Source organism: Prescottella sp. D32, assembly GCF_037287305.1.
GTDB lineage: Bacteria > Actinomycetota > Actinomycetes > Mycobacteriales > Mycobacteriaceae > Prescottella > Prescottella equi.
On sequence record NZ_JARBSW010000002.1, the window covers coordinates 397,530 to 452,977 of the forward strand.

59 protein-coding genes (1 of these 59 only partly in view) are annotated in these 55,448 nt (G+C 69.5%); 30 read left to right on the top strand and 29 right to left on the bottom strand.

All coding sequences use genetic code 11. The features are described from left to right. Nucleotides 1–207 carry the 5' end (the start) of a divisome protein SepX/GlpR gene (sepX, locus tag PSS76_RS11425; protein WP_022594566.1) on the bottom strand. 588 nt of this gene lie to the left of the window's left edge, so the window shows 207 of its 795 coding nt (coding positions 1–207); the start codon lies at nt 205–207; the stop codon falls past the left edge of the window. Nucleotides 208–728: 521 nt separating this feature from the next. Between sepX and PSS76_RS11430 the strand changes: the two genes are divergently transcribed. Continuing rightward, entirely contained in the window at nt 729–1,478 is a 750-nt protein-coding gene (locus PSS76_RS11430; protein ID WP_013415198.1) for an MspA family porin, read from the top strand. Between the two features lie 54 nt (nt 1,479–1,532). On the opposite strand, the gene PSS76_RS11435 is transcribed toward PSS76_RS11430, so the two are convergent. Genes PSS76_RS11435 through PSS76_RS11445 form a run of 3 tightly spaced genes read right to left on the bottom strand, consistent with a single transcriptional unit; the run spans nt 1,533 to nt 4,412 of the window. Continuing rightward, on the bottom strand, nt 1,533–2,162 hold the full coding sequence (locus tag PSS76_RS11435; protein ID WP_226347404.1) for a GNAT family N-acetyltransferase: 630 nt from the start codon (nt 2,160–2,162) through the stop codon (nt 1,533–1,535). Between the two features lie 13 nt (nt 2,163–2,175). Continuing rightward, a complete protein-coding gene (gene glp / locus PSS76_RS11440) occupies nt 2,176–3,435 on the bottom strand; it encodes a molybdotransferase-like divisome protein Glp (protein WP_005514799.1) in 1,260 nt (419 codons plus the stop codon). Between the two features lie 53 nt (nt 3,436–3,488). Continuing rightward, nucleotides 3,489–4,412, bottom strand: coding sequence for a UTP--glucose-1-phosphate uridylyltransferase (locus PSS76_RS11445; RefSeq protein ID WP_005514800.1), 924 nt, complete (start codon nt 4,410–4,412; stop codon nt 3,489–3,491). Between the two features lie 61 nt (nt 4,413–4,473). On the opposite strand from PSS76_RS11445, the gene PSS76_RS11450 reads away from it, so the two are divergent. The 4 genes from PSS76_RS11450 (at nt 4,474) to mscL (ending at nt 6,794) form a co-directional block, all read left to right on the top strand. Then, nucleotides 4,474–5,064, top strand: coding sequence for a 5-formyltetrahydrofolate cyclo-ligase (locus tag PSS76_RS11450; RefSeq protein ID WP_037084510.1), 591 nt, complete (start codon nt 4,474–4,476; stop codon nt 5,062–5,064). 113 nt (nt 5,065–5,177) lie between these two features. After that, nucleotides 5,178–5,462: an FmdB family zinc ribbon protein gene (locus PSS76_RS11455; protein ID WP_005514802.1), complete on the top strand. Its 285-nt coding sequence runs from the start codon at nt 5,178–5,180 to the stop codon at nt 5,460–5,462. A gap of 111 nt (nt 5,463–5,573) precedes the next feature. After that, nucleotides 5,574–6,278: an SAF domain-containing protein gene (locus PSS76_RS11460; RefSeq protein WP_005514803.1), complete on the top strand. Its 705-nt coding sequence runs from the start codon at nt 5,574–5,576 to the stop codon at nt 6,276–6,278. A 78-nt stretch (nt 6,279–6,356) separates the two neighbouring features. Then, nucleotides 6,357–6,794 (top strand): large-conductance mechanosensitive channel protein MscL, encoded by a 438-nt coding sequence (gene mscL / locus PSS76_RS11465; RefSeq protein WP_013415194.1) that lies wholly within the window; start codon nt 6,357–6,359, stop codon nt 6,792–6,794. Nucleotides 6,795–6,893: 99 nt separating this feature from the next. On the opposite strand, the gene PSS76_RS11470 is transcribed toward mscL, so the two are convergent. The 9 genes from PSS76_RS11470 to mrf all read right to left on the bottom strand — a co-directional run bounded on the left by PSS76_RS11470 (nt 6,894) and on the right by mrf (nt 13,733). Continuing rightward, nucleotides 6,894–7,061 (bottom strand): hypothetical protein, encoded by a 168-nt coding sequence (locus tag PSS76_RS11470; protein WP_337456209.1) that lies wholly within the window; start codon nt 7,059–7,061, stop codon nt 6,894–6,896. Continuing rightward, complete coding sequence (locus tag PSS76_RS11475) at nt 7,058–7,552, bottom strand: MogA/MoaB family molybdenum cofactor biosynthesis protein (protein ID WP_005514807.1); 495 nt, start codon at nt 7,550–7,552, stop codon at nt 7,058–7,060. The genes PSS76_RS11470 and PSS76_RS11475 overlap by 4 nt, the downstream gene beginning before the upstream one ends. Nucleotides 7,553–7,632: 80 nt before the next feature. Next, entirely contained in the window at nt 7,633–9,018 is a 1,386-nt protein-coding gene (locus tag PSS76_RS11480; RefSeq protein WP_337456210.1) for a S1C family serine protease, read from the bottom strand. Between the two features lie 179 nt (nt 9,019–9,197). Continuing rightward, entirely contained in the window at nt 9,198–10,664 is a 1,467-nt protein-coding gene (locus PSS76_RS11485) for a sensor histidine kinase (RefSeq protein ID WP_013415190.1), read from the bottom strand. Continuing rightward, a complete protein-coding gene (locus PSS76_RS11490; protein WP_069856150.1) occupies nt 10,664–11,350 on the bottom strand; it encodes a response regulator transcription factor in 687 nt (228 codons plus the stop codon). The genes PSS76_RS11485 and PSS76_RS11490 overlap by 1 nt, the downstream gene beginning before the upstream one ends. 62 nt (nt 11,351–11,412) lie before the next feature. Continuing rightward, nucleotides 11,413–12,024, bottom strand: a complete 612-nt coding sequence (locus PSS76_RS11495; protein ID WP_084847900.1) for a trimeric intracellular cation channel family protein — start codon at nt 12,022–12,024, stop codon at nt 11,413–11,415. Nucleotides 12,025–12,057: 33 nt separating this feature from the next. Then, the gene (gene rpmF / locus PSS76_RS11500) at nt 12,058–12,231 is read right to left on the bottom strand and encodes a 50S ribosomal protein L32 (RefSeq protein WP_005514817.1); all 174 of its coding nucleotides are present in this window, start codon (nt 12,229–12,231) and stop codon (nt 12,058–12,060) included. A 3-nt stretch (nt 12,232–12,234) separates the two neighbouring features. Beyond that, a complete protein-coding gene (locus tag PSS76_RS11505; RefSeq protein ID WP_013415188.1) occupies nt 12,235–12,504 on the bottom strand; it encodes a type B 50S ribosomal protein L31 in 270 nt (89 codons plus the stop codon). Then, nucleotides 12,501–13,733 carry a ribosome hibernation factor-recruiting GTPase MRF gene (mrf, locus tag PSS76_RS11510; RefSeq protein WP_084968201.1) on the bottom strand — a complete coding sequence of 411 codons (1,233 nt, stop codon included), beginning with the start codon at nt 13,731–13,733 and terminating at the stop codon, nt 12,501–12,503. The genes PSS76_RS11505 and mrf overlap by 4 nt, the downstream gene beginning before the upstream one ends. Before the next feature lie 107 nt (nt 13,734–13,840). Here mrf and rpmB point away from each other — a divergent pair, with 107 nt between their 5' ends. The 8 genes from rpmB (at nt 13,841) to PSS76_RS11550 (ending at nt 20,395) form a co-directional block, all read left to right on the top strand. Further along, nucleotides 13,841–14,077 (top strand): 50S ribosomal protein L28, encoded by a 237-nt coding sequence (gene rpmB, locus PSS76_RS11515; protein WP_005514820.1) that lies wholly within the window; start codon nt 13,841–13,843, stop codon nt 14,075–14,077. Between the two features lie 5 nt (nt 14,078–14,082). Then, nucleotides 14,083–14,247, top strand: a complete 165-nt coding sequence (gene rpmG / locus PSS76_RS11520) for a 50S ribosomal protein L33 (protein WP_005514821.1) — start codon at nt 14,083–14,085, stop codon at nt 14,245–14,247. 4 nt (nt 14,248–14,251) lie between these two features. Continuing rightward, nucleotides 14,252–14,557 carry a 30S ribosomal protein S14 gene (gene rpsN / locus PSS76_RS11525; protein WP_041673955.1) on the top strand — a complete coding sequence of 102 codons (306 nt, stop codon included), beginning with the start codon at nt 14,252–14,254 and terminating at the stop codon, nt 14,555–14,557. Between the two features lie 10 nt (nt 14,558–14,567). Then, nucleotides 14,568–14,822 carry a 30S ribosomal protein S18 gene (rpsR, locus tag PSS76_RS11530; protein ID WP_005514823.1) on the top strand — a complete coding sequence of 85 codons (255 nt, stop codon included), beginning with the start codon at nt 14,568–14,570 and terminating at the stop codon, nt 14,820–14,822. Nucleotides 14,823–14,923: 101 nt separating this feature from the next. Next, nucleotides 14,924–16,111 (top strand): ABC transporter substrate-binding protein, encoded by a 1,188-nt coding sequence (locus PSS76_RS11535; RefSeq protein ID WP_081205264.1) that lies wholly within the window; start codon nt 14,924–14,926, stop codon nt 16,109–16,111. Beyond that, nucleotides 16,108–17,145 carry an iron chelate uptake ABC transporter family permease subunit gene (locus PSS76_RS11540; RefSeq protein ID WP_022594548.1) on the top strand — a complete coding sequence of 346 codons (1,038 nt, stop codon included), beginning with the start codon at nt 16,108–16,110 and terminating at the stop codon, nt 17,143–17,145. The genes PSS76_RS11535 and PSS76_RS11540 overlap by 4 nt, the downstream gene beginning before the upstream one ends. After that, entirely contained in the window at nt 17,142–17,918 is a 777-nt protein-coding gene (locus PSS76_RS11545) for an ABC transporter ATP-binding protein (RefSeq protein ID WP_013415182.1), read from the top strand. Before PSS76_RS11540 ends, PSS76_RS11545 begins: the two co-directional genes overlap by 4 nt. Nucleotides 17,919–18,067: 149 nt before the next feature. Continuing rightward, nucleotides 18,068–20,395 (top strand): sulfatase-like hydrolase/transferase, encoded by a 2,328-nt coding sequence (locus tag PSS76_RS11550; RefSeq protein ID WP_084968203.1) that lies wholly within the window; start codon nt 18,068–18,070, stop codon nt 20,393–20,395. Between the two features lie 20 nt (nt 20,396–20,415). Here PSS76_RS11550 and PSS76_RS11555 read toward each other — a convergent pair whose 3' ends face one another. Together PSS76_RS11555 and PSS76_RS11560 are read right to left on the bottom strand one after the other, a co-directional pair. Next, nucleotides 20,416–20,811, bottom strand: coding sequence for a hypothetical protein (locus PSS76_RS11555; protein WP_005514830.1), 396 nt, complete (start codon nt 20,809–20,811; stop codon nt 20,416–20,418). A 48-nt stretch (nt 20,812–20,859) separates the two neighbouring features. Then, complete coding sequence (locus tag PSS76_RS11560; protein WP_013415180.1) at nt 20,860–21,180, bottom strand: MerR family transcriptional regulator; 321 nt, start codon at nt 21,178–21,180, stop codon at nt 20,860–20,862. A 145-nt stretch (nt 21,181–21,325) separates the two neighbouring features. On the opposite strand from PSS76_RS11560, the gene PSS76_RS11565 reads away from it, so the two are divergent. Continuing rightward, entirely contained in the window at nt 21,326–22,252 is a 927-nt protein-coding gene (locus PSS76_RS11565; RefSeq protein WP_084968204.1) for an AEC family transporter, read from the top strand. 10 nt (nt 22,253–22,262) lie between these two features. Here the strand turns inward: PSS76_RS11565 and PSS76_RS11570 are convergent, their stop codons facing one another. Together PSS76_RS11570 and PSS76_RS11575 are read right to left on the bottom strand one after the other, a co-directional pair. Continuing rightward, complete coding sequence (locus tag PSS76_RS11570) at nt 22,263–22,958, bottom strand: helix-turn-helix transcriptional regulator (RefSeq protein ID WP_049799420.1); 696 nt, start codon at nt 22,956–22,958, stop codon at nt 22,263–22,265. A 21-nt stretch (nt 22,959–22,979) separates the two neighbouring features. Further along, nucleotides 22,980–24,398 (bottom strand): amidase, encoded by a 1,419-nt coding sequence (locus tag PSS76_RS11575; RefSeq protein ID WP_005514835.1) that lies wholly within the window; start codon nt 24,396–24,398, stop codon nt 22,980–22,982. 154 nt (nt 24,399–24,552) lie between these two features. Here PSS76_RS11575 and PSS76_RS11580 point away from each other — a divergent pair, with 154 nt between their 5' ends. Continuing rightward, nucleotides 24,553–24,870 (top strand): ArsR/SmtB family transcription factor, encoded by a 318-nt coding sequence (locus PSS76_RS11580; RefSeq protein WP_201789493.1) that lies wholly within the window; start codon nt 24,553–24,555, stop codon nt 24,868–24,870. After that, complete coding sequence (locus PSS76_RS11585; protein ID WP_013415176.1) at nt 24,867–25,253, top strand: VOC family protein; 387 nt, start codon at nt 24,867–24,869, stop codon at nt 25,251–25,253. Before PSS76_RS11580 ends, PSS76_RS11585 begins: the two co-directional genes overlap by 4 nt. A gap of 6 nt (nt 25,254–25,259) precedes the next feature. Here PSS76_RS11585 and PSS76_RS11590 read toward each other — a convergent pair whose 3' ends face one another. Next, nucleotides 25,260–27,209, bottom strand: coding sequence for a VWA domain-containing protein (locus PSS76_RS11590; protein ID WP_084968342.1), 1,950 nt, complete (start codon nt 27,207–27,209; stop codon nt 25,260–25,262). Between the two features lie 13 nt (nt 27,210–27,222). Then, a complete protein-coding gene (locus PSS76_RS11595; protein ID WP_175271438.1) occupies nt 27,223–28,617 on the bottom strand; it encodes an ATP-binding protein in 1,395 nt (464 codons plus the stop codon). Nucleotides 28,618–28,703: 86 nt separating this feature from the next. On the opposite strand from PSS76_RS11595, the gene PSS76_RS11600 reads away from it, so the two are divergent. Beyond that, a complete protein-coding gene (locus tag PSS76_RS11600) occupies nt 28,704–29,669 on the top strand; it encodes an alpha/beta hydrolase family protein (RefSeq protein WP_084968205.1) in 966 nt (321 codons plus the stop codon). Between the two features lie 360 nt (nt 29,670–30,029). Further along, the gene (locus PSS76_RS11605) at nt 30,030–30,302 is read left to right on the top strand and encodes a hypothetical protein (protein WP_084844036.1); all 273 of its coding nucleotides are present in this window, start codon (nt 30,030–30,032) and stop codon (nt 30,300–30,302) included. Between the two features lie 43 nt (nt 30,303–30,345). Here the strand turns inward: PSS76_RS11605 and purH are convergent, their stop codons facing one another. From purH to PSS76_RS11630, 5 genes are all read right to left on the bottom strand, one after another. Next, nucleotides 30,346–31,932, bottom strand: coding sequence for a bifunctional phosphoribosylaminoimidazolecarboxamide formyltransferase/IMP cyclohydrolase (purH, locus tag PSS76_RS11610; protein WP_069856157.1), 1,587 nt, complete (start codon nt 31,930–31,932; stop codon nt 30,346–30,348). After that, entirely contained in the window at nt 31,925–32,533 is a 609-nt protein-coding gene (purN, locus tag PSS76_RS11615) for a phosphoribosylglycinamide formyltransferase (RefSeq protein ID WP_005514844.1), read from the bottom strand. Before purN ends, purH begins: the two co-directional genes overlap by 8 nt. Before the next feature lie 87 nt (nt 32,534–32,620). Beyond that, a complete protein-coding gene (locus tag PSS76_RS11620) occupies nt 32,621–34,234 on the bottom strand; it encodes a cell division protein PerM (protein WP_237170988.1) in 1,614 nt (537 codons plus the stop codon). 97 nt (nt 34,235–34,331) lie between these two features. Then, the gene (locus tag PSS76_RS11625) at nt 34,332–35,222 is read right to left on the bottom strand and encodes a DUF5336 domain-containing protein (protein WP_064058015.1); all 891 of its coding nucleotides are present in this window, start codon (nt 35,220–35,222) and stop codon (nt 34,332–34,334) included. Nucleotides 35,223–35,314: 92 nt separating this feature from the next. Continuing rightward, the gene (locus PSS76_RS11630; RefSeq protein ID WP_064058014.1) at nt 35,315–36,712 is read right to left on the bottom strand and encodes a DUF2252 domain-containing protein; all 1,398 of its coding nucleotides are present in this window, start codon (nt 36,710–36,712) and stop codon (nt 35,315–35,317) included. A gap of 76 nt (nt 36,713–36,788) precedes the next feature. On the opposite strand from PSS76_RS11630, the gene PSS76_RS11635 reads away from it, so the two are divergent. Beyond that, entirely contained in the window at nt 36,789–37,418 is a 630-nt protein-coding gene (locus PSS76_RS11635; RefSeq protein WP_005514848.1) for an IMPACT family protein, read from the top strand. A gap of 71 nt (nt 37,419–37,489) precedes the next feature. Here the strand turns inward: PSS76_RS11635 and sucD are convergent, their stop codons facing one another. Together sucD and sucC are read right to left on the bottom strand one after the other, a co-directional pair. Beyond that, nucleotides 37,490–38,392 carry a succinate--CoA ligase subunit alpha gene (gene sucD, locus PSS76_RS11640; protein WP_005514850.1) on the bottom strand — a complete coding sequence of 301 codons (903 nt, stop codon included), beginning with the start codon at nt 38,390–38,392 and terminating at the stop codon, nt 37,490–37,492. 15 nt (nt 38,393–38,407) lie between these two features. Beyond that, nucleotides 38,408–39,577, bottom strand: a complete 1,170-nt coding sequence (sucC, locus tag PSS76_RS11645) for an ADP-forming succinate--CoA ligase subunit beta (protein ID WP_005514851.1) — start codon at nt 39,575–39,577, stop codon at nt 38,408–38,410. 546 nt (nt 39,578–40,123) lie between these two features. On the opposite strand from sucC, the gene PSS76_RS11650 reads away from it, so the two are divergent. Beyond that, complete coding sequence (locus PSS76_RS11650) at nt 40,124–41,125, top strand: M23 family metallopeptidase (protein WP_013415166.1); 1,002 nt, start codon at nt 40,124–40,126, stop codon at nt 41,123–41,125. Nucleotides 41,126–41,210: 85 nt separating this feature from the next. Here PSS76_RS11650 and pcrA read toward each other — a convergent pair whose 3' ends face one another. Further along, the gene (gene pcrA, locus PSS76_RS11655) at nt 41,211–43,685 is read right to left on the bottom strand and encodes a DNA helicase PcrA (protein ID WP_022594525.1); all 2,475 of its coding nucleotides are present in this window, start codon (nt 43,683–43,685) and stop codon (nt 41,211–41,213) included. Between the two features lie 333 nt (nt 43,686–44,018). On the opposite strand from pcrA, the gene PSS76_RS11660 reads away from it, so the two are divergent. Then, complete coding sequence (locus tag PSS76_RS11660) at nt 44,019–44,312, top strand: chorismate mutase (protein WP_005514856.1); 294 nt, start codon at nt 44,019–44,021, stop codon at nt 44,310–44,312. Between the two features lie 90 nt (nt 44,313–44,402). Here the strand turns inward: PSS76_RS11660 and PSS76_RS11665 are convergent, their stop codons facing one another. Next, entirely contained in the window at nt 44,403–45,854 is a 1,452-nt protein-coding gene (locus tag PSS76_RS11665; RefSeq protein WP_175271437.1) for an NAD-dependent succinate-semialdehyde dehydrogenase, read from the bottom strand. 89 nt (nt 45,855–45,943) lie between these two features. Here PSS76_RS11665 and pgi point away from each other — a divergent pair, with 89 nt between their 5' ends. Beyond that, entirely contained in the window at nt 45,944–47,593 is a 1,650-nt protein-coding gene (gene pgi, locus PSS76_RS11670; RefSeq protein ID WP_005514858.1) for a glucose-6-phosphate isomerase, read from the top strand. Nucleotides 47,594–47,595: 2 nt separating this feature from the next. Here pgi and PSS76_RS11675 read toward each other — a convergent pair whose 3' ends face one another. Beyond that, on the bottom strand, nt 47,596–48,396 hold the full coding sequence (locus PSS76_RS11675; protein WP_064058012.1) for an FAD:protein FMN transferase: 801 nt from the start codon (nt 48,394–48,396) through the stop codon (nt 47,596–47,598). Between the two features lie 169 nt (nt 48,397–48,565). Here PSS76_RS11675 and PSS76_RS11680 point away from each other — a divergent pair, with 169 nt between their 5' ends. The 8 genes from PSS76_RS11680 (at nt 48,566) to PSS76_RS11715 (ending at nt 55,395) form a co-directional block, all read left to right on the top strand. Further along, nucleotides 48,566–49,333: a crotonase/enoyl-CoA hydratase family protein gene (locus PSS76_RS11680; protein ID WP_005514861.1), complete on the top strand. Its 768-nt coding sequence runs from the start codon at nt 48,566–48,568 to the stop codon at nt 49,331–49,333. A gap of 17 nt (nt 49,334–49,350) precedes the next feature. Beyond that, nucleotides 49,351–50,622: a hypothetical protein gene (locus tag PSS76_RS11685; RefSeq protein ID WP_064058011.1), complete on the top strand. Its 1,272-nt coding sequence runs from the start codon at nt 49,351–49,353 to the stop codon at nt 50,620–50,622. A gap of 86 nt (nt 50,623–50,708) precedes the next feature. Then, complete coding sequence (locus tag PSS76_RS11690) at nt 50,709–51,224, top strand: hypothetical protein (RefSeq protein ID WP_005514863.1); 516 nt, start codon at nt 50,709–50,711, stop codon at nt 51,222–51,224. A 41-nt stretch (nt 51,225–51,265) separates the two neighbouring features. Beyond that, nucleotides 51,266–51,904: a DUF4097 family beta strand repeat-containing protein gene (locus PSS76_RS11695; RefSeq protein WP_337456211.1), complete on the top strand. Its 639-nt coding sequence runs from the start codon at nt 51,266–51,268 to the stop codon at nt 51,902–51,904. A gap of 11 nt (nt 51,905–51,915) precedes the next feature. Next, nucleotides 51,916–52,110, top strand: a complete 195-nt coding sequence (locus PSS76_RS11700; RefSeq protein WP_337456212.1) for a DUF4097 family beta strand repeat-containing protein — start codon at nt 51,916–51,918, stop codon at nt 52,108–52,110. Between the two features lie 32 nt (nt 52,111–52,142). Beyond that, nucleotides 52,143–53,105, top strand: coding sequence for an ATP-binding cassette domain-containing protein (locus PSS76_RS11705; RefSeq protein ID WP_064058010.1), 963 nt, complete (start codon nt 52,143–52,145; stop codon nt 53,103–53,105). Next, nucleotides 53,102–53,893 carry an ABC transporter permease gene (locus PSS76_RS11710; RefSeq protein WP_022594515.1) on the top strand — a complete coding sequence of 264 codons (792 nt, stop codon included), beginning with the start codon at nt 53,102–53,104 and terminating at the stop codon, nt 53,891–53,893. Before PSS76_RS11705 ends, PSS76_RS11710 begins: the two co-directional genes overlap by 4 nt. A 50-nt stretch (nt 53,894–53,943) precedes the next feature. Continuing rightward, a complete protein-coding gene (locus PSS76_RS11715) occupies nt 53,944–55,395 on the top strand; it encodes a dihydrolipoyl dehydrogenase family protein (protein WP_013415157.1) in 1,452 nt (483 codons plus the stop codon). Nucleotides 55,396–55,448: the final 53 nt, after the last annotated feature.

Genomic DNA, 55,448 nt, shown 5'->3' on the forward strand with positions numbered 1-55,448 from the left:
CGGTGCCGGTCGCCAGTTCGGGTCGCTGCGGTGCCCGGCCGCGGGACCCCGCGCCGTCCGCTTCGCCCCGCCTTGAAACAGCACTCGAGTCGCGAGGGCTGCGTCGGTTGTCTGCCGGATCCGAGGCCGCCTGCTGACAAGCATCGGAACAAGGACGAACAGCCAGACGGCGACGAGCGCGATCCAGATGATCGAGGAACTCGGCATACCGGCGGCCTCCTCCCATTCGTCTACCAGCACTGATGTCGCCAATGACCCGTTCAGGGTAGTGGCAGCGAGGCACGAATCGTCGCAGACGCGCCGACTCAAGTTTCGCAGGTGTCACACCCGTCACTCGATTATCACCTCTCGAGGAAGAAATTGCAGCCTCGAGATTCCTTGCACCCCGCGCCGTCCCGGGTCCACCCAGCAAACGACGCCCCACCGAGGCGCCGCACGGTGGCAGGCCCGGCCCGCCGGCGGCAGCTGACCCGACATCTGCCGCGAAACGGCACAGCGAGCTGCAATCGACCTTCGGCCGCCGCAGAAAAGCGACAAATTGTGCGGTCGATTCCAAATCGTTAGCGACCCTTGATCAAATCTAGGAAAACAAGTCGCCAAAATCTTACGGATCAGTGATTCAGCCCCAATACTGCAACCGGGACAGGCGCTCGCGAAGCGGCCTGTCCACACCGCCCGAGGCCGGGATTTCCCACCGGTCGCGCAACAGGAGAAGACGAGGAATTCCCATGCATGCGAATCGCCGGTCTTTACTTCGCCACTTTCGCCGCCGCTCCTTCACGCGCTCGGCCACCGCGGTCGTCGCCGGCTCGGCGGCCCTGCTGCTGGCGGGCGCCGTAGGCACCGCGGGCGCCGCCGTGACCCAGCAGGAGAACACCTCCGCGCACACCGTGAGCTTCGACGGCTGGGATCTCACCGTCGAGCAGACGGGGCAATCCATCAACAGCGTGCAACCGCTCTCGGGCAACCAGTTCACGCGCGACCTCTTCGCGAGCCAGCGGGCGCTCGCCACGGTGAGTGGCAACGGCGGCTCGCCGTACACCGGCGGCACCCTCGAGGTCGGCTACCAGATCGGCTACCAGGCCGACGTTTCGAACGGCGCCGTCATCACCGGCAACGCCGGCGTCACGCCGGGCGCCGTCTTCATTCCGGAGGTCTCCGAGAATCTGATCCTGACCGCCGACCCGGAGGTCCCGGCGGTAGTGGAACTGTTCAACGGGCAGGCCCTCGAGCTGGGCGTCGAGACACCGGTCGAGGGCAACCTCTCGACGCAGATCGCGCCCGGCACCATCGCGACCGTCCCGGTCCAGAAGAAGGAGTGCAAGTCGACGCAGTGCGCCATCACGCTGCGCGACGTGCACCTCGAGGTCAATCACGCCCTCGGCACGGTGTCGGTGCGGTCCTACGCGATCTTCACCGCGTCGACCGATATCGCCGACGACGTCGTCGTCAGTTACGGCCCGCCCGTCATCGTGTGATCCGCGGCCGAGCGGCCTCGTCGGGCGTCGGGCCCCGGCGGGGTCGCTCGGCCGTCAGCCCCACGTGGCGCGTCCGGCCCGCACCAACCGGTCGGAGATCGAGCCCGGAACCTCTTCCACCGTCATCGCCACCAGCAGGTGGTCCCGCCATTGGCCGTCGACGTCGAGGTAGCGGCGCAGCAATCCCTCCTCCCGGAACCCGGCGTGTTCCAGAACTGCCCGGCTCGCAACGTTTTCCGGGCGAACGGTGGCTTCCACGCGATGCAGTCCCATGGGACCGAAGCAGTGGTCCAAACCGAGTGCGAGGGCGGCGGTCGCCACCCCCTGGCCGCCGACGTCCTTCGTGACCCAGTAGCCGATCCACGCCGAACTCAGGGCGCCTCGGATGATGTTGCCGACCGTGATCTGGCCGCAGTAGCGACCGTCGAGTTCGATGACCATCGGCAGCATGCGGCCTTTGCGGGCCTCGGAGCGCAGGCTCGAACACAGGCCCGGCCAGACGGTGACATGGTGCCGATCGTCCCACGGCGCCTGCCCGGTGGGCTCCCACGGCTCGAGATGCTCCCGATTGACGATGCGCAGCCGACTCCACGTCGCCGCATCACGTAACCGGATGGGCCGCAGCGTTACCCGGCCCGCCGTCACCCGCAGCGGCCCGACCCGGGCAGGCCATCCAGGATGCACCGATCCGCCCCGCTCAGCCCCGCTGCGCAAGGAACGCGACTTCCACCTCTTCACCGGCCCGAACCTCGGTGACCTCGGGGTCGACGAGCACCAGACAGTTGGCCTCAGCCAACGTGGCGAGCAGGTGCGACGACGCTCCCGGCGCTCCGCCGAGCGCCTGCACGAGGTACTCGCCGGTGGTTTCGTCCCGCATCAGTTGTCCCCGCAGAAAGCCCTTGCGGTTCGCGATGGACGTGATCGGGGCGACCGACCGGGCCGTGACGATCCGGCGCATCGGCTGCCGCCGGCCCAGGGCGATACGGATCAGCGGCCGCACCATCACCTCGAACACCACGAGCGCACTGACCGGATTGGACGGCAGCAGGAACGTCGGCACCTCGTCGCGCCCCAACTGTCCGAAGCCCTGCACGGATCCCGGGTGCATCGCCACCCGCTCCACCTCGAGATCGCCCAGATCCGCGAGCGCCTCGCGCACCTCGTCGGACGCGCCACCACCGACGGCGCCCGCGATGACGACGATCTCGGAGCGGATCAATTGCCCCTCGACGACTTCCCGGAGCCGCCGCGGATCCATCGTCGCGATGCCGACCCGGTTGACGTCGGCGCCGGCGTCCCGCGCGGCGGCCGCGAGCGCGTACGAATTGACGTCGTACACCTGCCCCGGGCCGGGCGTGCGGTCGATGTCGACGAGTTCGCCGCCCACCGATATCACCGACAGGCGTGGCCGTGGATGCACGAGAACCTTGTCCCGGCCGACCGCGGCGAGCAGCCCGACCTGGGCGGCGCCGATGATCGTGCCCGCCCGGACCGCGACGTCGCCGGGCTGGACATCGTCACCGGCGCGTCGGACGTAGTCGCCGGACCGCACCGGCTTGTAGACCTTGACCCGCACGTGACCGCCGTCGGTGCGGTCCATCGGCAGGACGGCGTCCGCGAGCGTCGGCAGCGGCGCACCGGTGTCGACCCGCACCGCCTGCCGGGGCTGGAGCCTGATCGGCTGACGCGAGCCCGCGGTGACCTCACCGACCACCGGCAGTGTGAGCTCGGTGGGCTCGCCGTCCTCGCCGCGGACATCGGTGCCCGCGGCGAGGACGTCGACACTGCGAACCGCATAGCCGTCGATCGCGGCCTGGTCGAAGCCTGGCAGTGGCCGTTCGGTCACCACTTCCTCCGCGCAGAGCAGCCCCTGCGCCTCGGAGATCGCCACCCGGACGGGCCGGGGCGCCACCGCGGCAGCAGTCACTCTCGACTGCTGCTCCTCAACCGAGCGCATGTGGTTTCTCGTCCTCCAGACCCTGTCGACCCGACCTGTACTGCTGCGAACCGCTATTCGGCGGAAGGCTGCTGCAGTCGGTCGGCCAGCCACTCACGCAGCGACGGACCGTACTCGTCGCTGTTCAACGCAAAGTCAACCGCAGCCCGCAGGTAACCGCCGGGATTTCCCAGATCGTGTCGAGTTCCGCGATGGACCACGACGTGGACGGGATGTCCCTCGGAGATCAGCAGTGCGATGGCGTCGGTGAGCTGGAGTTCGCCGCCCGCGCCCGGCTCGATCCGGCGCAAGGCGTCGAAGATCGCGCGGTCGAGCAGGTACCGGCCGGCCGCGGCGAAGGTGGACGGAGCGTCCTCCATCGCCGGCTTCTCGACCATTCCGACGACCTTGAGGACGTCCGGGTTGGTCGCGTCCGGGACTGTCTCGACGTCGAACACGCCGTACGCGCTGACCTGCTCCTTGGGCACGTCGATGGCGCACAGCACGCTGCCGCCGCGCTTGGCGCGCACCCGCGCCATGGTCTCGAGCACGCCGCGCGGCATCACCAGATCGTCCGGCAGGAGCACCGCGATGGCGTCCTCGTCGTCGTCGAGCACCGCTTCGGCGCACCCGACCGCGTGACCGAGGCCCAGCGGCTCGGCCTGCACGACGGAGTCGACCTCCAGCAGTCCCGGAGCCTTCCGGACCTTCTCGAGCAGGTGGTACTTGCCGCTGGCTTCGAGCTTGCTCTCGAGGACGAGATCCTCGACGAAGTGAGCGACGACACCGTCCTTACCGGGCGAGGTCACGATGACGAGACGGTTCGCCCCCGAATCGGCCGCCTCACCCGCCACCAACTCGATGCCCGGCGTGTCGACCACCGGGAGTAACTCCTTCGGAACGGTCTTCGTCGCAGGTAGGAACCGCGTTCCCATCCCTGCAGCGGGCACGACCGCCGTCCGGAAGCACCTGTTGTCATTGGTGACGGCATCTGTCATAACTCACCACCCTATCCATCCGGCCCCCGCGGCCGGACGGAGCGATCCTAAGGTGGCGGTCATGAATTCGCTCTCCAAGGCGGAATGGCGTGCTCACGTCCTCCGCGAACGCCGTGCGGTGTCCTCCGGAACGCGGGCGGCCGAGGCGCGGGCGCTGGCCGCGACGGCGGTTTCCGTGGCCGGATCGACGGCTCCGGCGGGGGCGACGGTGTGCGCGTACGTGCCTGTCGGCTCGGAACCAGGTTCCATCGAGATGCTCGACGCGCTGCGTGCGGCCGGGTTGCGGGTGCTGCTCCCGGTCACCGGTGAACCCGGCCCGCTCGAGTGGGCCGAGTTCACGGGCGCCGAAGGGCTGGCCGCGGCGGGCCACGGACTGCAGGAACCCTTCGGTCCGGTGTTGCCGGCCGGCGAGGTCGCGTCCGCGTCCGTGATCTTCGTCCCGGCGCTCGCCGTGGACGAGCGGGGCACCCGACTGGGCCGAGGAGCCGGGTTCTACGACCGCACCCTCGGCTACGCCGATCCCGGCGCGGCACTCGTCGCGGTGGTACGCGACTGCGAGTTGGTGCCCACACTGCCCGCCGACCCGCACGACGTCCGGATGCACTACGCGCTCACCCCGGGCCGCGGGCTGGTCCGGCTGCGCGACGAGTGACTTTCGCGACGTTCGCTCACTCGCGGAAATAGCATGCTGGTTTCCGCTGTTGGCACTGTCGACTGTAGAGTGCCAACACCTGCGGTTTGACTACACAGTGCGGAGGAACCCCAGTGCCCACCTACTCGTACGCCTGCACCGAGTGCGACAACAAGTTCGACATCGTGCAGTCGTTCAGCGACGACACCCTGACCGTGTGCCCGGCATGCTCGGGCAAGCTCCGCAAGCTGTTCAACTCGGTCGGCATCGTGTTCAAGGGCAGCGGCTTCTACCGCACCGACAGCCGTGGCGGCGGCTCGAGCACCGTGAGCGAGCCCGCGAAGAAGTCCGAGTCGACCTCGACTGCTTCCTCGTCCTCGTCCACCACGAGCGGATCGAGCACGGCCGCCGCGAGCTAGCCGCCGCCGCCGAACCACTTTCTCCACAGCTCCGGACTCATCCACAGGCAGATCGGTCCGCCCAGGAAAGCCCCGGCCGGTTCCTCGCACCCGGCCGTAGCGTCCGATGGCATGCCGAAGTATTCCGTCCGTTCCCGGGGGCCGAGTCCCGATGCGTCGCTGGCGCCGACCCTGCTGGGCAGGGTCGGCGCCGCTGTGCGTCCGGACTGGGCCCGCACCGACACGGCCCGGCGGGTCACCGCCGGTGTCCTGATCGTCGCCGCCGGGGTGCTCCTGCTGCGCGACGGATTACGTGACTCGGGCGCCCCGGTCCTCGTCGCGGCGCACGATCTGACCCCCGGAACGGTGCTCACCCCCGACGATGTCCGGGTCGTCGCCCGCCCGGATCCTGATCTTCCCGAGGGATCCGTGCGTGTCGTCGCCGACGCCTCCGGCCGCACCGTCGCCTCACCGGTACGGGCGGGCGAGATGCTCACCGATGTCCGTCTCCTCGGCCCCCGGCTCACCGAGGCCGCTGCCGGGGCGCCCGACGCGCGGATGGTGCCGGTCCGGCTGACGGATCCGGGTCTGTCCGAACTCATCCGCGCCGGCGACCGCGTCGACGTCCTGACCGTGGACCAGACGTCCGGGCCCACCGAGACGCGACGGCCCGCCGCCACCGTGCTGGCAACCGACGCCACGGTGGTGCTCGTCTCCCCCGAATCGTCCGGTGCGGGACGGCGCGACCGCGTCGTGATGCTCGCGCTGCCGGCGCCCGCCGCGGGGGCGGTGGCGACCGCATCGTTGACCGACGCGCTCACGGTGACCCTGCGGTGAACGCGCGCCGGTCGCCCACCGTGTCCCCGTGAATTAGGGTCTGCTGGTGCACCAGTCATTCCAAGCGAGGGGGCACAGATGCTCAAGGGATTCAAGGACTTCCTGCTCCGGGGCAATGTCCTGGATCTGGCGGTCGCGGTGGTCGTCGGCGCCGCGTTCACCGCGATCGTGACCGCGTTCACCGACAACATCATCAGCCCGCTCATCGCCGCGGTCGGCGGATCCGACGACCTTCCCTGGGGTATGGCGATCATCGAGGGCAACGACGCGACGTTCGTCAACGTCGGCGCCGTGGTGACCGCGATCATCAATTTCGTCATCATCGCTGCCGTCGTCTACTTCGTTCTGATCGTCCCCGCGAACGCCGTCAAGGCCCGTTTCGCGACGGAGGAAGAGGACACGAAAGCCAGTGAGGCGGACCTGCTCATCCAGATTCGCGACATCCTGGCCGAGGGCCGCATCGGCGAGGCCTCGTCCGCGGAGTCCGACGGCAGGCACACCCGAGTCGACGACTGATCCGTCGGCCCACACCGAAACGACGATGCGCGTGCCCTCCGGAGGGCACGCGCATCGTTTCTTCTCTCCCGCGGGAGTCGCCGTCCGAGCGACTCGAGATCAGCCGTGGTGCGGGGGCACCTGACGACGCAGCCACTCGTCCGGAGTGCCGTCGCCGCGCGACTCGCCGTCCGGGGACTGCTCGTCCGACGTCTGGTCGGGCAGGACCGTTCCGAACACGGCGTCCAGCCGTGCCCGGTCGATCTCCTTCTTCTTTTCCTGGGTCATTCGTCGATCGCCGACAACTGACCGATGACGTGGCTCGCGAGCGGCGTCAGCGTCGCCATGCCGTCGCGGACGGCCGCCCGCGACGCCGCGAGATTGGCCACCAGGGTGCTGCCGGAGATGCCGACCAGACCGCGCGAGATCACCGCGTCGACCGCGCCGGCCGCCAGACCCGAGGACCTGAGTGCCTCACTGATACCGGGCAACTCGCGATCGAGAACCTCGGCGGTGGCCTCGGGGGTGACGTCACGCGGGGTGACGCCGGTGCCGCCGACCGAGATCACCAGGTCGACACCGCCGATCACCGCGGTGTTGAGCGCGTTGCGAATCTCCACCTCGTCCGCGGTCACCGCGACGGTCGCGTCCACCAGGAATCCGGCCTCGGTGAGCAGTTCGGTGACGAGCGGACCCGTCGAGTCGAGGTCGCCGTGGGCGGTGCGATCGTCGACGATGACGACGAGAGCTCGTCCGGCCATCGGTGATTCCAGTTCCATGGTTCCCACCGTAGTGGCAGCGTCCGACGACGTCGGGACGTGGCGGAGAATCCGCGGCGCCGGTCGCGCTCCGGAGTTCATCAACGGCCGCCCGTGGTGGGCGCGGTGCCGAGTTCGACGTCGACGGTCTTGCTGTTGCCGGACGGGTCCTTGTACGTGACGCTCACCTTGTCGCCGGGCGCGTGGGAGCGGATCGCGGCGATCAGCGCGTCCCCGCTCGTGATCACGCGATCGTCGACCTTGGTGACGACCGCACCCTTCGGGATGCCGGCCTTCTCGGCCGGTCCGCCGCCGGTGACGTCGACCACCGTCGCGCCGCCCGTCGCGTCCTTGGCCGCGACCTGGACGCCGATGATCGCCTGCGTGGCCTTGCCGGTCTTCACCAGTTCGTCGGCGATGCGCCGGGCCTGGTCGACGGGGATCGCGAAGCCGAGTCCGATCGATCCGCCCTGCCCACCGGCCGTCGCGATCGCGGTGTTGATGCCGACCAGTTGGCCTTCCATGTTCACCAGCGCGCCACCCGAGTTGCCCGGGTTGATCGCGGCGTCCGTCTGGATCGCGTCGATGACGGTGTTCTGGTTGCCGGTCTCCCCGCTCGTCGACACGGGGCGGTCGAGCGCGGAGACGATGCCGGCGGTGACGGTGCCGGCCAGGCCGAGCGGCGAACCGATCGCGACGACCTCCTCGCCGACCTTGACGTCCTCGGACGAGCCCAGCTCGATCGGGGTCAGGCCGGACTTGCCGTCGACCTTGATGACCGCGATGTCCGAGGTGGGGTCGGTACCGACGAGGGTGGCCGGGGCCGTGCTGCCGTCCGAGAACGCGACCAGCAGCTTGCCGTCGGTTCCGCCGCCGGCGATGACGTGGTTGTTGGTCATGATCAGTCCGTCGGACGAGAGGATCACACCGGAGCCCTCGCCTTCACCGCGGGTGCCCGCGACCTGGATCTGCACGACGCTCGGCACGACCTTGGCGGCGACGGCCTCGACGGACCCCGCCGGCGCGTTGGACGCGGGACTGGTGCTGGGCTTCGGTGCGTCGAGCGCGTTCGAGACGGGGGCGCTGCTGCCGTTGTTCGACGAGGCGAGCGATCCCACGACGCCACCGATGCCACCGCTCACGAGCGCCAGCGCGACGGCGCCCGCCACGAGAGCCGTCCGGCCCACCCGCCGGGGCTCGGTGGACGGCGTCGGCGCACCGGTGGTGGGCAGGGTTCCCGTGGCACCGACCGTCGGGATCTGCTCGGTCGGGCGGTACCCCGCCTGGTACCCGGGCTGCTGCGGGTAGCCCGGGTAGCCGCCGGCGCCATGCGGCGTCGTCGGGTGGTAGCCGGCTCCGGGGCTCCACGGATCGCGCGGAGCGGACGGCTGCTGTCCCTCGCCGTGCTGGTGGGCGTTCTGCGCGGGATGACCCTGGTAGGGATTGCCCTGGTTCGGGTCACCGTGAGGATTACGGTCGTCGGTCATCGCACCGCTTTCTGTCTGTCCGCCTGTGTCGGGCGGCGCTGGTGGGTCGCTGACTACCAGACTGCCCGGCCCGTCTGAGAGGCCGCTGAGACGGTCCTTTCAGTTTCCCGTGTCCTTACCCGCGCTGGCCAACAACACAATTCGGACAGCAGAGCGGCCGAACGAACCGACCGAACGGATCAGCGCCCCTCGGCCTCGGGCTCGCCCGGCAACACGATGCGGATCCGGGTGCCGCCCCGGTCCGACGTCTCCACCGCGATCGTGCCGCCGTGTTTGACGACGACCTGCCGGACGATGGCCAGGCCGAGGCCCGACCCGGGCATGGAGCGCGAGGCGGTGGACCGGTAGAACCGCTCGAAGACCAGTTCGCGGTCCTCGAGCGGAATGCCCGGGCCCGCATCGTCGACGACGAGTTCGAGCAGCCGGTCCCCGATCTGCCGCATCGTGACATCGACACGGTCCCCGGTGGGGCTCCACTTCGCTGCATTGTCGAGGACGTTGAGCACGGCTCGGGACAGCCCGGCCTGGTCGCCGTAGATGAACCACGGCGTCGTCCGTGCCTCGAAGTCGATCTCGTTGCGGCGACGGCGCGCCTTCTCCAACGATCGTTCGACCACCTCGCTCAGGTCGACGAGTTCGAACACCGTCTCGGGGGCGTCCTCGCGGGCCAGGTCCACGAGGTCGCCGACGAGCGTGGACAGCTCCTCGATCTGCGCGACCACGTCCGCGCGCAGATCGGCCATGTCCTCGTCGGGGATGCTCGGCGCGCCGGGGCGGCTCGACGCGATCAGCAGCTCCATGTTGGTGCGCAGCGACGTCAGCGGCGTGCGCAGTTCGTGTCCGGCGTCCGCCACCAGGCGGCTCTGCCGGTTCCGCGACTCCCCGAGCGCGCGCAGCATGGTGTTGAAACTGACGGTGAGCCGGGCGAGTTCGTCGTTACCGGTCACCGGGATGGGCGTGAGGTCGTCGGTGCGCGCGACCCGTTCGGCCGCGGCGGTCAACCGCGCGATCGGCCGCAGACCGGTGCGTCCCACGGTGGTGCCGGCGGCCGCCGCGAGTACGACGCCGCAACCGCCAACCACGAACAGCACCCACGCGAGCCGGTCGAGAACGTCCTCGGTCGGTTCCAGACGCTGCGCGATCACCAGGGTGCTGCCGTCGCGGGTTCGCTCGGCCAGCACCCGGTTACCCTCGACGGTGCGCAGCGACGAGTCGAGCTGCCCACGGGCGACGGCCAGTTCGGCTGGGCCGATCGGCACCACGGAACCCGGCGGGATGTACTTGTTCAGATCCGGGAAGATCAGCGCCACACTGATATCGGTGGTGTAGAGGGTGGCGCCCGCGATGTACCGCGGGTCGAACGTGATGAGGTCGTTGTCGACGATGGCGGATGCGCGGGAACGCAGTTGGTGGTCGACGTCCGCATACAACGCCCGCGACACCACCGCATACGCGGCGAACGCCATGAGCGCCACCGCGATCGCGACGACCGACGCCGCCAGCAGCGTCACCCGCCAGCGCAGCGACACCGATCGCGTCAGCGGCATCGGGGGCCGCATCTCGTGCTGCACGGGCCGCATGGGGCGGAACGGGGGCGGCGACGCGGGCTGTGACGGCGGACCGGACCTACCGAAGGGCGCACCCATCACGGAGGCGTCTCCCGCAGGACGTAACCGACACCGCGCACCGTGTGGATCAGGCGCGGCTCACCGTCGGCCTCGGTCTTGCGCCGCAGGTAGCCGACGTACACCTCGAGCGCATTGCCCGACGTCGGGAAGTCGTAACCCCACACCTCCTCGAGGATGCGGCTGCGGGACAGCACCCGGCGCGGGTTCGCCATCAGCATCTCGAGCAGCGCGAACTCGGTGCGGGTGAGGCTGATCGAGCGACCGCCGCGGGTCACCTCGCGGGTCACCGGGTCCAGCGTGAGGTCCTCGAACGTCATGGCCTCGGAGTCGTCCCCGGCGGCCGGCGCAGCCCGGCGCAGCAGGGCGCGCAGACGGGCCAGCAACTCCTCGAGCGCGAACGGCTTGGGCAGGTAGTCGTCGGCACCGGCGTCCAGGCCGGCGACCCGCTCGGACACCGAATCACGGGCGGTGAGAACGAGAATCGGCAGATCGTCGCCGGTGCTGCGCAGTCGGCGGCACACCTCGAGTCCGTCCAGGCGCGGCATCATCACGTCGAGCACGAGCGCATCGGGGCGCGACGCTGCGACCTTCTCGAGCGCGTCCATGCCGTCGACGGCGAGCTCGACCGTGTAGCCGTTGAAGCTCAGGGATCGCCGCAGCGACTCCCGCACCGCCCGGTCGTCGTCGACCACCAATATGCGCATGCCGACATTTTGGCCCTACCGGCTGAGATCCCGCTGAGAGGATCCCGTTCACGCGTGTCGGGTCACTCGCGGGACAGCCGTGGGCCGGGCAGCGACCAGCTCCGCCACAGCGCCAGCAGGCGCAGCCCCGACGCCACCACCGTGCCGATCACGAGCGAGGTGTCGCCGGTCAGACCCGCCGACGTCCCCGCCACCACGATCCCGGCGCCCAGCAGCGCGGGTATCGCGTACAGGTCGCGGTGCAGCAGCAGCGGCACCTCGTTCACCAGGACGTCGCGCAGGATGCCGCCGCCGATCGCGGCGGTGGCCCCGATGAGCACCGACGCGAGCGCCCCGGCACCGGCGTCGAGGGCGATCACGGCGCCGGTGCTCGCGAACAAGCCCATGCCGAGCGCGTCCAGCACCAGGATCTCGCGGCGCAGCTTGCCGAGCGCCGAGTGCAGGAAGAACACGACCATCGATGTCACGGCCGCGGTCCCGAACAGCGGCCAGTTCGTCAGCGACGTCGGCGGATGGATCCCGAGGAGGATGTCGCGCACGATGCCGCCGCCGATGCCGGTGAAGATACCGACGACGCACACCCCGAAGATGTCGAAGCGTTTACTGACCCCGACGAGGGCACCGGACGCGGCGAACGCGACGATGCCCACCAGTTCGAGGATCTTCAGCAGCACGCCGACAGCCTCGCACGGCCGACATGGCGGCCGTCACAGGCGCGACGGATCGATCACCCCGAGTCGGACAGCCCGCACCAGACGTCGGGGAACGCGGAACGACTGCCCGCCCACGGTGACCGTCACCAGCGCGGGGGCCGCCGCCTTCCACTGCGCCCGCCGCTTGCGGGTGTTGGCGCGCGACAGGCGCCGCTTCGGTACCGCCATCGGTCAGCCCTCCCGAGGTCCGCGACGGGTGCGACGGCCGTACCGGCGCTCGAACTTCTCGACTCGTCCCTCGGTGTCGACGATCCTGTCCGCGCCCGTCCAGAAGGGATGGGACGCGCTGGTCACGTCGACGACCACGAGCGGATAGCTGCGGCCGTCCTCCCACACGACGGTGCGGTCGGTGTGTGCCGTCGATCTCGTGAGAAATGCCGTTCCGGTGTTCGCGTCCTGGAACACGACGGGTCGGTAGTCGGGATGGATTCCGGTCTTCACGATGCGTTCTCTCCGTTCTTCTCGAAGGCACCGAGGGGTGCCTCGGCGCAGGGGTCGGTATGGAATTCGCCGAACGGGTCGTCCCATGTGGGCCACGCCGCCTCGTCCGCGAGTTCACGCTCGGTGACCAGCGCCCACCCGAGCGCGGCGGTGATCTCCTCCGGCTCGACGTCGTGGACGAGCACCACCATCGAGGTGTCCCGGTCGCCGAACCGGTCGTCCCACCGCAGCGCGGCGAGAGCTCGACGCTCCGGGTCGACGAGCTCGGTCTCGTCGTCGGTCATGTCGGCGAGCCAGCGGTCGGCAGCGGCCACCCGCAGTCCCCCGCCGGCGGATTCGAGCCACAGCGCGGCGTCGGGCCGCGTCGCGAGCCAGAGCCGGCCGCGGGCGGTGACGACCCCGTCGAGCAGGACGTCGATCGCCTCGTGCAGCCGACCCGGGTGGAACGGTCGGCGCGCGGTGAACTCGACGAGTGCGACACCGTGTTCCTCCTCGAGCGGTGGACGTCCGCGCAGCAGCGGCGAATGGGCACCGTCGACCCGACCTCGGCGGGCGTCGGCGCCGACCCGCGGCAGGAGCGAGGGTCCGTCCGCTGCGGACACCACGGGGGCGCCGGGTGCGAGGCGGGCCAGCACCGCGCGAACCTTGTGCGTCAACCACGGATCGCGCGCGGAGGGGTGAACGACGAGCGCGTCGGCGAACGCCACCTGTCCCACGGCGACCTGCGCCACGGTCCGGTCGTCGAGGTCCTCGTCGCCGGTCACCGCGTCCCACCAGCCGTCGACGTCGACGCAGGTGACGACAGCTTCGACACCGATGTCGCGGGCCGCGGGCCCGTCGATCCGTCCCACCACACCCACCACCGGGACGTGCTCTATCGCCCAGCACACCGCTTCGGGTTCCAGTGCAGGGTCGAGTTCGAGGACGACGCGGTCCACGGTGCTGCGGGCATGCAGCTTCCGCAGCAGCGGGAGCAGGTCGAACCGCAGTGTGCAGGACACGCACCCGTGGGCGAGTTCGAGGATCTCGGTTGTCACGACGGGCACGGCGGCGGTCCCCGTGGTGACGGTCCGGCGCACGACGCCCTGCCCGAGGTCGGCGAGATCGTGACGGATCACGACGGTGCCCTGGCCGTCGAGGAACGAGCGGGCCGTCTCCTCCACCGGCCCGCGCCACCCGCTCACGAGCACCAGCGGAGTCCGACCGTCCGATTTCACAGCCACGAACACCCCTTTCGAAAATGATTGTCATTACAGATACAGGAGACTACGCTCACTCAGCGTTATCGACAACCGTTTTCAAGAACTGGCCGCTCGACGGCCGGAAGGGAGCCTCCGTGTCCGCTCACTGCCAGGTGACCGGCAGACGCCCCGGCTTCGGCCGATCCGTATCCCACTCGCACCGACGGACCAATCGGCGCTGGAACCCCAACATCCAGACCAAGACGTACTTCCTGCCCGGCGAGGGCCGCAGGATCACCCTGCGCGTCACCCCGAAGGGCATCCGCACCATCGACCGCGACGGCATCGAAGCCGTGGTCGCCCGCCTCCGGGCCGCCGGAGAGAAGGTTTGAAAACCATGGCAGGCAACGAGATCCGCCCACTCACCAAGCTCGTGTCCACGGCGGGCACCGGATACCGCTACTACACCCGGAAGAACCGACGCAACGACCCGGAGCGTCTGGTACTGCGCCGCTACGACCCCGTGGTGCGCCGGCACGTCGACTTCCGAGAGGAGCGCTGACGACATGGCGAAGAAGTCGAAGATCGTCCGGAACGAACAACGCAAGGCGACCGTGGCGCGCTACGCGCCGCTCCGCGCGGAACTGAAGGAGACCATCCGGCGGCCCACGTCCACTCCCGAAGAACGCGCCACAGCACAGTTTCGGCTGGCAGGGCTGCCGCGGGACGCGAGTCCGGTACGATTGCGCAATCGAGACGCCGCGGATGGACGTCCGCGCGGTCACCTGCGAAAGTTCGGCCTTTCCCGCGTTCGGGTACGCGAGATGGCACACCGCGGGGAACTGCCAGGCGTGCACAAGTCGAGCTGGTAAGGAAAGAGCAATGGCAGTCAAGAGATCACCGTCGAGGAAGTCGCGCGGCGAGCAGGGCCGCCGCCCCAAGAAGAACCCGCTCATCGCCGCGGGCATCGAGACCGTCGACTACAAGGACGTCAACCTCCTGCGCACCTTCATCTCGGACCGCGGCAAGATCCGTAGCCGCCGCGTCACGGGGCTGACCCCGCAGCAGCAGCGCCAGGTCGCCGTGGCGGTGAAGAACGCGCGCGAGATGGCGCTTCTCCCCTTCACCAGCCGCTAGGACCCACCCGAGAGGCCGCGCAGTCCGACCGACCGCGCGGCCTCTCGGCGTTCGTGGCGAGCGACGCACGGTCCGCCGCGGCTGCACGCTAGATTCTCCGGGTGTCGTTTTCGTTCCGTACCGCTGTTCTTCTCACCGCGACCGCCCTGACCGTGGGCGGTGTCGCGGCGTGCTCGTCCGATGACTCGACCGACGCCGCGTCGGCCGCCGGCGCCGACTGCATCACCGACTTCGACGCGGGCACCGACTACTTCCCGGACAAGCAGACCGTGGAATACGCGGAGAACTTCGACATCGAGTACCACCAGTCGTACCAGGTGGTGACGGTCCGCCAGCCCGGCCAGGCCGACGAGTCGTACGTGCTCACCCGCTGCGGCGCCCCGGCGCCCGAACTCACGGGCGACCTCGCCGGCGCCCAGCAGGTCACGACGCCGGTGACGAGCCTGTTCGCCGAGTCGACCACGCACCTGCCGAGCCTCGAGGCCCTCGGCAAGCTCGACGTGCTGACCGGTTTCGCGAGCGCCGACTACGTCTACAGCGAGGCCGCGCGCGCCCACATCGCCGACGACGGCGTCACCCAGTTCGCCACTGCCGGCCAGGTCGACGCGGAGGCCGTCGTGGCGCAGGCCCCGCAGGCGTTCGTGACCGGCGGCTTCACCGATCCCGCTTTCGCGGTGATCGAGCGTTCGAAGATCCCGGTCCTCGACAACTACGACTGGCTCGAGACCGACCCGTTGGGCCGGGCCGAGTGGATCAAGTTCTTCGCGGCCCTCACCGGCACCGAGCAGCAGGCCACCGAGACGTTCGACGGCATCGTCTCCGAGTACGGCAAGTACACGACACTCGCCGCGAACGTCGCGGACGCGCCGATCGTTCCGGGCCTGCCCTATCAGGGAGCGTGGTCGGTGCCGCTGGCCAGCTACTCCAACGACCTGTACTCCACCGCCCGCATCACGCACCCGTGGATGTCGGAGCCGGGCACCGGCAGCCTGCAGACGGACCTCGAGACCGTGTTCGCGAAGGCCGGCGGATTCCCGTTGGCGATCAGCACGTCTTCGAACAGGACGAAGGCCGAGGCGATCGCCGCCGAGCCGCGCCTCGCCGAGTTCGCGGCCTTCCGTGACGGTCAGGTGTGGACGTCGTCGGCGCGGATGACCGACGCGGGCGCGCTCGACATCTACGAGCAGGGTGTCCTGCGCCCCGACCTGGTGCTCGCCGATCTCATCGCGATCGCGCATCCGGACCTTCTGCCCGGCCACGAGTTCACCTTCTACCGTCGACTGCAGTGAACCGCACCGCCGCCACCGTCACCGCGCTGGCCGCGTTCGTCGTCGCGGCGACGATCCTCGCGGTTTCGGTCGGATCGGTGACCATCCCGTTCGGCACCACCGCGCGGTACCTGTTCACCGGTGACGCGGGCTCAGAGCGCTGGACCACGCTCATCGCGGACATCCGTCTGCCCCGCGTGGTCACCGCGGCCTGTGCGGGCGCGGCGCTCGCGGTGGCGGGTCTGCTGATGCAGACGCTGTTCGCCAATCCCCTCGCCGACCCGTATATCCTCGGGGTGTCCTCCGGCGCGAGTCTGGGCGTCGCGCTCGTGGTGCTCGGCTCGGGTACCGGCGCCGGCGTCTTCGCGGCGGTCGCGGGAACCGGGCGTCTCGGGGTCGCTGCGGCTGCCGCGATAGGCGCGCTGGCCGTGCTGCTGCTCGTGCTCGCCATCTCGCGCTGGATCCGTTCGGTCGTCACGCTGCTCATCGTCGGCGTCATGGTGGGGTCCGTCACCAGCGCGATCGTCTCGCTGCTGGTCGCGTTCTCGCAGCCCGCCCAGATGCAGCAGTTCGTCCTGTGGAGCCTCGGCTCGTACGCGGGCGCGTCGTGGTCGGATCTGCGGGTTCTCGTGCCCGCCGTGCTCGTCGGTGTCGTGTTGGCCGCGACGCTGGTCCGGCCGCTCAACGCGATGCTCCTCGGCGAGGACTACGCCCACTCGATGGGCGTCCATCTGGTCCGCACCCGAACGATCGCGATCACGGCGTCGGCGCTGCTGGCCGGCGCCGTCACCGCGTTCTGCGGACCGATCGCCTTCCTCGGGATCGCGGTCCCACACCTCGCCCGGCTGGCGCTCGGCACCTCCGACCACCGGATCCTCCTGCCCGGCGTCGTGCTCATGGGGGCCGGTGTGTCACTGCTGTGTTCGGTGGTCGCCCAGCTGCCCGGACGCGACGGCGTCCTGCCCCTCAACGTCGTCACCGCGCTCGTCGGCGCGCCGGTCGTGATCCTCGTCCTCCTGCGCTCGCGCCGCGCCCAAGCCGGGACCGTCTCATGACGCTCGTCCTCGACGACGTCACCGTCGGCTACCCGGGCCGCCCGGCGCGGACGATCCTGCGAGATGTGCGATTGACGGCCCACGCCGGTCAGGTCACCGCCCTGCTCGGCCCCAACGGCGCGGGCAAGTCGACGCTGCTGCGGTCGGTCGCCGGGTTGCAGCGTGTCCTCGGCGGGTCGGTGTTCCTCGACGGGGACGACGTCACGAAGCTCTCCCCCGCACACCGCGCCCGGAGGATCGCGGTGGTCCTCACCGACCGCGTCGACGGGGGCCTGCTCACGGGTGGCGAGGTGGCCGCCCTCGGACGACTCCCCCACCAGGGCTTCACATCCCGGTTGAGCGCGGACGAGAAGCGGCTCATCGCCGACAGTCTCGACCGGCTCGGCGCCGCCCACCTCACCGACGTGCGCATGCACGAGATGTCGGACGGCCAGCGACAGCGCATCCTCATCGCGCGGGCGCTCGTGCAGCAGCCGGCCCTGCTGGTGCTCGACGAACCGAGCGCGTTCCTCGACGTGGCCGCTCGCGTCGAACTGCTGGCCCTGCTGGACGAGATCGCCACCGACACCGGAATCACGGTGCTGCTCTCGACGCACGACGTCGAACTGGTGCTGCGCACGTCACAGCACGTGTGGCTGGCCGCCGGGGACGGCACCGTCGTCGACGGCAGCCCCGCCGAACTCGTCGAATCAGGGGCGATCACGCGCGCCTTCGACTCACGGCGGGTCCACTTCGATCCGCGCGACGGCATCTTCCGCCTGGCCGACGGCTAGGGAAGCGGACCGACGCCGCCGTCGCCGTTCCCACGGCGCGGTCCTTTCACTGCCACCGTCTTTCACCCGACCGGGATGAGGTCGGCGCGCGGGCACCGATGGTCCACTGATCGGAACAGGGCCGACGGCGGCGGGAGGAGTCCGGAGCGATGAGTGATCCTTCGTGGGCAGAGGCGATCCCCGGCGGGGAGAGCCTCCCGTTTCCACCGGTGCCGTCGGGCAGCGTCGCGGGACGGACGATGCAGGAGTCCGTGTACAGCCCACGCCCGAGGAGTCGGCGCCTGCCCTCCGACGCACCGAACATCCTCGTCGTCCTCGTCGACGACGCGGGACCGGGTCTGCCGACCGGCTTCGGCGGCGAGGTGAACACCCCGACGCTGGACCGCATGCTCGGGGAGGGCATCGCCTACAACCGCTTCCACACGACGGCGATGTGTTCGCCGACCCGCGCGTCGCTACTCACCGGCCGCAATCATCACCGTGTGGGGAACGGTCAGATCGCCGAGCTCGCCAACGACTGGGACGGCTACTCCGGTCACATCCCGAAGTCCAGTGCGACCGGCGCCGAGGTGTTGCGCCACTACGGCTACACCACCGCCGCGTTCGGCAAGTGGCACAACACTCCCGCCGAGGAGACGACCGCCGCCGGGCCTTTCGACAATTGGCCCACCGGGGTCGGGTTCGACTACTTCTACGGCTTCCTCGCCGGCGAGGCGTCACAGTACGAGCCGAATCTGGTGCGTAACACCACTGTCGTCCTTCCGCCGAAAACCCCGGAGGAGGGCTATCACCTCAGTGAGGACCTCGCCGACGACGCCATCGGATGGTTGCGCCGACACAAGGCACTCGACGCCGAGCGACCTTTCTTCATGTACTGGGCCAGCGGTTGCCTGCACGGACCGCACCACATCATGAAGCCGTGGGCCGACCGCTACGCCGGCAAGTTCGACGACGGGTGGGATGCCTACCGGGAGCGAGTCTTCGCGCGCGCCAAGGACAAGGGCTGGATTCCGCCCGAGGCCGAATTGACCGACCGCGATCCCACCATGACGGCCTGGGACGACATTCCCGAGGACGAGAAACCGTTCCAACGGCGGTTGATGGAGGTCGCGGCCGGCTACGCCGAGCACTGCGACGTCCAGATCGGGCGGCTGTTCGACGAACTCGACCACCTCGGTTACCGGGACAACACCCTGGTCCTCTACATCTGGGGCGACAACGGCTCGTCGGGCGAGGGCCAGAACGGCACGATCAGCGAACTGCTCGCGCAGAACGGCATTCCCACCACCACGGCACAGCACATCGCCGCGCTCGACGAACTCGGCGGACTCGACGTTCTCGGCTCCCCGAAGACCGACAACATGTACCACGCAGGGTGGGCGTGGGCGGGGAGCACGCCGTACAAGGGAATGAAGCTGCTGGCCTCGCATCTCGGAGGCACCCGCAACCCGATGGTTGCGCGGTGGCCCGCGAAGATCCCGCCCGATCCCGCCCCGCGCACGCAGTTCCTGCACTGCAACGACATCGTGCCGACGTTCTACGAGTTGCTCGGCATCACCGCCCCGCGGACCGTGAACGGGATCGCGCAGGATCCGATCGACGGCGCGAGCTTCGCGTCCACCCTGGTCGACCGGGATGCCAAGGCGGGCAAGCTCACCCAGTACTTCGAGATCATGGGTAGCCGCGCGATCTATCACGACGGCTGGATGGCGTCGGCATTCGGCCCGCGTGCCCCGTGGGTGCCGGGGCTCCCCGGCGGTGTCCGGGACTGGAGCCCCGACGACGACACCTGGGAGCTCTACCACCTCGACGTGGACTGGACCCAGAACCGGGACCTCGCCCGGGAACACCCGGAGAAGCTCGCCCAGCTGCGGGAGATCTTCGCGATCGAGGCGGCGCGGAACAGTGCCCTCCCCGTGGGCGGCGGTCTCTGGGTCGCAGCCATCCACCCCGAACAGAGAATCTCGACGCCCTACACGAGCTGGGAGTTCACGGGCGACATCGTCCGGATGCCCGAGTTCTGCGCACCTGCGTTGGGCAACAAGGACAACAGGGTCACCGTCGAACTGACCGTTCCCGAGCGGGCCGAGGGCGTCCTCTACTCTCTGGGCGCCAACAGCGGCGGTCTGACGTGCTTCATGGACGACGGCTACCTGTGTTACGAGTACAACCTGTTCATCCTGGCGCGTACCAAGGTTCGCTCGCCCCATCCGGTTCCCCCGGGACCGCACACGATCGAAGTGCTCACCGAGTACGCCGACCCTCGTCCCGGTGGGCCGTTGAACATCCGGCTGAGTGTCGACGGTCGACCCGTCGGGAAGACCACGGTTCCGGTGAGCGCACCGCTGCTGTTCACCGCGAACGACTGTCTCGACATCGGCACGTCCCTCGGTTCACCGGTGTCACTCGACTACCGTGACCGCGCGCCCTTCCCGTTCGACGGAACGATCGAGCGGGTAATGGTGGAGTACACCTGACCGGAGCGGCAGCAGCGCCGTCAGGCGTCCGAGTCGTTCGGCGACTCCGGCCGCGGCGCGATCTCGTGGAGCATCGCGTCGGAGGAAATCCACTTGCCGGTGCTGATCAGTTCGGCGATCACGAGATCGAACGCGTCGGCGAGCCACTCGTGACGCGCGCGGACGAGTTCGACGTCGCCCGTCGTGTCGTCCGAGGTCTGCTCGAAGAGCCGCACCAACCAGATGTCGCGGGCGTCGGGGTCGCTGCTCAGTCCGTGTTCGGTATTGGTGGCGAGCACGTACATCCCGAAGGCGAAGTCGACACGGATCGCGTACTCGCCACCGATGTTGACGACGTTCGTGGGCCGATGCGTGGCGGCGGCGAGCGCGGTCAACGCATCGGCGTAGCGGGCTGCGTGTTCCTGTGTGCGTGGCACTTCATCGTCCCTTCGGTCGACGCGAGATCGGACTCGGTGGTCTCGCTGCTACACGGCCGATTCGGCAGCCGCCCTCAATCTGGCGTTCTCGGCGGTCAGCGCCGCGCGTTCGTCCTCGAGCGACAGGATGAGACCGATACCGGTGAGGTTGACGCCGAGCGCGACGAGTTCACTGATCCTGGTCAGCCGGTACAGGTCGTCCTCGCTGTATCGGCGGGTCCCGCCCGACGTGCGCGACGGAGTGATGAGCCCGCGGCTCTCGTACAGCCGCAGCGTCTGCGGACCGATCCCGGACAGCTCCGACGTCACCGAGATGCCGTAGACGCCACGCTTCGAGCGTGAGGAGTCCTCCGGCGGTTGAATTCCCACGAAGGGAAAGGTAGCAGTGCCGGACACGCCCGATGAGCAGCGGCTCGCGGTACCGGCCCGGCGCGGCGCCCCGAAGCCCCGGGAGTAGAGTTCGCGGCGGTATGTGCAGTTCAGCGACACCTCGGTAGATCGGCGGATGTAGGCAGTGTCGGGTGTGGTCGCAGGCTTCACGGTCATCTTCGTCGTCATCGCGATCGGGTACTTCCTCGGTCGCACCGGCACCCTCGGCGAGCACGGGCAGTTCGTCCTCAGCCGCCTCGTCTTCTTCGTCGCCACTCCGGCGCTGCTGTTCGACACCCTCGCCAACTCGGACCTGTCGGTGGTGTTCTCCCCGACCCTCGCCGTGGCGGCGGCCACCGCGTTCGCAGTCGCCGGCCTCTATTTCGTGATCGCCCGGGTGTGGCTGCGCCGGGAACTGCCGGAACTGACGATCGGCGCGCTCGCGTCGTCGTACGTGAACTCGGCGAACCTGGGCATTCCCATCGCCGTGTTCGTACTCGGCGACGCGTCGTTCGTGGCGCCGTTGCTGCTGTTCCAGATCATGATCTTCTCGCCGATCGCGCTGACCGTGCTCGACGTCAGCACGATGCGCCAGGACGCGTCCCGGCTCGAGACGATCACCGCGCCGTTCAAGAATCCGATCGTGCTGGCCGGCGCCGCCGGACTCGCGGTGGCCGTGTCGGGGTGGACGATGCCGGAAGCACTGATGCAGCCGTTCCGGCTCATCGGCGGCGCCTCCGTCCCCGGGGCACTGCTCGCCTTCGGACTGTCGCTGTACGGGGTGCGCGTGCTCGAGAAGGGTGCGAGTCCGCGCCGCGACGTCGTGCTCGCGTCGGTGCTCAAGATCTGCGTCCAGCCGGTGCTCGGGTACCTGATGGCCCGCTACCTGCTCGGCCTCGAGGGTCACGAACTGTTCGCGATCGTCGTCGTGTCGACGCTGCCCACCGCGCAGAACGTGTTCGTCTACGCCAGCCGCTATCAGCGCGGCATGGTCCTCTCCCGCGACGCGGCCTTCGTCACGACCTTGGCGTCGATCCCGGCGATCGGATTGGTGGCGGCGCTGCTCGCCTGAACCACCCGGCTCACAGGATCCCCAGTTCCGTGGCCCGGACCGCGACGCGGACACGGGAACGCGTCCCGGTCTTGGCGAAGATGTTCTCCAGGTGTGTCGCCACCGTGCGCCTACTGATCAACAGTTCGGCCGCGATCTCGGCGTTGCTTGCGCCCTGCGCGACCAGCGCGAGGATCTGGTGTTCCCGGCCGCTGAGCCGGAACGATTCACGTTCGCTCTGATCCGCGACGATGCGGCGACATTGCCGCGCGAGCGCCTCGATTCCGGCCCGCACCGTCGAATCGACCTGCGAGCGCGTGAAGCTCACGTGCAGGACGCTGGTGACCTGCCCTCGTTCCAGGCCGAGTGCCACCGAGGATCCTTCTCGGAACCCGGAGGGCCGCAACACGTCCTCCACGGCCGATGTCAGCTCGAAATCGGGAACGTCCTCCCAGCAGACCGGCCGCCCGGACGCCACCCTGATGTGGTCGAAGATCCGAGTGTCGTCGACGAACTCGCGTGCCAGGTACTGCGCGACGGGCACCGCGTAGCCGCCGTTGGCGAGCACCCGCTGCCCCTGGTCCCCACTGCGTCGATAGGTGATCGCGGCCGCGACGTAGCCGAGTTCGGCGGACCAGCGTGAGAGCAGGCCGTGCGCGACGGTGACCGGGGATCGGGACGACATCAGGTCCCGGTCTCCGGCCGCCGTCTCGCACCGCTCGCTCATGGCGCCGAATCTACCTGTGACCTACGCCACCGGACGCCGATCCGCCCACGGCCGCGCCTGCTCCAGGTTCGCCGCGGCCCGGAGGACGAGCGCATCCTGGCGGTGGCGCGCAGCGATCTGCAGGCCGACCGGACGTCCGTCCGGGGTGAATCCGGCCGGCACGGTGATCGCCGGGTTGTTCAGCATGTTGTACGGATAGGTCAGCAGCCAGTCGAGAAGCTGCTCGCGGAGCGACTTGCCCTGCAACCAGTCGGGCGCGAACTGGGTGAGCGGGAAGGTCGCGGATGCGAGGGTCGGCGAGATGAGGACGTCGTAGTCGTTCATGAACTCGGTCCAGGTGTCCCACATGCGACCGCGGAACGTGTCGGCGCGGCCGTAGTCGACACCGGTGAGCCGACGCCCTTCGTGGATCAGCTCGATCAGATTCTCGTCGACGTCGCCGTGCAGCGAGTCCCAGTCGAGCATGTCGTGCTCGCCCGCGAAGCCGGGCACCCAGATGCCGTGCCACATCGCCTGCGACGGATCTCCCCAATCGGGGGTCGCCTCGACGATCTTCGCGCCCATCTCCTCGAAGCACGCGACCGCCTCGGCGCACACGGCCGCGACGTCGGGGTCGACGTACCCGAGACCGAGGTTCGGCGACCACGCGATCCGCAGGCCGTCGATTCCCCCGCGCGCCGCCTCGACGTACGACGTCTCGACTCGCTCGATGCTGAGAGGATCCGAATGATCCGGTCCGGCGAGCACGTCCAGCATCAGCGCGTTGTCGGCGACGGTGCGCGTGATGGGGCCGTGGTAGGCCCAGTTGTTGTAGCGGCCGGGCAGGATCGTCTGCGGGATCACGCCGGTCGTGGGTTTGAGACCGACGACGCCGCACAGCGCCGACGGGATCCGAACCGATCCGGCGCCGTCGCTGCCCTCGGCGAGCGGGCCCAGTCCGGCGGCAACCGCGGCGGCCGCGCCACCACTCGATCCACCCGCGGTGTGGCCGGGCTTCCACGGGTTGTGGGTCGGGCCGAAGAGGTGGTTGTCGGTGCCGCCGTAGTAGCCGCTCTCCGGCGTGTTGGTCTTGCCGAGATACAGACCGCCGGCCTGCCGCAACCGGGTCACGATCACCGCGTCGCGCTCGGCGATGTTGTCGCGCATGGGCTTCAGGCCGAATGTGGTCGGGAGACCGCGGACGTCGGTGAGATCCTTGATCGTGAACGGGACGCCGTGCAGCGGCCCCAACTGTTCGCCACTCGCCTGCGCGCGTGTCAGTTCCGCCGCGTCGCGCCGCACCTGGTCGGCGTCGAAGTGCACGATCGCGTTGACCGCAGGGTTGATCTCGTCGACCCGGCGGATCATCTCCTCCGCGATCTCGTTGGGCGACAGACTCTTCGAGGCGACCTGCGCGGCCATCTCGGTAGCCGACATCCAACCCGGATCCGATGTGTTCATGGCGAACCGTCCTTCACAGTGAGGTGTTTCGGAGACGATCGCCACGCTATGACCGTCGTCACACCCGCACCATCGGTCGGATGACCGATGACGGAACCCCGACGGGCGTCGACGGGATTGACAGGTAAGCGAGCACTTGCCTATCGTTTCGGGTGTGGGTGACCTGTTCAGAGCCCTGGCGGACCCGACCCGGCGCGCGATCCTCGACGAACTCGTCGACCGGGACGGTCAGACGCTGTTCGAACTGTGCACGCGACTCGTCACGAAGCACGACGTCGGCTCGTCCCGGCAAGCCGTCTCGCAGCACGTGGCGGTACTGGAGGAGGCCGGCCTGCTCCGAACCCGACGCGAGGGCCGGTACAAGTTCCACCATCTCGACACGACACCCCTACGAGAGATCACCGATCGCTGGCCGGTTCGCATCACGCACCACGACACCACGCAGCACCGCGGAGAGGAAGAAGTGCCATGAGGATCCATCTGACGAGCGTGCACGTCGACGACCAGGACAAGGCGCTCGCCTTCTACACCGACGTCCTCGGCTTCGTGAAGAAGACCGAAGTCCCCCTCGGCGAACACAAGTGGCTCACCGTCGCCTCTCCCGAGAACCCCGACGGCACCGAGTTGCTGCTCGAACCCGACCAGCACCCGGCCGCCCAGGCCTACAAGACCGGTCTCGTCGCGGACGGGATTCCCGCCGCTTCCTTCGCGGTCGACGACGTGCCGGCCGAGTTCGAGCGACTGAAGGCACTCGGAGTCGTGTTCACGCAGGAGCCGTTGACCATGGGGCCCGTCACCACCGCCGTCTTCGACGACACCTGCGGCAATCTGATCCAGATCGTCGCGCAGGACTGACGCCTCTCACCGCCCGGGGCGACGCATCCGCATGTAGTCGCTCACCACGGCAGCACCGAGACCGTCGAGGTCGGGTGCGACGACGCGTCCGCCCACCCGCTGCGCCATCCGGTCCACGACACGGGCCAGGCCGGGATCGTCGCCGAGCCGGAAGATGGTGACCTGAGCGCCGAGCCTGGCGAGGGTGTCGAGTTCGCGCACCGTCAGCCCCAGCGTCCGCACGTTCGGCGGGTAGTCGAAGAACGCCTGCCCGTCCGGCTCGAGGTGGGCGGTGGGCTCACCGTCGGTGACGATCAGCACGACGGGCTGCGCGTTGGGATGGCGGCGCAGGTGCCGGGCCGCGAGCAGCAGCGCGTGGTGCAGATTGGTGCCCTGGTCCCACGCGCCGTCCAGGCCCGCGAGCTCGGCAACACTGAGGGCCTGCGCGTACCGCCCGAAACCGATGAGCTGCAACGCGTCTCCCCGGAACCGCGTCGTCACCAGGTGCTCGAGCGCCAGCGCAGTGCGCTTCATCGGCACCCACCGCCCGTCCATCACCATCGAGAACGACGTGTCCACCAGCAGCGCGACGGCAGCCTGCGCGCGCTGCTCGGTCTCGGCCACTTCCACGTCCGCGACCGTCATCCGCACCGGCATCCGGCCGGGTTCGCGCAGGATCGCGTTGGTCAAGGTCCGGGTGACGTCCCACGGTTCAGTGTCCCCGAACTCCCATGCCCGCGACGCCCCGGTCGGCTCCCCCATCGACCCGGCGCGACGGGTCTCCCGCTGCCCGCCACGGTGCGCGAGGCTTCCGGCGACGTCCCGCAGAGCCGCCTGCCCCAGCTGGCGCATCGCCTTGGGCGACAGGCGCCACTGACCGTCCGGGGCCCGGTCGAAGAACCCCTGCTGCTGCAGCGCCTTCTCGAGGTCGGCGAGCGTCCGAGCGTCCGCGACGGCCTCGTCGCCGAGTTGACGGGCCAGCGCCTCGGTGTCGATGTCGTCGAGCTGGGCGCCCGGATACTGTTGCGACAGTTGCTCGGACAGCCGCTCGAGATCCGCCACGTCCGCGACCGCCGACGTCCCCTCCCCCAACCCGAGTCCGTCGTCGCCGCGGAACTCCGCCGAGCCGTTCCAGTCCTCGCCGGGACGGGCGGCCTGCAGGTGCGCGTCGAGGCGGTCGAGCTGGTTCGTCAACGACGGGTCGCCGAATGCCTGCTGCGCCAGTGCATCCAGCTCCGCGCGTTGATCCGGGGTGAGCGAGTTCCGCAGCCGCTGAGCTGCGGCGGACCGACGGGCCAGCGAGTCCAGCAGTTCGTCGGTGTTGCGCGGGTTCTCGGGGAAGAACTCGCCGTGCCGATTCATGAACTGCTCGAACTGCTCCGTGGTGTCCTCGCCGCGAGCATGGCTGTCCAGCAGAGCGTTCAGGTCCTCGAGCATGTCGCGGATCCGCTGGCGATCCTCCTCGGTGGCGCCTTCGAGAGCCTGCTTCATCCCGTCGAATCGTTGGTCCAGCAGCTCGCGCCCGAGCAGGTCACGGATCTTCTCGTAGTCCTCGCGGGCCTGGCTGCTGCGCCAGTCGTAGTCGGCGAGGTCGGCGACGGCCTGCGCCGTCGACGGCGGCAGCTCCTCGATCCGCATCTCGGCGAACCGGGCGTCGTCGTCGAGGGCGCGCGCCAGGGCCTTGCGCTCCTCGAGTACCGCCCGGTCGAGCAGTTCCCGCACCTCGTCGAGCGTCCCACCGAGGTTGTTGCGCTGCAGCAATTCCCGGCGGCGCCGGTTGGCCTGCGCGGCCAGGTCGTCGAGCCCGCGCCGGTCCCCGAAGCCGCGCCGCAGCAACTCCCGCAACGCCTGCCGCGGCGAGGCCCCCTCGAGCACGTCGTCACCGATCGCGGCCAGCGCGTCCCGCAGATCCACCGGCGGTGCCAGTGGATCGCCGCCCTCGTACCGGCCGTACCGCGCGCCGCGAGACGGGCTCATGAGGCCCACGCCCTCATGAATACACCGCCTGCCCGTTCTCGTCCGGGTTCTTCGAGATCCGCCGGGCCAGGTAGAGGCCCTCGAGTGCGAGCTCGGCCGCGGAGGCCCGTTCGCCGTCGGTCTGTGCCCCGAGCCGGGCCGCGACCTCGTCGAGCACGTCGAGTTCCGGTAGCTCCCCGAGCAGCGCCTTCGCGGTGACCCGCTCACCGGTGACGACGGGCTGCCCCTGCTCCACCGCCGACACGAGCGATGCCATGTCGATACCGCCGAGTCGGGTGCGGGCGGTGTCCGCGGTCGCACGTCGCAGCAGATGTTCGAGAATCTCGAGTTCTCGCCCCTCCTCGCCGGATTCGAACTCGACCTTGCCGCGCAGCACCTCGACGACGGTGCCGAGGTCGATCGGCCGGGCCACCGCCTCGGCCTCGCCGAGCACGGCGCTGCGATGCACCGCGGCGGCACTCACCGTCTCCGCACCAGCCACCGCGAAGCGCGCCGAGACGCCCGACCGCTGATCCACCGACGTCGACTCGCGCAGCAGCCGAGTGAACCGGGCCAGCACCTCGAGCAGATGGTGCGGCACCGACGCCTGCAGGTTCGCCTCCTGGCGGATCACCGCGATCTCGTCGTCGAGCAACGACGGGTAATGGGTGCGGATCTCGGCGCCGAAGCGGTCCTTGAGCGGAGTGATGATCCGGCCGCGGTTGGTGTAGTCCTCGGGGTTGGCGCTGGCCACCAGCAACACGTCCAGCGGAAGCCGCAGCGTGTAGCCGCGGACCTGGATGTCGCGCTCCTCCATGACGTTGAGCAGCGACACCTGGATCCGTTCGGCCAGGTCGGGCAGCTCGTTGATCGCGACGATGCCGCGGTGCGCGCGGGGCACCAGCCCGAAGTGGATGGTCTCCGGATCGCCCAGGCTGCGTCCCTCCGCGACCTTGATCGGGTCGACGTCGCCGACCAGGTCCGCGACCGACGTGTCCGGCGTCGCGAGCTTCTCCGCGTAGCGCTCCGTGCGGTGCCGCCACTCGACGGGCAGCGCGTCGCCGAGTTCGGCGGCCCGGCGCAGCGAGGCCGGGGTGATCGGCTCGTACGGGTGCTCGCCCAGTTCGGACCCGGCGATCACCGGCGTCCACTCGTCGAGCAACAGCGGCAAGGTGCGCAGCAGTCGCGTCTTGCCCTGGCCTCGCTCCCCGAGCAGCACGACGTCGTGGCCGGCAATGAGGGCGCGCTCGAGTTGCGGCAGCACCGTCTCCTCGAAGCCGACGATGCCGGGCCACGGGTCCACGCCGTCCCGGAGGGCCGCGAGCAGATTGTCACGCATCTCCTCCTTGACCGGACGCTGGACGTGGCCGGACGCCCGGAGTTCACCGAGAGTGCGGGGCAGATGCGCGGGCGGTGTGGCAGTCACCACTCCAAGCTACGAGTGTTCCGACGATTCGGCACGTGGGCTCGTCGCCGCATACGGAGCGGACGTGTCGCTCTGAGAGACTCGACGGCATGGCCGACACCGAGATCACCTTCACCACCGGCGCGATCACCCTGCACGGCAGCCTGCGTCTGCCGGCCGGCAGCGGGCCCGACGCGCCCGCCCCCGCCGTCCTGCTGCTGGCCGGCAGCGGGCCGACCGACCGCAACGGCGACAGCGCGCTGCTCCCCGGTTCGATCGGCACCCTCGAGTTCCTGGCGGACCTGCTCGAGCGGCACGGTTTCGCGTCCCTGCGCTACGACAAGCTGGGCAGCGGCTCGACCGGACTCGGTCCGTACGAGCTCGAGGACATCGGCGACCTCGGCTTCTCGGTCTTCACCGACGCCGCCGCGGCCGCGCTGACGTTCCTGACCGACCGGGCCGCCGTGGACCCGGAACGGGTGTACGTCGTCGGGCACAGCGAGGGCGCGCTCATCGCGCTGGCCCTCGCCGGCAGCGGCGCGAAGGTCGCCGGCCTGGGCCTGCTCGAGCCGCTCGCCGTCCGGCTTCTGGACCTGCTCACCACGCAGATCGACGGACAGCTCACCGCCGTCGTCGGCGCCGGACAGCTACCGGTGGAACTGGCGGACGAGCTGCGGGTTGCGCTCGCCGGAGCCGTCGAGTCGCTGCGGAGCGATGCCACGCTGACCGACGACCTGCCCGATCCGCTGCGCGCCGCGGGCCTCGTTCCAGCCAATGCGCGAGCACTCGCGGAGGAGGACGCGCTCGACCCGCGCGAGCTGGCCTCGCGCCTGCCTGCGGGTCTGCCGGTCGTGACCAGTTGCTCGGCGAAGGACATCCAGCTCAGCAGCAGCGACGTCGACGCGCTCGACGCCGCACTCGCTCACACCGCGCTGACTCCGGTGCGCATGACGACCGCGAACCACGTGCTCAAGGAGATCGGCGACGCCCCCTCCACCGGTGCGGACTACATCGAACCGTTGCCCTGGTCGACCGAGTTCACCCAGGGTTTCGAGGGCTGGCTCCGCAGACTCTGATCCCTCTTCTGATCCGGGACTCCCACGGCCCGGCGACACGCTCGGCGCAGAAACCGAGATGTCACCGGGCCGTCACTGCTGTATGGTTCTCCGTTAACCAACGGGCACACACGAGAAAGGTACGGTCGCGATGCAGTCGATGAGCTCGGCAAACGCCTTGAAGCACGTAGGCAACAAGCACTTTTCACAGCACATCTCCGAGCACGCATATTTCGCCGTACCCGCCTGGCACCGCCACGCAGCCTTCTTCAGGTGGCCCCGAGAGACCGGTTCCCCGTAACCGGAACCTCTCTCGGGCACCCGAAGGCACACCGCCTCGGGTGCCTTTTCTTTTACCTACTTCCAGTCAGGAGAAATCACATGAAGCTTCGACTCGGCGCCGGCGGCGCCACGAGACACGGCGCCGGCGGTACCACCGCCCTGGACCTGCCCGGCGACCTCACCGGCCAGGTCGTCACCATCGACCTGCGGCACGTCGAGCCCGGCCAGGACGCCGGAGCAGCGGCACTGCTCAGCGAACTGATCGCCCGCGGCGCGGCCCGCCTGGTCGTCGAGGGCACCGACGCCGCCCACGCCCGCACGCTCATCGAGTCCGCACAGCACAGCGCTCCCCCGTCCGAGCTCGCGGCCTGAGGCCCACGAACTCCGGACGAGGGAGCGCTGCGGAAGGTGTCGATCAGTGCGCGAAGTGGCGCGCACCGGTCAGGTAGAGGGTGACGCCGGCCTCGCGGGCCGCCTCGATCACCTCGTTGTCGCGAACCGATCCGCCCGGCTGGACGACGGCGCGGACACCGGCGTCGAGCAGGACCTGCAGTCCGTCGGGGAACGGGAAGAACGCGTCGGACGCCGCCACCGACCCCTTGGCGCGGTCCCCGGCACGCTGCACCGCGAGGTGCGCGGAGTCGACGCGGTTGACCTGCCCCATGCCGACGCCCACCGAGGCGCCGTCGTTCGCGAGCAGGATCGCATTGGACTTCACGGCGCGGCACGCACGCCACGCAAACTCGAGATCCGCGAGGGTCTTCTCGTCTGCAGCGTCGCCGACCACCAGCGTCCAGTTTGCGGAGTTGTCGCCGTCGGCGTCGAGGACGTCGCGGTCCTGCAGCAACGCGCCACCGGAGATCGGACGCAGCTCGATGCCCGTCTCGGTGGGGGCGGCGGCCTCGAGAACGCGGACGTTCTTCTTGCGGGCCAGCACCTCGACGGCACCCGGCGCGTACGACGGCGCGATGACGACCTCGGTGAAGATGTCGGCGACCTGCTCGGCCATCTCGACGGTCACCTCGCGGTTGGCGGCGATCACGCCACCGAACGCGGAGACCGGATCGCACGCGTGCGCCTTGCGGTGCGCCTCGGCGATGTCGGCGCCCACCGCGATGCCACACGGGTTGGCGTGCTTGATGATCGCGACCGCGGGCTCGGCATGGTCGTAGGCCGCACGCCACGCGGCGTCACCGTCGGTGTAGTTGTTGTACGACATCTCCTTGCCGTGGAACTGCTTCGCCTGCGCGAGGCCCGCGGGACCGGCCGGGCTGTCGTACAGCGCCGCCGCCTGGTGCGGGTTCTCGCCGTAGCGCAGCACCGCGGAGCGGTTCCACGTGGCACCGACCCAGCGCGGGAACTTCGACAGTGCGGAATCGTCCGTCTCTTCGCTGGGCGCGACGGTCTCGACCAGGCTCTCGGTCATCCAGGTGGCGACCGCGACGTCGTACGACGCGGTGTGCTGGAACGCCTGTGCCGCCAGCGCGGTGCGCTCGAAGAGGTTGAAGCCACCGGCCTCCACCGCGGCGAGAACGCCCTCGTACTTCGCGGGGTCGACGACGACCGCGACGGACGGGTGATTCTTGGCGGCGGCGCGGACCATCGACGGACCGCCGATGTCGATCTGCTCGACGCACTCGTCCGGGGTGGCGCCCGACGCGACGGTCTGCGTGAACGGGTACAGGTTCACGATCACCAGCTGGAAGGCCTCGATGCCCAGTTCCTCGAGCTGCGCGAGATGCTCGGGCTTGCGGGTGTCGGCGAGAACACCGGCGTGTACGCGCGGGTGCAACGTCTTGACGCGGCCCTCGAGGCACTCGGGGAAGCCGGTCAGGTCCTCGACCTTGGTGACCGGGATGCCGGCCTCGGCGATCTTGGCTGCGGTGGAGCCGGTGGACACCAGCTCGACACCGGCCTGGTGCAGGCCGGTGGCCAGTTCGACCAGTCCGGTCTTGTCGTAGACGCTGACAAGTGCGCGGCGCACAGCCTTGCGTTCACTCACTGGGGATCACGGCCTTTCGTCCGTCGGAAACAACACCTCGGAGGGCGACGGCGGCCACGACCTCGGCCAGCAGTCGCCGTTCGACAATCTTGATGCGCTCGTGCAGCGTCGCCTCGTCGTCGTCGACGCGGACCTCGACCGGCTCCTGGGCCAGGATCGGGCCGGTGTCGACGCCGGAATCGACCAGGTGCACCGTCGAGCCGGTCACCCGTACGCCGTACGCGAGCGCGTCACGCACCGCGTGCGCGCCGGGAAACGCCGGCAGCAGCGCGGGATGCGTGTTGATGATGCGGCCACCGAAACGTTCCATGAACGCCGGGCCGAGGATCTTCATGAAACCGGCGCTGACCACCAGGTCCGGCCGGTGGGCGGCGACGGCCTCGGTGAAGGCGACGTCCCACGCGGCGCGGTCGGCATGCTCGCCGAGCGCGACCTTGAAGTGTGCGACACCGGCGTTCGCGGCATGATCGGTGGCGGCGCAGTCCCGGTCGACCCCGACTGCGACGATCGCCGCGGGATAGCCGTCGGCGCGCGTAGCCGCGAGGAGCGCCTCCAGGAGGCTGCCGGTCCCCGACGCGAGTACGACAATCCGAGCGGGCACCGTGGGCCGCAGCTGGTCACGCGTGGCAGTCAGCGCACTACTCCTGGTTTTCGAGACGATCCGGCCGCGTCACGGGCCGCCCCAAGCCTAGTCTCTGGGGGTCACCGGACCGTCCGGCAGGTCGCCTTCCGCGTCCGCGGCGCGCTCCCGCGCGGAACTCTTCTCGGAAACGCCGTCCGGGGAATCGCCGGAATCGACGGGATCTTCTCCGCCGGCCGCAACCTCGACCTCGACGACGTCGAGCGCCTCGGCCTCCGACTCGCCGTCCGCGGGCTGCGGTTCGGGCGTCTCGTCGTCGACGATCTCGGCCTCGAGGGCGTCCTCGACAGCCGGGTCCGGAGCATCCGCGCCGTCCGCATCCGCGCCGTCCGCTGTCACGGCATCCGGTTCGGGTTCCGAGCGGTAGCGCATCGACGGCAGTTCGAGACGCTTCACCTCGAACGCGAACTCCTCAGTTGCGCCGGGCTCACCGGACGCGCTCGGCGACACCTCGGCCTCCCCGGCTCCATCGTCGAGGGTTTCCTCGAACTCTTCGTCGCTCTCGTTCCTGCGCGCGAGCACGGCCGCGACGGCGAGACCAGGCAGCACGAGCCACCCGAAGGTCAGCAGGCCCAACGCCCACGGCTCCACCCCGACGAATCCGTAGGCGCCCAGTTCACCGCCGGCCGCGAAGCCCACCGCGGCAGCGAGGACACCGGCGACGCCCGCCGCCGTGAGCACCGTGAACGCGGTGTCCTGCAGCGACAGCCGGAGCCGACCGCAGTCTCGTCCGAGAAGTGCTCCGACGGCCACCGGGACGAGGAGCAGGACGGGCCACGCGGGACCGGCCAGTTCGGTCGGCACCCCTCCGAGGACGGGCACCGGCGGTACCGGACCCGCGACGATCTCGAACAGGCTCAGTGACGTCCCGCCGACATTCGCTGTCCCGCCGAGGAGCACCGCGACGCCGCCGACGGCGACGTTGGGCAGGTACAGCACCGACACCACGGTCAGACCCAGTACCCCGACCACACCGCCGCCCTCGCCGAGCAGGTCACCGACCTCGGACCACGACCACAGGAGGGAGGCGAGGGCGAGCACGCTGCCGGCCGCGAACAGCGACACTGCCGCGCGCACGGCGGGCCGGACCACCGACGGCAGCCACGTGGGCGCACCGAGTGCAGCACACCGAGTGCGTCCGACGACCGACACGACACCGGCGCCCGCGGCCAGGGCGTGGATCGCCACCACCCACACCAACGCGGCCCCTGCGTTCGGCGAGGAGATCGGCGTGACGGCGGAGGCGTCGGTCACCACCGCGAGCGCGATGAGCGTCGCGGCGAGCGGACCGGCGACGGCAGCACCGACCACCTTCGCGGCCTCGCGCGCAGACGTGTCCGGTTCCACCACTCGCGCACAGCCGCGCGCCACCACCCACATCAACACCGCGGTCGGCAGCAACGGGAGGATCCCGAGCGGTGCGTCCGTGATCGTCAGCGAAACCTGGTGCAGCGCGAACCAACTCGTCGCGATCGCGCCGATCGCGCCCGTCAGGTCACTGTTCGACGACACGAGCGTGACGAGCACGACCGCAGACAACAGCACGATCGCGGCACCGGTCGGCCGCAGCGCGACACCGACGAGTGCGCGGGCGTCGCCGGAAATCGGGTCGGGGCGAGTGGGGACGTCGCGGCGGGAGCCACGACCAAGCAGAGAAGTCATCATCTCGAGGGTCGCACCTGCGCGCCGGGTGTCCGTTCAGGCGCGCCGGAACGTGGCCTTCCCCACTGGCTCAGGAGACGGGTGACGCCTCGCCGGGTCACTTCTCGTCGTCGCCCTTGTCGCGCGCGTCGTTCCGGTCGCCCTGAGCGCCGAACGCCTGGGTGGGCGCCCCGGTCACGTCGGTCTGCGAGGGCTCGGGCCGGGGCGGGGCCGGCGTCGACGACGTCTCCGGCTGTTGCTGCGACATCTGTTGCGTCGGCTGCGACTGGTAGGGCTGCCCCGCCTGGAACTGTCCGTACCCGGCCGTGGGCTGAGGAGCCTGGTGCGACTGCGGGTAGCCGTACTGCTGCTGCGACTGTCCGTAGCCGGACGGGTAGCCCTGCTGCGGCGCATACCCCTGCTGCGGCGCGTAGCCCTGCGGCGGCGCGTAACCCTGGGGCGCGTTGTAGCCCTGCTGCGGCGCGTACCCCTGAGGATGTCCGTACGCGGCGGGATGAGTGTGGGTGCGGCTGGGTCGCGCGGCCGGCTCACTCACGATTCCGGCCGAGAACAGGAACACGGCGACCGCCAGCACCGTCTGGACGAACCCGAGGACGAGAATCGCGATTCCACCGCCGGCGAGCTCGCTGTTGCCCGGAAGGTTGAGCATGAGCGCGAACGCGGCGAGGAAGCCCGTGACCGCGGCCGCGGCCGCCGGCCCCGTGAAATTCTGCTTCGGCAGCAGCGAGATACCCGACAACAGACCGCCCAGCAGCAGCAGCGACAGCGGCGCCACCGCGTTGCTGAGCGGCTCGAACGCATTGAGCGTCACGCCGTACATCATCGCGGAGCCCGGCGAGTCGAGGTACGGGGCGAAGCCGAGGAGGAAGCTCACGACGCCCAACGCCGCCGCCCCGAGGCCGAGGTAGAAGGAGAGTCCCCGCGAATTGGACTCGCCCGACGTCTGCGGGGGCTGGCCGTAGCCCGACCCTGCATCGTTGTAAGTCATCTGCGCTCCTCGTCGATGTGTCGAAATCCCCATGAACGCTACCCCGATCACCGACAGCTCTCACCCGAAGAGAGCACGGCGCACGACGGGCGTCACGTCGGCGTGCTCACCGGGATCCGGCCCTCCTCGACGGCCGCGGCCAGCATGGCACGGTCCTGCTCGGTCCGGTCCGCGTAGGCCCGCGCGAAGGCGGCCATCGCCTCGTCGAATCCGGTGCCGGGGCCCAGGTACTCGGCGATCGCGAACCGGTCGCCCCCGCGAGCGTGCGCGTAACCGAGCACACGGCCGCACAGCCTCGCGTACTGCTCCATCCCGGTCGGGGTCATCGACTCGACCGTCGCCGATCCCTTGGCGTCGCGCAGCTGCCGCACGTAGTAGTCCCGTCGGACACCGTCGTTGCCGACGCCCTGCTGCCAGCCGAGGAAGATGTCGCTCGCGGCCTGCATGATCCGTTGCCCTTCGACCACCCGCTGCCCCTGGTTCGGGTGGTCCGGTCCGTGAAGGTACTGCGCCAGGACCGAGGGCTGGGCTTCCTTGGCCTGGAGGAACAGCGGGTCGCTGTCGTCCGCACCGAGCAACAGCAGGATCCAACTACGGGTCCCCACACTCCCCACGCCGACGACCTTGCGGGCGGCCTGGACGAACGCATACCGGTCGAACGGGACACGGTGGTCTGCGCGCAGCGTCTCGCGGTACTCGGCGAGGCGCCCCGACAACTCGCGGTACAGCGCACGCGCGTCCTGCGTCTCGAACACCTCCTCGATCGGCACCAGCAGCGGTGGCCGAGAGACGATCCGGCGACCGTCGTCGGTCATCGTGGTCAGCTTGCCGAGAGCCTGGAGGCTGTCACGCCGCCACGACTTCTCGACCAGTTTTCGCGAACTCCGGCGGCTGGCCGCATCGAGCGTCTCGCGGAGATCGGCGAGTTCCTGTTCGGCCTCGACGTGCGAGTACCAGACGGCCAGATTGCCGAGCCGGGCCTGCGCCGACATCGTCTCGCGGTACGCGGCGGCGCACGCGAGGGCGATGCGGTGGCGGCGCTTACCACCGAACGACAGGACCCGGGCGGCGACCTCGACGCTCGCGACGAGCCGTTTGACGTCCCACTCGAACGGTCCCGGGTACGTCTCGTCGAAGTCGTTGACGTCGAAAGCCAGCCGTCGTTCCGGGGTCGCGAAGACCCCGAAGTTGCTCAGGTGCGCGTCCCCACACAGGTGTGTGTGCAGTCCCGAGTTCGGCGTTCGCGACAAATCGTCGGCCATCACCGCCGCCGCGCCGCGGTAGAACGCGAAGGGCGTCGACACCATTCGCCCGTAACGGATCGGAAGGAGCTCCGGAATTCGTTGCAGGTCTTGACTTCTCAACAACTCGATCGGATCGCGACCACTGCCCGCGAGATCGGCCAGAGCGTCGAACGGCACGCGCCGACGGGCGGCCTCGCCCCGGTCGGCGCGGTCCGTCCGGATCGAAGACTCGGCAACTTTCGACATCGCACCTCCCTCGGGTGGGGACCGCACCATTGTCTCCCCGCGGCGGTGGACCCGGGCCGGAAAGGGAAGATGAATCATGCCGTTCACGCTGCCCGCAGGTTCCGACGTCGTAGAGGAGACGGAGGTCAAGCACTCCCGCTTCATCGCGGCGCTGAGAAGGGTCGACTCCCCCGCGGATGCGCAGGCCTTCCTCGACGAGCAGCGGCGGCTCCATCCGGACGCTCGGCACCACTGCTGGGCGTACGTGACGGGCAACGAACCGTCCGAACGCGCCGAACGGTCGGGCGACGACGGGGAACCGGGCGGCACCGCCGGCGTGCCGATGCTGCAGGTACTGCGGGCGCGCGATCTGGTCGACGTGGCCGCGGTGGTGACCCGGTACTTCGGTGGCGTCAAGCTCGGGGCGGGCGGCCTCGTGCGCGCGTATTCCGGCGCAGTCGCCGTGGCGGCCGACGCCGCTCGGCCGACGCTGCTCAGCCGCGAACGTCTCGATCTGCTGTCCCTCGACGTCGGGCACGACACCGCGGGCCGAATCGAGGCGGAACTGCGCGGCCGCGGAATCCCCGTCGTCGACACCGTCTACGGTGCCGAGGTCACCTTCACCCTGGCCACGAAGGACCCCGGTCACCTCGCCGCGGTCGTCGCCGAACTCACCGCCGGGGCAGGCGAACTCGAGCCGGCCGGCGTCCGGTGGGTGGACGTGTGAGACGCCGAACGGCGCCCGCAGCCGGACGATACGTCCTGGCTGCGAGCGCCGTTCGCAAGATCCGTCGGGATCTAGAGGTTCTGCAGGATCTCCCGAGCGAGAGCCGCGGTCTCGGACGGCGTCTTGCCGACCTTGACGCCGGCCGCCTCGAGGGCGTCCTTCTTGGCCTGCGCGGTGCCCGAGGAACCGGAGACGATGGCGCCGGCGTGGCCCATGGTCTTGCCCTCGGGAGCGGTGAAGCCCGCGACGTAGCCGACGACCGGCTTGGTCACGTTGGCCTTGATGTAGTCGGCGGCACGCTCCTCGGCGTCGCCACCGATCTCACCGATCATCACGATCAGCTTGGTCTCGGGATCCTTCTCGAACGCCTCGATGGCGTCGATGTGGGTGGTGCCGATGACCGGGTCGCCGCCGATGCCGATGGCGGTCGAGAAGCCGTACTCACGCAGCTCGAACATCATCTGGTAGGTCAGGGTGCCGGACTTGGAGACCAGGCCGACCGGGCCCTTGCCCGCGATGTTCGCCGGGGTGATGCCGACGAGGGCCTCCTCCGGGGTGATGATGCCCGGGCAGTTGGGGCCGATGATGCGGGTCTTGTTGCCCTTCTCCACGTTGTAGGCCCACGCGTACGCGGAGTCCTGCACCGGGATGCCCTCGGTGATGACCACGAGCAGCGGGATCTCCGCGTCGATGGCCTCGACGATGGCGTCCTTCGAGAAGGCCGGGGGAACGAACGCGATCGAGACGTCCGCGCCGGTCTCCTTCATGGCCTCGGCGACGGTCGCGAAGACCGGCAGCTCGACAGCGTTGCCGTCCTTGTCGGTGTGCGAGACCGTGGTGCCGGCCTTGCGAGCGTTGACGCCACCGACGACCTGGGTGCCGGCCTTGAGCATCAGCGCGGTGTGCTTGGTGCCCTCGCCGCCGGTGATGCCCTGGACGATGACCTTGGAGTCCTTGGTCAGGAAGATAGCCATTGTTGTGTGTGTCCCTTACTTCGCGGCGAACGCGAGCTCGGCAGCCTTGTCGGCAGCCTCGTCCATGGTTGCGACGACCGTCACCAGCGGGTGGTTGGCCTCGGCGAGGATGCGACGACCCTCTTCGACGTTGTTGCCGTCCAGGCGCACGACGAGCGGCTTGTTGGCCTCGTCGCCCAGGGTCTCGAGGGCACCCACGATGCCGTTGGCGACCGCGTCACATGCGGTGATGCCACCGAAGACGTTGACGAAGACGCTCTTGACCTGTGCGTCGTTCAGGATGACGTCGAGGCCGGCAGCCATGACGGCCGCCGAGGCGCCGCCACCGATGTCGAGGAAGTTGGCGGGCTTGACGTTGCCGTGCTTCTCACCCGCGTAGGCGACGACGTCCAGGGTCGACATGACCAGGCCGGCGCCGTTACCGATGATTCCGACCTCGCCGTCGAGCTTGACGTAGTTGAGGTCGTTCTCCTTGGCCTTGAGCTCGAGCGGATCCGTCGCGTCCTTGTCCTCGAACTCGGCATGGCCGGGCTGACGGAAGTCGGCGTTGGCGTCCAGGGTGACCTTGCCGTCGAGGGCGAGGATCTGGTCGTCGGGCGTACGGACGAGCGGGTTGACCTCGACGAGGAGAGCGTCTTCCTTGACGAAGACCTCCCACAGCTTCTGGATGGTCACGGCTGCGGCGTCGAGCACCTCGGCGGGCAGGTGGCCCTGCTCGGCGATGCTGCGCGCGAACGCGAGGTCGACACCCTTCACGGCGTCGACGGAGACCTTGGCGAGACGCTCCGGCTTGGTGGCGGCGACCTCTTCGATCTCCATGCCACCCTCGACCGAGCACATGGCCAGGTAGGTGCGGTTGGTGCGGTCGAGCAGGAAGGAGATGTAGTACTCCTCCGCGATGTCGCTCGCCTCGGCGACGAGGAGCTTCTTGACGACGTGGCCCTTGATGTCCAGGCCGAGGATGTTCTCGGCGTGGGTCTGCGCATCGTCCGCGGTGGCGGCGTACTTCACGCCACCGGCCTTGCCACGGCCGCCGACCTTGACCTGGGCCTTGACCATGACCGGCTTGCCGATTTCCTCCGCGATCTCGCGGGCACCGGCAACCGTGTCGGTAACACGGCCGGCCGACGTCGGCACGTCATGCTTGGCGAAGAGTTCCTTCGCCTGGTATTCGAAGAGATCCATCTGCTCACCGTCTCGTCTGCGTTGACGCCCGCTCGGGGTAGGAGCGGGTCCGTGTCGGACTTTAACTAGTTCAATCAATCGACTATCGCTCGCCTATGTGCCATGTGGCATATATCACGCGCTCGAGCCGACGGCGGCACTCCGTCGCGGCCACCACATCACAGGAGCGGCGGCACCCACGATTCGATCCGGGTGCGCACTCGGTGCGGCCGCGCCAGAAGGCGCCCTCCCAAGGATTGCAGGTGGCCCGAACGGCGTCGCGATCGGACCACCCGAATCACCCCCGAAACCGCCGCGCGGCAATTACCCGGCAGTGCAACCGACCCGCAACCGATCACTGCCGCGATCGGGCTGTAACAAACACGAGCCGTCCCGATATATGAACGAAACCATTCGGGATGTTCGACATCCTCCCAGCTCACCGTGTGACACGCGTCACAATGCCATGTTGCTTGCGCGGTACAGGTTGCCCCGCTGCAACCGTTTCGTTACCGTCGCCAAGGTCTAAGTCACAGGCAGGTCACGGGCAGGAGGACGGCAGGGCACATGCACCACCGCACTCAGTTCACCGCCAGCCGATTCGTGAAACAGCACGCCGACGAGGAGCCCACCCGGGCGTTCCCAGCGGCGGCAGGTCCGGAAGCCACAGGCTCCGGGGCGGAAAGAACCGAGATTCACAGCGTCATGCTCCACAGCACCGAAGTTCCCACCGCCCGCGAGGATGCCCCCGGCACCGGCGAGGCCCCCACCGAGATCGTCGGGGCCACCACGGTCACCGCTGCCGCTCCCCCCGGACGCGGCGGTCGCCACCGCCTCCCCACCCCGCCCACCGCCCTCAAGGGCCGGGCAGCGGTCATCGCAGTGGCCGCCGGCGCAGTGGTCGCCGCCGGACAGGCCGCGGTCAGCGGACCGTCGCAGGATTCCGATCATTCCGAGGTCGCCCTCGACGAGGCCGGATCCGTCGCCACCACCGCGACTCCCCAGGCAGCACAGTTCAGCAATGTCGCGCAGACGACCTCCACCAGTTCCGCCCCGCAGGTACTCGCCCTCGCGAACCCGACGGATCTGAACCAGTTCTCCAACCTGCTGGCCAAGGGCCAGCGTTTCAGCGAGGAGCGCGCCGCCCGCGAGGCCGCCGCCCGCCGCCCGCTGTTCGTCCTGCCCGCCAAGGGCACCTACACCTCGTCGTTCGGGGCCCGCTGGGGCACCCTGCACGCGGGTGTCGACATCGCCAACGCCATCGGCACCCCGATCTACGCGGTGGCCGACGGCACGGTCATCGACTCCGGTCCGGCCTCCGGCTTCGGCATGTGGGTCCGTCTCCAGCACGCCGACGGCACGATCACCGTGTACGGCCACATCAACGAGACGCTCGTGACCGTCGGGCAGAAGGTCATGGCCGGCGACCAGATCGCCACCATGGGCAACCGCGGATTCTCCACCGGTCCGCACCTGCACTTCGAGGTACACCTGGCCGGCGAGAACAAGATCGATCCGCTGCCGTGGCTTGCAACCCGCGGCATCAGCCTCGGCGTCGAACAGCCCTGATCGGCCGCGCACCCGCTACCGAAAAACGCCTCCGGCCCAAGCATTTCGCTTGGGCCGGAGGCGTTTCGGTCTCCGCGGGGACGCGTCAGAGTTTGACCATCGGCACGCCGCCGATGAGCATCAGCCGCACCTTGCCGGCCGAACCGAAGTCGATCGTGACCGTCGCGGTCGGACCGGCCCCCTTGGTCTCGAGCACCTTGCCGAGCCCGTACTTGTCGTGGCTGACCCGATCCCCCACGGCGAGCACCAGATTGTTGTTGCGCCCGCGCGGCGCCCCGAAGCTCGGCGACGAAGCGCCCGAGCGACCCGTCGAACCGAAGCCCGCTCCGCCGCCCCCGAAGCCGCCCCCGTAGCCCTGGCCACGCGGACGGCCGCCGCCGATCGCACCACCGGTACCCAGCACACCGGGATCCTCGCGCCGCCAGTTCACGAGATCGGCCGGAATCTCCTGCAGGAAGCGCGATTCCGGATTGGTGACGGGCTGCCCCCAAGCCGACCGCACGATCGCGCGGGTGAGATACAGCCGGTGCCGCGCGCGGGTGATCCCGACGTACGCGAGCCGCCGCTCCTCCGACAGTTCCGCCGGATCGCCGAGGGCCCTCATGTGCGGGAACTGCCCGTCCTCCCAGCCGGTCACGAACACGACGGGGAACTCGAGACCCTTCGCGGTGTGCAGCGTCATGAGGGTCACCACGCCCTCACCCTCGTCGGGCACCTGGTCGGAGTCGGCGACCAGCGACACCCGCTCGAGAAACGCGGCGAGTGAGCCGGGATCGGGCTGACCCTCGTCTTCCACGACGTCACCCTCGGCGGCGTTCTCCTCGGCGAAGGCAGCGGCGTTGCGGGCGTCGGAGCTGAACTCTCTTGCGACGCTGACCAATTCGTTCAGGTTGTCGAGGCGGGCACCGTCCTGAGGGTCGCTGCTGGCCTCGAGCTCCCGGCGGTAGCCGGTGCGATCGAGGACACCTTCGACGACCTCTCCGATGTCGGTGAGGTCGTTGCCGTCGGCGTCGGTGCTCACCATGAGCGCGCGCAGCCCGTCGAGCAGCTCGAGGAACGACGCGATCGCCTTCTGGGACCGGGTGTTGAGCAGCGGCACCGATCCCTCGCCGGCGGCCCGCAACGCCTCGGCGAATCCGACGCCCTTCTGCTCCGCGTACACCGACACGCACGCCTCGGCGCGATCGCCGATGCCGCGGCGCGGGGTGTTGAGGATCCGGCGCAGGCTCACCGTGTCGTCCTCGTTCGCCAGCACACGCAGGTAGGCGACGATGTCGCGCACTTCCTTGCGCTCGTAGAACCGCGTGCCGCCGACCACCTTGTACGGAATCCCGAGCCGGATGAAGATCTCTTCCAGCGCGCGGGAGGAGTTGTTGGTCCGGTAGAAGACCGCCACCTCACCGAATTTGGTCTCGCCGGCGTCGACCAGGCGGTCGATCTCGGACGCCACGAACTGCGCCTCGTCGTGCTCGTTGTCGGCGACGTAGCCGGTGATCAGCTCGCCCTCGCCGGAGTCCGTCCACAACCGCTTCTCGCGCCGACCGGTGTTGCGGGAAATCACCGAGTTCGCCGCGGACAGGATGTTCTGCGTGGAACGGTAGTTCTGCTCGAGCAGGATGGTCCGGGCGTCCGGGTAGTCGCGCTCGAATTCCTCGATGTTGCGGATCGTCGCGCCACGGAACGCATAGATCGACTGGTCGGCGTCACCGACGACGCACAGCTCACCCGGCGGGACGGCGTACGGGTCGTCCGACTCCTCCCCCACGAGCTCGCGGACCAGGACGTACTGGGCGTGGTTGGTGTCCTGGTACTCGTCGACCAGAACGTGCCGGAAGCGGCGCCGGTAGTACTCGGCGACCTGCGGGTTCGCCTGCAGCAGTCCCACCGTCTCGCCGATCAGGTCGTCGAAGTCGAGAGCGTTCGCGGCCCGCAGGCGCTGCTGGTAGTGCGCGTAGACCCGCGCCACCAGCTTGTCCAGGTCGTTGGAGTCGCGATCGGCGTCCGCCGCGGCCTCCTCGGGGTCGATCAGCTCGTTCTTGAGGTTCGAGATCTTGGTCGCGAGGAGCCGGGCCGAGTACCGCTTGGTGTCGATTTCCAGGTCCTTGGAGATCATCGTCAGCAGGCGGCGCGAGTCGTCGGCGTCGTAAATCGAGAAGTTCGAGTTCAGGCCGTGCAGCAGGCCGGCCTGCGCGCGCAGGATCCGGACGCAGCTCGAGTGGAACGTCGAGACCCACATGCTGTTGGCGCGGGGGCCCACCAGCTGGGCGACGCGCTCGCGCATCTCCGCCGCGGCCTTGTTGGTGAACGTGATCGCGAGGATCTGTCCGGGCATCACTCCCCGCTCGGCCAGCAGGTACGCGATCCGGCGGGTGAGGACGGCGGTCTTACCCGATCCGGCTCCCGCGACGATGAGCAGCGGCGACCCCGCGTGCAGGACAGCCTCACGCTGTTGCGGGTTGAGCCCCTCGAGCAGCGCGTCGGCAGGGCCGCGGGATCCGCCCTGGGATCCGCCCTGGGAATGGCCGGGAATACCGAGCGTGGAACCGGAGATCGTATTCATCGTCTGTCCACGCTACCGGCGAAGTCCGACACCGCGGCAGGTACCCGATCACCCTGGTCGTGAAGGCAGTCACCCTTGCTTGGGTTGGACTTGTACGCGTGGCAAACTGGAGAGGTGATCATGGCCGCAACGATGCGAGCATCCGGTGCACGATGGCGCGAGTGCCGTCTGCACTGGCGATTTCCCAGCGGGTACCGACCGATGGTGCCCGCGGCCTGATCCTCCGCGAGCCCCGAGGTCCACTGGATCCCGGGGCGTTCTTGTGAGCAGGACCCGGATTCGTAACGACTCGAGGGAACCGAACGAACCTAGTTCCGACACGAGGAGCAGACTATGAGCAGCCCCACCACCACTTCTTCATCCGATTCGTCGCTGCCTGCGAGCGAGGCCGAGATCGCCGAACTCCGCAAGGAAATCGACCGCCTCGACGCAGAGATCCTCGCGGCCGTCAAGCGCCGCAGCGAGGTGTCGCAGATCATCGGCCGTACCCGTATGGCGTCCGGTGGCCCACGGCTGGTGCACAGCCGGGAAATGAAGGTTCTGGAGCGCTTCAGTGAGCTCGGCCAGGAGGGCCACACCCTCGCCATGCTGCTGCTCCGTCTCGGACGCGGCCGGCTGGGGCACTGACCGCTCCCGTCTCACCACCTCACAGTGCGAACTCGAGAAGCGCCCGGTCCGTTCGGACCGGGCGTTTCTCGTGCTCGTGCTGCGGCCGGTTCAGGTGAGCGCGATGTACTTGGTCTCGAGGTACTCGGCGATCCCCTCGCTACCGCCCTCGCGGCCGAACCCGGAGGCCTTGACGCCGCCGAACGGGGCCGCGGTGTCGGAGATGACGCCGCGGTTGACACCGACCATGCCCGTTTCCAGGGCGTCGGAGACGCGCAGCGCCCGGTCCAGGTCGCGGGTGTAGATGTACGCCGCGAGACCGAACTCGGTGTCGTTGGCGGCCGCGACGGCCTCCTCCTCGGTGTCGAAGCCGGTGATCGCCGCGACCGGCCCGAACACCTCCTCGCGCAGGATGCGCGCCGACGCCGGGACGTCGGCGAGGACGGTGGCGGGATAGAACCAGCCCGGGCCGCCCGGGGCCTCGCCGCCGAGCAGTACCTTCGCCCCCGCTTGCACGGCGTCGTCGACGAGTTCGGCGACGGCGGCGAGCTGATCGCGATTGATCAGCGGGCCGAGCGTCGTCTCCGGGTCGATGCCGGGGCCCATCTTCGACGCTGCCATCCGTTCGGTGAGTTTCGCGGTGAACTCCTCACGGACGGCGTTCGCGACGTGGAAACGGTTCGCGGCCGTGCACGCCTCGCCCCCGTTGCGGAGCTTGGCCAGCATCGCGCCGTCCACCGCGGCATCGACATCGGCGTCGTCGAACACGACGAACGGCGCGTTGCCACCGAGTTCCATCGACGTGCGCAGCAGCCCCTTCGCGGACTTCTCGACCAGCATCCGGCCCACACCGGTGGAGCCGGTGAAGGTGAGTTTGCGCAGCCGAGGGTCCTCGAGCAGCGGCTCGCTGACCGCGCTCGAATGCGACGTCGGCAGCACCGAGAGCACGCCCGGTGGCAGCCCCGCCTCGACGAACAGCTCGGCCAGCGCCAGCATGGTCAGCGGCGTCTCCGATGCAGGCTTGACGATCATGGTGCAGCCGGCGGCCAGCGCCGGGCCGATCTTGCGGGTGCCCATCGCGAGCGGGAAGTTCCACGGCGTGATCGCCAAGCACGGTCCCACCGGCTGCTTCGACACGAGGATGCGGCCGTTGCCGGCGGGCGCGGCCTGGTAGCGACCCTCCATCCGGACCGCTTCCTCGGCGAACCACCGGAAGAACTCGGCGCCGTACTTGACCTCGGCCCGGCTCTCGGGCAGCGCTTTGCCCATCTCGAGGGTCATCAGTTGCGCGAAGGTCTCCGCGCGGGTCGTGATCTTGTCGAACACCGAGCGCAGCAACTCGCCGCGCTCGCGGGCGGGCGTGGCGGCCCAGTCCGCCTGTGCGGCGGCCGCGGCGTCGAGGGCCTTGACGGCGTCGCCGGGACTGGCGTCGGCGACCTCGGTGAGTACGTCACCGGTCGCGGGGTCGTACACGGGGAAGGTGGCGCCGTTCTCGGCGTCCACGGAGGTGCCCCCGATCCACAGCTTGGTAGGAACGGCACGAATCAGTTCGGCTGGGTTCATGGCTTCCATCATGCGCCGGTCGAGCGCGCCGTGTGTCGCTCAACGAGAGTCGGCAAGAGCTTCGGGCGCGCTGCCGATAAGCTTCCTGCATGAGCACAGACATCACCGGTACCGCAGCCTGGAAGAATCTGGATGCGCATCATCGAGTGGTCGAATCTGCCCATCTGCGAGACCTGTTCGCTCAGGACCCCTCCCGAGGCACCGAACTGACGGTGACGGCGGGCGACCTGTACGTGGACTACAGCAAACATCGTGTGACTCGCGAAACCCTTGATCTGCTCGTGGAACTGGCGCGAACCGCACAGGTGGAGCAGCGCCGCGACGACATGTTCGCGGGCGCGCACATCAACACGTCGGAGGACCGCGCGGTGCTGCACACCGCCCTGCGCCTGCCGGCGGACGCCGACCTCACCGTCGACGGGCAGGACGTCGTCGCCGACGTGCACGACGTTCTGCGCCGGATGGGCGAGTTCACCGACCGGCTGCGGTCCGGGCAGTGGCGGGGCGCGACCGGCGAGAAGATCCGCACGGTCGTCAACATCGGTATCGGCGGTTCGGATCTCGGTCCGGTGATGGTGTGCGGGGCGCTGCGTCACTACGCCGACGCCGGGATCTCGGCGCGTTTCGTCTCCAACGTCGACCCTGCCGACCTGGTGGGCACGCTGGCTGACCTGGATCCGGCCACGACGCTGTTCGTCGTCGCGTCGAAGACGTTCTCGACGCTCGAGACGCTGACGAACGCATCCGCCGCGCGCCGCTGGCTCGTCGACGAGCTCGGTGAGGACGCGGTGCCCAAGCACTTCGTGGCGGTCTCGACGCACGCCGAGCGGGTCGCGGAGTTCGGCATCGACACCGCCAACATGTTCGGGTTCTGGGACTGGGTCGGCGGACGCTACTCGGTGGACTCGGCGATCGGGTTGTCGGTGATGGCGGTGATCGGCAAGGAGCGCTTCGCGGAGTTCCTCGCCGGCTTCCATGCCGTCGACGAGCACTTCCGGACGGCGCCGCTCGCGGAGAACGCGCCGGTGCTGCTGGGACTGATCGGGGTGTGGTACTCGAGTTTCTTCGACGCCGAATCCCGTGCGGTCCTTCCGTATTCGAACGATCTGGCCCGCTTCGCGGCCTACCTGCAGCAGCTCACGATGGAGTCGAACGGCAAGTCGGTGCGCGCCGACGGCTCCCCCGTCACCACCAGGACCGGCGAGATCTTCTGGGGCGAGCCGGGAACCAACGGCCAGCACGCGTTCTACCAGTTGCTGCACCAGGGCACCCGCCTGGTGCCGGCAGACTTCATCGGCTTCGCCGAGCCCACCGACGACCTGCCGACCTCCGACGGGACCGGCAGCATGCACGATCTGCTCATGAGCAACCTGTTCGCGCAGACGAAGGTGCTCGCGTTCGGCAAGACCGCCGAGGAGATCGCCGCCGAGGGCACGCCGCCGGAGTTGGTACCGCACAAGGTGATGCCGGGTAATCGCCCGACCACGACGATCCTGGCGCCGCGCCTGACGCCGTCGGTGATCGGTCAGCTCATCGCGCTGTACGAGCACCAGGTGTTCGTCGCGGGCGTCATCTGGGGCATCGATTCGTTCGACCAGTGGGGCGTCGAACTCGGCAAGGCCCAGGCACTCGAGCTCGGTCCCGTGCTGACGTCCACGGAAGCTCCTCCGCGGCAGGACGACTCGTCCACCGACGCCTTGGTGCGGTGGTACCGGAGCCGGCGCGGCCGAGCGGTCTGAGATCACGCGGCGTGCGGATGGCTCCATCCGCACGTCGTGTAGACGCGCCCGTCGCGATCGACCAGCCGGGCGGCCAGTTCCTGCTGTTCCAGCCAGGTGACGGCGCCGACTCCGCGACGGAGGGCTGCAGCGGCGGCGCCGTGGGCCCACAGCGCGTCCTCCGCCAGGACCGAGACCTGCTCCCACTCCCCGCCCACCGCGTCGTGGCCGGCGAACGTGGCGTCCGTGCCGGCCGTCGCGAGCGCGGTCTCCGTCGGCAGCTCGATCGTGCCGTCTCCCGGCACCGGCACCTGCCAGCCGCCGGCCGGGCAGTGTCCCGCGGTTGCGACGTCGGAGCCGATCCGCACCAGCGCCCCGCACTCCAGGTCGTGGGCGACGAGGGTCGCCGCGCGGTCCGCGGTGTCGGCCTTGGCGATGCCCGCGATGTCGAACGAGGCGCCCCACGGTGCGAGAACGGTGTCGCCGTCGATCTGGACGTCCCGGAAAGTCGGTGACGGGTGGATGGACGGCACGGCGGACAGGGTGTCCTCGACCGCCAGCGGACTGACGGCCCCGTCGGTCATCCGTGCCACCCACAGAGCCGACCGGAGCAGTCTCGCCAACCCGACGCTGACCCGGACCGGCAGGCCCTGAGCCAGATTGACGGCGTGGATCTCGGCGTCGCCCCGCTGCAGGCTGCAGGCGGCCTCGGCCCCTGCTAGCACCGCGCCCACCAGGGCCACAGCGGACCCGAGGGCCGCTGCCTCGGTCACCTGGACCTCGATCTCCTCGCCCCAGGCGCTCCATCTGGTTTCGACCAACATGACGCACTCCGTGTCTCCGTGCGAACCGGTTCGGGAACCGGTGCGGACAACGGGTTCATTTCCTCAATTATGCGCTCGGCGCACCGGTCCGGGCCCGCCCGTGAATCGGTTTCCCGTCGAATCGCGGATTCTCCCCAGCCGCGCGGACGGCCGCGGGTAGCGTCGCATCATGCCGGTACGCAGCGAGAAGGCCGGGCCCGTCACCACGATCGTGTTGTCCCGGCCCGAGGTTCGCAACGCCGTGGACGGCCCCACCGCCGCGGCTCTCGCGGCCGCCTTCAGGGAGTTCGACGACGATCCGGACGCCGCGGTGGCGGTGCTGTGGGGCGAGGGCGGCACGTTCTGCGCCGGGGCCGATCTCAAGGCTCTCGGAACCGAACGGTCCAACCACGTCACCCCGGACGGCGACGGCCCGATGGGGCCCACCCGCATGCGCCTGTCCAAGCCGGTGATCGCGGCTGTGTCCGGTCACGCGGTGGCGGGCGGTCTCGAACTGGCGTTGTGGGCCGACCTGCGAATCGCCGAAGCCGACAGCGTCTTCGGCGTCTTCTGTCGACGCTGGGGCGTGCCACTGATCGACGGCGGCACCGTACGCTTGCCGCGGATCGTCGGGGCGGGGCGGGCGATGGACCTCGTGCTCACCGGGCGCGCCGTGGATGCCGAGGAGGCCCTGACGATCGGTCTGGTGAACCGGGTGGTACCGCCCGGTCAGGCCCGCGTCGCCGCGGAGGAGCTGGCAGCCGAGCTGGCGACGTTCCCGCAGACCTGTCTGCGGGAGGACCGCATGTCGCTGCTCGAGCAGGAGGGCATGTCCGAGGAGGACGCCCTCGCCACCGAGTTCCGGCACGGCATGGTGGCGGTCACGGTCGACGCGCTCTCCGGCGCCGCCCGCTTCACGGCCGGCGAGGGTCGGCACGGGAGCTTCGGCGGGGACTGACGGTAACGTCCGGTCTCATGGACCGGCTGACCATGGTGGACGAGATCTTCCTACGCAGGCACCACGGTTACGGCTTGCCGATCGTGATGCAGGGCGTGTGGCGCACCGCCGACGCGGTGGACGTCCGGGCGCTCGAAGCGGTGCACGCGGCGCTTTCCCGCGGCGCTCTCGGCCGCCAAGTGGTCCGCCCCCGGGTACCGGGGGCCCGCATGCGCTGGGAGGCGAGCACCGCCACCCATCCGCTGCGCTACGAGACGCACCCGGTGGACGACGTGGTGGCGTGGGCGGACGCGTGCGCCGACGTCGACGTCGATCCCGAGCACGGCCCCGCGTGGGCGCTCGCCGCGGCGCCCACCGCCGACGGCGGAACTGCGATCTCGTTGGTGTGCTCCCACGTCGTCGCCGACGCGCGCGGACTCGTGTCGGCGGCGGCCACCGCGCTCACCGGCGGATCCCCGCCTCCGGCCCCCGCCCGGACGTCCGATGTGGGCGACGCGCTACGCACCGTGGGCTCCGTGCTCGCCGACGGCGCGACTGCCTCCCTCGGTCTGCTGTTCAGCGCGGACAGGCGCCGCGAACTGCGCGAGTTCCGTGAGGTCGCGGCCGCCGACCGTCGGCCCGGCGGCACACACCTCACCACCGGAACGTCGACCGCGATAGTCGACGTCGACGCCGCGGCGTGGGACGCGTCCGCCGCGGCGGACGGCGGGACTGCGAACAGCCTGTTCATCGCGCTCGTCACCGCGATCGCCGATGCGGCCGGCGTCCCGATGCCGTTGCACGTCAGTGTGCCGGTCGACACCCGCAATTCCGACGCCGTCGACAACGCGATGGTCATCACCGAAGTCGTTGTGCGCCCCACTGATTCGCTGTCCGATATCCGCCGGCTGAGCAGAGCGGCGTTCGCTCGGCCACCGATGGGCGCTCCGTCGGGCTTTCCCGAGGAGATCACGCAGATCCTGCCCGACCGCATCGCGAACAGGCTGACCGTCGGGGCCGGGGAGCGCGACGCACTGTGCTCGAACATCGGTCGGTTGCCCGGCTCCTTGGCATCACTGGGCCCCTATCGCACCACCGGCGTCGCGACCCGCGCGGTGCATCCGGGACTGTCCCGGCACCGACCGGCGTCGACGACCACGCGCCTCTCGGGCTACCTCTGCTCACACGGCAAGACGTACACGTTGTCGCTGGTGGGAGTGGATCCGCAGCACTTCGGAGATTCCGACCGACTCCGTGAACTGGCCATCGCCGAACTCGGAAAGCGAGGACTCACGGCGCGCTCCTGGTGACAGATGGCACCACTTTGCGCCGTCTTGGCACCATCAATTTCATGAAACCCACTTACATGGCACCACAGTGATGCCATAGTGGTGCCATGAACTTGGATCCGTACGTCAGCGCCCTTCAGCACGACCTCGCAGTCGCTGCCGAGGCCGCGGGCCCCGACGCTCGCGCCCTCGCGGAGCGACTGACCGCTCCGCTCGACTCGGCGGTGCGTCTGGCACTGCTCGACGCACTGTCCGCGGCGGCCGGTGAGATCACCCGCGACCTCGCGCCCGGCTCGGTCGATCTCCGACTGCGGGGTCGGGAGCCGAGCTTCGTCGTCACTCCGCCGCCCGGTGAACCCGCCGACGACACCGGGGAAACGGCCGGCACGGAACCCCCGCCCCGGGGCCCCGACGTCGACGAGGGCCCGATGACTCGAATCAACCTCCGGTTGCCGCAGGAGCTCAAGGACCGCGTCGAGGACGCTGCCCGCGTCGCCGGAATGTCGGTCAACGCGTGGCTCGTCCGCTCGGCCGCGGCAGGGCTCGAGGACGGCGGCGGCGCACGTCGTCCCGAGCGTCGCGCCACCACGGGCGGCGACCGCTTCACCGGCTGGGTCCACTGAGCACGCGACAGCGCCGCCCCCATCACACAACGAGGATCACGATGCCCACTTTCAGCACCCCCGAACCGATCTCGGCCGCGATCTCGCTCGTGGTCGGCGACGTCGCCGTCACCGCCTCCGACCGGGACGACACGGTCGTGGAGGTCCACCCCAGCGATCCACACCGCGAACAGGACGTGCGCGCGGCCGAACAGACGCGCGTCGAGTTCGCCGCCGGACGACTGGTCGTCAAGGCACCCCGGCCCCGCGTGCTCGGCGTCTGGGGCAAGGTCGGGTCGATCGACATCACCGTCGACCTGCCGACCGACTCGGCGGTGGAGTCCGACGCCTCCGTCGGCGGCTTCCGCTCCACCGGCCGACTCGGTAACTGCCGACTGAAGTCCGCGACCGGCGACATCCGCCTCGACGGCACCGGCGATCTGATCGTGCACACGGGCGCCGGCGCCATCTCGGTCGAATCCGTCGGCGGCGCCGCCGATCTGTCGACCGGTTCGGGCCGGATCGAGGTCGCCCACATCGGCGAAACGCTCTGGTCGAGAACTCCAACGGCCACAACAGGATCGGCTCGGTCGCCGGGAATCTACGGGTCAAGACCGCGAACGGCGACGTCGTCGTCGGTAGCGCCGGGGGCGACGTCGATGCGGCGACTGCGAACGGCGAGGTCCGGATCGGCGAGGTGACCCGCGGCGTCGTGTCGTTGCGCACCGGCAACGGTGCGGTCGAGGCCGGAATCCGCGAAGGCACCGCCGCGCGCGTCGACGCGCACACCTCGTTCGGCAAGGTCCACAACCTTCTCACCGAGGCCTCCGGCCCCTCAGCGACCGAGGAACGGGTCGAACTGCGGGCCCGGACGAGTTTCGGGGACATCACCGTTCGCCGCCCCTGACCGGGCGCGGACCACAACTCGAAGGCGGAACTATGACATCCACGGTCTCCACAGCATCAGCAGTTCGAGTTCGATCACTTCGGAAGTCCTTCGGGGACAAGGCGGTACTCGACGGCATCGATCTCGACATCGCCGAGGGCACCATCTTCTCCCTGCTCGGCCCCAACGGCGCCGGCAAGACGACCGTCGTGAACATCTTGTCCACGCTGGTCCGGCCCGATGCCGGTGAGGTGTGGGTCGCGGGCCACGACCTGAGCCGCCACCCCGACGCGATCAGGTCCGCGATCGGTGTCACCGGCCAGTTCTCGGCGGTGGACGGTCTTCTGACCGGCGCCGAGAACCTCGCGCTCATGGCGGATCTCCACCACCTCGATCGGCGCAGCGAGCGCCGCCGCACCGCCGAACTGCTCGAGCGGTTCGATCTCACCGAGGCGGCGTCGAAGCCGGCCGCGAGCTACTCGGGTGGCATGCGGCGCCGACTCGATCTCGCGATGACGCTCGTCGGACGTCCGCGCATCATCTTCCTGGACGAGCCGACGACCGGACTGGACCCGCGCAGTCGCAGGACCATGTGGGACATCGTGCGCGAACTCGTCGCGGACGGCGTCACAATCTTCCTCACCACCCAGTACCTCGAGGAGGCCGACCAGTTGGCCGATCGCATCGCGCTGCTGGACCAGGGCCGATTGGTCGCCGACGGCACGCCGGCCGATCTCAAGCAACTCGTACCTGGCGGACATGTCCGCCTGCGCTTCGCCGACGTCAACGAACTCCGTTCGGCTGCAAACTCTCTCGCCGGGTCCGCTCCCGACGACGAGACCCTGACCCTGCAGGTGCCGGGAGACGGCAGCATCCCGTCGCTGCGGTCGATTCTCGACCGACTGGACGCCGAGGCCATCGAGGTCGCCGACCTCTCGATCCACACTCCCGACCTCGACGACGTGTTCTTCGCCCTCACCGCCCGATCCGACTCCCCTACGGAGGTATCGCGATGACCACTCTGTCCTACGCCGTGACCGATTCCGCCACGATGTTGCGGCGCAATCTGCGGCACATGATCCGGTACCCGTCGATGACGGTGATGCTGATCGGGATGCCCGTCGTGCTCCTGCTGCTGTTCGTCTACGTCTTCGGCGGCACTCTCGGTGCCGGACTGGGCGACCCGGGCGGCGGGCGTGGGGCATACGTGGACTACGTGACGCCCGGCATCCTGTTGATGACCGTAGCGAGTTCCGCTCAGGGAACGGCGATCTCGGTCGCGACGGACATGACGGAGGGAATCATCGCCCGGTTCCGGACCATGTCGATCTCCCGCGCCTCGGTACTCACCGGGCACGTCGTCGGCAGCCTGCTCCAGACGATGCTCAGCCTGGCGGTCGTGACCGGCGTCGCCGTCCTCGTCGGATTCCGGCCCACCGCGACCGCGGCCGAGTGGATCGCCGCCTTCGGCCTGCTCGCGGCCTTCACACTGGCGATCACGTGGCTGTCCGTGGCACTGGGACTGGTCTCGCGGAGCGTCGAGACGGCGAGCAATCTGCCGATGTTCCTCATCCTGCTGCCCTTCCTGGGCAGCGGTTTCGTACCCACCGACTCGATGCCCACCGCGGTGCGCTGGTTCGCCGAGTACCAACCGTTCAGCCCGGTCATCGAGACGCTGCGCGGCCTGCTCCTGGGTACGCCGATCGACGCGAACGGTGCGCTCGCTGCGGCGTGGATCGTCGGGATCGGCCTGTTCGGGTACGTCTGGGCGAACCGCCTGTTCGAGAGGCGCTCTCCCCGCTGACGCCGACCGGAAGTAGCGCGAAACCGTTCTCCCCGGCCTACCGTGGGTCCATGGCTCCCGAAGATTTCGACGTCATCGTCATCGGAGGCGGACCGGCCGGGGAGAACGCCGCGGCCTACGCCATCGCCGGAAGCGACCGCACCGCGGCACTCGTCGAACACGAGTTGGTGGGCGGCGAATGCTCGTACTGGGCGTGTATGCCGTCGAAGGCACTGCTCAGACCCGTCGAGGTGCTCGGCACCGCCCGGCACATGCCGGGAGTGGAGGAGAAGGTCAACGCGTACGGCCTCGACACCGAGGCCGTACTCGCACGACGGGACGGGTTCACCCACAATCTCGACGACTCGTCGCAGGTGTTGTGGGCGGATTCGGTCGGCATCGACGTGATCCGCGGCACCGCGCGCATCACCGGGGTACGGGAAGTGACGGTGGGCGACCGCGTGCTGCGGGCCCGCCACGCGGTGGTTCTCGCGACCGGCACCAGGGCGAGTGTGCCGGATCTACCGGGTCTGCGGGACGCACTTCCGTGGACTTCGCGGGACGCCACCAACGTCCGCGAGGTGCCCCCGCGCCTCGCGGTCGTCGGTGGCGGCGTGGTGGCGTGTGAGGCTGCCACGTGGATGCACGAACTCGGCGCCGACGAGGTGACGCTCCTGGTCCGCGGCTCGGCGTTGCTCGAGCGGACCGAGCCGTTCGCGGGTGAACTCGTCGCCGAGAAGCTGCGCAAGCACGGTGTGAACGTGCGCTTCGGCACCTCGCTGCAGACCGCGTCCCGCCCGGGCGCCGCCGACACCGGAGTGGGCCGCATCCACGGCGGACCGGTCACCCTCACGGTCAGCGGTGACGGTTCCGATTCGGAGTTGACCGTCGACGAGGTACTCGTGGCGACGGGTCGGACACCTGCGACCGCGGGGCTCGGCCTGGATCAGTTCGGACTCCCCGACCACGGCTACGTCGGTGTCGACGACCATCTCACCGTCACCGGGGTGGACGGTGAGTGGCTGTACGCCGTCGGCGACGTCAACGGCCGGGCGCTGCTCACCCACATGGGCAAGTACCAGGCCCGGGTGTGCGGCGACGTCATCGCCGCCCGTGCCGAGGGCCGGCCACTGGACGGTCCCCGCTTCGTCGCGTCGGCCGACCACGGCCAGGTGCCGCAGGTGGTGTTCACGACCCCCGAGGTCGCAGCCGTCGGACGCACCGAAAGTCAAGCCCGTGCAGACGGATTGGATACCGAAGTGGTCACCGTCGACATCGATGTCGCGGGTGCCGCACTGTCTCGCGACGACTACTCCGGGCGGGCGTCGCTGGTGATCGACCGTGCGACCGACACGGTCGTCGGCGCGACGTTCGTCGGCTCGGGTGTCGCGGAACTGGTGCACGCCGCTACCGTCGCCGTCGTCGGCAAGGTGCCACTCGAGAGCCTCTGGCACGCGGTCCCGTCGTACCCGACGGTGAGCGAGGTGTGGCTACGGCTGCTCGAGGCCCGGCGCGATCGATAGACCCGGACGGGGACGCGGGAGCATCGAACCCGGCACCTACGCACGCACACCCA

Bases quoted from the DNA above. Each gene is read 5' to 3' on its own strand.
- PSS76_RS11625 (WP_064058015.1), bottom strand. From the start codon at position 35,222: ATGACTTACAACGATGCAGGGTCGGGCTACGGCCAGCCCCCGCAGACG.
- PSS76_RS11450 (WP_037084510.1), top strand. From the start codon at position 4,474: ATGAATTCGCTCTCCAAGGCGGAATGGCGTGCTCACGTCCTCCGCGAA.
- pcrA (WP_022594525.1), bottom strand. From the start codon at position 43,685: ATGAATACGATCTCCGGTTCCACGCTCGGTATTCCCGGCCATTCCCAG.
- PSS76_RS11675 (WP_064058012.1), bottom strand. From the start codon at position 48,396: ATGTTGGTCGAAACCAGATGGAGCGCCTGGGGCGAGGAGATCGAGGTC.
- PSS76_RS11650 (WP_013415166.1), top strand. From the start codon at position 40,124: ATGCACCACCGCACTCAGTTCACCGCCAGCCGATTCGTGAAACAGCAC.
- PSS76_RS11550 (WP_084968203.1), top strand. From the start codon at position 18,068: ATGAGTGATCCTTCGTGGGCAGAGGCGATCCCCGGCGGGGAGAGCCTC.
- PSS76_RS11575 (WP_005514835.1), bottom strand. From the start codon at position 24,398: ATGAACACATCGGATCCGGGTTGGATGTCGGCTACCGAGATGGCCGCG.
- sucC (WP_005514851.1), bottom strand. From the start codon at position 39,577: ATGGATCTCTTCGAATACCAGGCGAAGGAACTCTTCGCCAAGCATGAC.
- PSS76_RS11660 (WP_005514856.1), top strand. From the start codon at position 44,019: ATGAGCAGCCCCACCACCACTTCTTCATCCGATTCGTCGCTGCCTGCG.
- PSS76_RS11685 (WP_064058011.1), top strand. From the start codon at position 49,351: ATGGACCGGCTGACCATGGTGGACGAGATCTTCCTACGCAGGCACCAC.
- PSS76_RS11470 (WP_337456209.1), bottom strand. From the start codon at position 7,061: ATGACCCAGGAAAAGAAGAAGGAGATCGACCGGGCACGGCTGGACGCC.
- rpsN (WP_041673955.1), top strand. From the start codon at position 14,252: ATGGCGAAGAAGTCGAAGATCGTCCGGAACGAACAACGCAAGGCGACC.
- PSS76_RS11480 (WP_337456210.1), bottom strand. From the start codon at position 9,018: ATGACCGACGACCGTAATCCTCACGGTGACCCGAACCAGGGCAATCCC.
- PSS76_RS11630 (WP_064058014.1), bottom strand. From the start codon at position 36,712: ATGTCGAAAGTTGCCGAGTCTTCGATCCGGACGGACCGCGCCGACCGG.
- PSS76_RS11690 (WP_005514863.1), top strand. From the start codon at position 50,709: ATGAACTTGGATCCGTACGTCAGCGCCCTTCAGCACGACCTCGCAGTC.
- rpmF (WP_005514817.1), bottom strand. From the start codon at position 12,231: ATGGCGGTACCGAAGCGGCGCCTGTCGCGCGCCAACACCCGCAAGCGG.
- PSS76_RS11665 (WP_175271437.1), bottom strand. From the start codon at position 45,854: ATGAACCCAGCCGAACTGATTCGTGCCGTTCCTACCAAGCTGTGGATC.
- sucD (WP_005514850.1), bottom strand. From the start codon at position 38,392: ATGGCTATCTTCCTGACCAAGGACTCCAAGGTCATCGTCCAGGGCATC.
- PSS76_RS11635 (WP_005514848.1), top strand. From the start codon at position 36,789: ATGCCGTTCACGCTGCCCGCAGGTTCCGACGTCGTAGAGGAGACGGAG.
- PSS76_RS11475 (WP_005514807.1), bottom strand. From the start codon at position 7,552: ATGGAACTGGAATCACCGATGGCCGGACGAGCTCTCGTCGTCATCGTC.
- glp (WP_005514799.1), bottom strand. From the start codon at position 3,435: ATGCGCTCGGTTGAGGAGCAGCAGTCGAGAGTGACTGCTGCCGCGGTG.
- PSS76_RS11705 (WP_064058010.1), top strand. From the start codon at position 52,143: ATGACATCCACGGTCTCCACAGCATCAGCAGTTCGAGTTCGATCACTT.
- PSS76_RS11460 (WP_005514803.1), top strand. From the start codon at position 5,574: ATGCCGAAGTATTCCGTCCGTTCCCGGGGGCCGAGTCCCGATGCGTCG.
- rpsR (WP_005514823.1), top strand. From the start codon at position 14,568: ATGGCAGTCAAGAGATCACCGTCGAGGAAGTCGCGCGGCGAGCAGGGC.
- PSS76_RS11545 (WP_013415182.1), top strand. From the start codon at position 17,142: ATGACGCTCGTCCTCGACGACGTCACCGTCGGCTACCCGGGCCGCCCG.
- rpmG (WP_005514821.1), top strand. From the start codon at position 14,083: ATGGCAGGCAACGAGATCCGCCCACTCACCAAGCTCGTGTCCACGGCG.
- PSS76_RS11445 (WP_005514800.1), bottom strand. From the start codon at position 4,412: ATGACAGATGCCGTCACCAATGACAACAGGTGCTTCCGGACGGCGGTC.
- PSS76_RS11620 (WP_237170988.1), bottom strand. From the start codon at position 34,234: ATGACTTCTCTGCTTGGTCGTGGCTCCCGCCGCGACGTCCCCACTCGC.
- PSS76_RS11605 (WP_084844036.1), top strand. From the start codon at position 30,030: ATGAAGCTTCGACTCGGCGCCGGCGGCGCCACGAGACACGGCGCCGGC.
- PSS76_RS11490 (WP_069856150.1), bottom strand. From the start codon at position 11,350: ATGCGCATATTGGTGGTCGACGACGACCGGGCGGTGCGGGAGTCGCTG.
- PSS76_RS11600 (WP_084968205.1), top strand. From the start codon at position 28,704: ATGGCCGACACCGAGATCACCTTCACCACCGGCGCGATCACCCTGCAC.
- pgi (WP_005514858.1), top strand. From the start codon at position 45,944: ATGAGCACAGACATCACCGGTACCGCAGCCTGGAAGAATCTGGATGCG.
- PSS76_RS11715 (WP_013415157.1), top strand. From the start codon at position 53,944: ATGGCTCCCGAAGATTTCGACGTCATCGTCATCGGAGGCGGACCGGCC.
- PSS76_RS11710 (WP_022594515.1), top strand. From the start codon at position 53,102: ATGACCACTCTGTCCTACGCCGTGACCGATTCCGCCACGATGTTGCGG.
- PSS76_RS11485 (WP_013415190.1), bottom strand. From the start codon at position 10,664: ATGGGTGCGCCCTTCGGTAGGTCCGGTCCGCCGTCACAGCCCGCGTCG.
- PSS76_RS11680 (WP_005514861.1), top strand. From the start codon at position 48,566: ATGCCGGTACGCAGCGAGAAGGCCGGGCCCGTCACCACGATCGTGTTG.
- PSS76_RS11585 (WP_013415176.1), top strand. From the start codon at position 24,867: ATGAGGATCCATCTGACGAGCGTGCACGTCGACGACCAGGACAAGGCG.
- PSS76_RS11570 (WP_049799420.1), bottom strand. From the start codon at position 22,958: ATGAGCGAGCGGTGCGAGACGGCGGCCGGAGACCGGGACCTGATGTCG.
- PSS76_RS11695 (WP_337456211.1), top strand. From the start codon at position 51,266: ATGCCCACTTTCAGCACCCCCGAACCGATCTCGGCCGCGATCTCGCTC.
- mscL (WP_013415194.1), top strand. From the start codon at position 6,357: ATGCTCAAGGGATTCAAGGACTTCCTGCTCCGGGGCAATGTCCTGGAT.
- PSS76_RS11430 (WP_013415198.1), top strand. From the start codon at position 729: ATGCATGCGAATCGCCGGTCTTTACTTCGCCACTTTCGCCGCCGCTCC.
- PSS76_RS11590 (WP_084968342.1), bottom strand. From the start codon at position 27,209: ATGAGCCCGTCTCGCGGCGCGCGGTACGGCCGGTACGAGGGCGGCGAT.